This is a genomic window from Streptomyces tyrfis (genome assembly GCF_037034285.1).
In the GTDB taxonomy this organism is placed as follows: domain Bacteria; phylum Actinomycetota; class Actinomycetes; order Streptomycetales; family Streptomycetaceae; genus Streptomyces.
In genome coordinates, this window is the sequence record NZ_JBAGJZ010000001.1 from 172,727 (window position 1) to 230,397 (window position 57,671).

Here is a 57,671-nt window from a genome sequence, read left to right on the forward strand (position 1 = left end):
GCTGGGCGACGGGCGCCAGTACTGGAGCTTCATCGCCCTGCACGACGAGGTCGCAGCGCTGCGGCACATCCTGGACACGGAGTCGCTGTCCGGTCCGGTGAACCTGACCGGTCCCGACCCGGTCACCAACGCCGAGGTGACCGCCGCGATGGGCCGGGTGCTGCGCCGACCGACGCTGCTGACCGCCCCGGCGCCGGCCCTGCGGCTGGTCCTCGGCGACTTCGCGGAGGACGTGCTGGGCAGTCAGCGGGTGCTGCCGGGCCGGCTGCTGGAGTCCGGCTTCGCCTTCGCCTTCCCGGGCATCGACGCCGCGATCCGCGCGGCACTGCGCTGAACGGTCCGCCGGAGACCCCGCCCGCCGCGCCCCGCGCACCGCGACGGCGCCGGCGCACACCGGACGCCCCCCTCGGGCACACGGCCGCCCGCACCCGCCACCGAATCGGACGGACATGCGACCCCGTGCACCGGTGCCCCCGGCGCGCGCGTCTGCGCCGGACCCGGTACGGCCTCCTAATCTCCTTGCGAACTCGGCATTCCTGGGGCCTGTCGGAGGCAAGAGCCTCCCAGTGGCCGCGCCGACTCGGGGAGGGCACGTGCTCAGCTCGGCACATCACGCGGACGTCGTCATCATCGGGGCCGGGATCGCCGGTCTGTCGGCCGCCCACCGGCTGACCAGCGCGGGAGTGAGCGTCAGCGTGCTGGAGGCGGGCGACCGGGCCGGCGGGCGGATGACCACCACCGCGTCGGACGGCTTCCTGCTCGATCACGTGGGGCCGCTGCTCAGCACCGCTTACCCGGAACTCCGCCTCACGCCCGCCCTCGAAGGGCTCGCCCTGCGGACCTTCGCCCCGGGGCTGCTCGTCCACAGCGAGGGCCGTCAGTACCGGACCGGTGATGTCCGGGGCGCGCGGGGCGCGTTCAAGGCGGCGCGCGCCCTGGCGAGCTCCCCCCGACCGCCGATGGGCGGGCCGATCGACCAGGCCCGGCTGGGCGCCGCCCTGAGCCGGCTCGCGGCGACCCCGGCGTCCCGCATCCTGGCCCGGCCCGAGCAGGACGCGCTCGCCGCGCTGTCCCATCGGGGCCTGCCCTCCCGTACGGTCGACGGCTTCCTGCGCCCCCTGCTGTCCGCGCTGCTCAGCGACCCGGAGCTCACCACGTCCAGCCGGTGCGCCGACCTCGTCCTGCGCGACTACGCGCGGGGCAGGCTGTGCGTGCCCGCGGGCGGCTCGGGCAGGCTGCCGGAGCTGCTCGCGGCCGCCCTGCCGCCCGGCGCCATACGCACGGGCGTGCATGTCACGGCCGCCGACATCACCTCGGTCCGCACCAAGGAGCACGGTGAACTCGGCTGCCGTTCCCTGTTGTTGGCGACCGGCGCCGGCGCCGCCGCCGCATTGCTGCCCGGTCTGCGGGTGCCGACCTTCCACCCGGTGACGGTGCTTCATCACACCGCCCCGGTGTCCCCGCAGACCGGTGCCTCACTGTTGCTCAGCGCCGACCGGTCGGGCCCGGTCGCGCACACCGCGGTGATGAGCGCGGTCGACCCCTCGCGCGCTCCGCACGGCCGGACGCTGATCAGCTCGACGGTGCTCGGCGCCCCGCCGCCGGACCTGGACCGCGCGGTCCGCGCCCATCTCGCCGTCCTGTACGGCATGCCCACCGACGACTGGGAGCTGCTGGCCGCCCATCACGACCCCGAGGCCGTGCCCGCGATGCCCGCGCCGCACGACCTGCGCCGCCCGGTCCGGCTGCTCGCCGGGCTGTACGTGTGCGGCGACCACCGGGACACCAGCACGGTCCAGGGCGCCCTGTTCTCGGGGCGCCGCGCGGCCGAGGCGATCCTCACCGACCTCGGCGTGCGGCCGGGGCACGGAGGCGGCGACGGGCGCGGCGACCGGGGCGGCCGGGCGCTGCCCGAAGCGGCCTGACGAGCCGTCGGCCCGGCCCCGGTTCCGGCGCGCCGTCCCGGTCCCGCTCAGCCCAGCGCGGCGACCCGTTCGCGGTAGCCGCGCACCGCCGCCGCGTCCCGGTAGGGCTCCAGGCGGCGCTCGAAGTCCCGTACGTACTCCGTGGCCCGCGCCGACCGCATCTCCGTCGCCTGCTGGGCGGCCTCGGCTCCCAGCAGGCACGCCTGGTCCAGCTCGCCGAGCCCGAGCCGCGCGCAGGCCAGCACGACCCGGCAGAACAGCCGGCTGCGGGCGTACATCGGGGCACGCAGCTGGAGGGAGCGCTCCGCGTGCTGCGCCGCCGTCCGGTACTGCTGGAGGTCCCGGTGGCAGTGGCCGAACTCGTCGGCGAGCTGCGCCTCGTCGAAGTACCGCGCCCAGTGCGGCACCTCGTCCCCGGGACGGGCGATCTCCAGCGCGCGTTCCGCCCGCGCCAGCGAGGCGGTGCAGGACCTGGCGTCGCCGAGCACCCCATGGCCGCGCGCCTCGACGGCGTGCAGCAGGGCCTGCACGACGGGCGGCGCGGACGAGCCGATGCCCTGCTGGGCGACCCGGGCCAGCTGCACGGCTTCCCTGCCGTGCCCGAGGTAGACCGCCTGCCGGCTCATGGTGACCAGGACGTAGCTGCCGTACGCGCGGTCCCCGGCGGCCTGGGCCAGCCGCAGCGCCTGGACGAAGTACCGCTGGGCCAGGCCGTGGGCCGCGATGTCGTACGAGGTCCAGCCGGCCAGCCGGGTCAGGTCGGCGGCGGCGGAGAAGAGCCGGCGCCCGGTGCTCTCCCCGTACGTCCCCCGGAGCATCGGCTCCGCCTCGTGCTCCAGATAGCGGACCAGGGCCTGCCGGGCGTGGCCGCCGCCGTAGGTGTGGTCCAGGGTGCGGAAGAGCTCGCCGACCGAGCGGAGGGCGGCGACGTCCCCGCAGCCGACCCGCTGGCCGGGGCTCCGCTCGGTCTGCCGCTGCCGGGGCACGGCGGGGCCGCCGGGCAGCCCGAGGGGGGACCCGGTGGGCGCGGCCGGGCCGGTGGGGCGGGCCGGGGCCGGACCGCGCGTCCGGCCGTGACCGCCGGGCGCGCCGCCGGTCCCGTGCGTTCCGTGCGACCCGAGCGCCCCCTGTGCTCCGGTCCCGTACGGCCCACCGGCCCCGCGCGTCCCTCGGGCCCCCTCGGGCGCACGGCCGCCGGCCGCGTCGCCCGGCTCCGGCACGGCGGGCTCGCTCCCCCGCCCGACCCGCTCGTCGGCCCGGCCGATCAGCCAGTCCCGGCTGGGCACCACCAGCCCCGCCGGGGTGAAGGCGATCTTGCGCAGTTCGGCGTGGCTGCCCGAGTCCTTCCGCCACAGTCCGCTGACGATGTCGACCGCCTCGGCGGGCGTGGCCGCGAACTCCAGACCCGCGTAGACGGGAGCGCACGCGTCGAGGCCCAGGTCCTGCGCGGAGAGCCGACGGCCGAGTCTCCGGGTGAAGACCTCGGCGATCAGCGCGGGGGTGGTGCCGCGCGGCTGCTGACCGCGCAGCCAGCGGGTCACGGAGGTCTTGTCGTACCGCAGGTCGAGGCCGTGCTCCAGGCCCAGTTGGTCCACCCTGCGGGCCAGACCGGCGTGGGAGAAGCCCGCCTCCGAGATGAGCGAGGCGAGTCGGCGGTTGGGGGTGCGCTGCGGAGGTCGTTCCGACATCAGCTGTACGGTCTCCTGCCTTCGGGGCCGGGCGGGCAGCCCTAATGGAACGGCGCGAATTTAGCGGCCTCTGCCGAGGTCAAAGCCACCTTCGCTTCGCTTTCATCCGATCGTGTGAGGATTGAGGGCGGCGCTGACGGGAACGACCTGCCGGTCCGCCGACCGGCGGCCGGACGTACAGTGGCTCGGGGCTGATTCAGTGCGAGGTGACGGCCGCTCCGGGTTCTCCCGGCTCCCGGCACCACGAGTAGGGAGGCGTCTGTCGTGACCGAGCTCCGGTTCGTCCGGCTGGGATTCGGCGAGGAAGCCGTCGACTACCAGGCGGCGTGGCAGAAGCAGCGCGAGGTGCACGCGGCCAGGTTCGAGGACGCCGTCCCCGACACCTGTCTGCTGCTGGAGCACCCGCCCGTCTACACGGCGGGACGGCGCACGACCGACAGCGAGCGCCCGCTGGACGGCACCCCGGTCATCGACGTGGACCGCGGCGGCAAGATCACCTGGCACGGCCCGGGCCAGCTGGTCGGCTACCCGATCCAGAAGCTGCCCCGGCCCGTGGACGTGGTCGCGCACGTCCGCCGCCTGGAGGAGGCGCTGATCCGCACCGCCGCCGAATTCGGCCTGGAGACCTCCCGGGTCGAGGGCCGCAGCGGGGTCTGGGTGCTCGGCGACCCGGTCGAGGACCGCCCGGCGCTCGGCGGCCTCTCCCTCGACTTCGACCCGCGGCTGCGGGACGAGGAGTTCGACCCCCGGCTGAACGGCCCCGAGTACGCCCCGTCCAACGCCGGCCAGCGCCGCGAGGACCGCAAGCTGGCCGCGATCGGCATCCGGGTGGCCAAGGGCGTGACGATGCACGGCTTCGCGCTCAACGTGAACCCGGACAACACCTGGTTCGACCGCATCGTGCCGTGCGGCATCCGGGACGCGGGCGTCACGTCGCTCGCGTACGAACTGGGCCGCGACATCACCATCGCGGAGGTGCTGCCGGTGGCCGAGAAGCACCTGCGGGACGTCCTGGAGAACGCGGTGCTCGCCCCGCGACCCGTCGAGCGCCCGACGAACGCCGCGGCCACGGCATGACGTCCCGGCGGCCGGGGGCCCGGGAGCCCCGCCGCGGACGGGCCGCCCGGCCCGGCGGGGCCGCCGGAGCGGGACCGGCCGGGAATAGGCCCCGTCGGCCACAGGTTGGCCGGACGTAAGGCCGTGCGAATCACGGGCGTACCCTGGTGTCCGCCGAAGAATCCAAAGCCGAAGCAACCGAAGCAACCAGTGCAGTGAAAGCAAAGGGGAGTGCCGGAGTGTCCGCTGTCGCACCCGACGGGCGCAAGATGCTGCGCCTGGAGGTCCGGAACAGCCAGACCCCCATCGAGCGCAAGCCCGAGTGGATCAAGACCCGGGCGAAGATGGGCCCCGAGTACAACCAGTTGCAGAAGCTCGTGAAGAGCGAGGGCCTGCACACGGTGTGCCAGGAGGCCGGCTGCCCCAACATCTTCGAGTGCTGGGAGGACCGCGAGGCCACGTTCCTCATCGGCGGCGACCAGTGCACCCGGCGCTGCGACTTCTGCCAGATCGACACGGGCAAGCCGCAGGCGCTGGACCGGGACGAGCCGCGCAGGGTCGGCGAGTCCGTCGTCACGATGGACCTGAACTACGCCACCATCACCGGCGTCGCCCGCGACGACCTGGAGGACGGCGGCGCCTGGCTGTACGCGGAGACCGTGCGCCAGATCCACGCGCTGACCGCGGAGCGGGAGGCCGGCCGCACCAAGGTCGAGCTGCTGATCCCCGACTTCAACGCGGTGCCCGAGCAGCTCGCGGAGGTCTTCTCCGCGCGCCCCGAGGTGCTCGCGCACAACGTGGAGACGGTGCCGCGGATCTTCAAGCGGATTCGTCCCGGCTTCCGTTACGAGCGCTCCCTGGAGGTCATCACGCGGGCCCGGGAGGCCGGCCTGGTGACCAAGTCCAACCTGATCCTCGGCATGGGCGAGACCCGCGAGGAGGTCAGCGAGGCGCTCCAGGACCTGTACGACGCCGGGTGCGAACTGATCACGATCACGCAGTACCTGCGCCCGTCGGTGCGCCACCACCCGGTCGAGCGCTGGGTCAAGCCGCAGGAGTTCGTGGAGCTGAAGGACGAGGCGGACGCGATCGGCTACTCCGGCGTGATGTCCGGGCCGCTGGTCCGCTCCTCGTACCGCGCGGGCCGGCTCTTCCAGCAGGCGATGGAGCGGCGTGGCGCCGCCGCGGCGGCCCCCACCGTGTGAATCCGCTCACAAGAGCCTACCGCCCAGTAACGGGCGGCTCCGGCGGCCCATGCGCTCCTCGCAGGTCAGAGGCGCGGATGGGCCGCCTCGGCGTGCGCCGGGGGCGGTTCGGGGGTTCATTGGTGTTTGACCGACCGGTCACGCGCTGGTAACACCAGGCGGTGACGCTGGATGCCCAGGGCGCGCGCCGGCTCTGCCGTCGCCGCCGTCGCCGCCGCGTCCCGCGTCCGGCGCGCCCGCCGCCCCGCTCCGCGCGACGCGGCCGGGCGCGGCCGGCTCCGGTCGGCCGGTTCCACGCCCCAGTCCGCACACGCGCTCCGAGGAGATCTCCACGATGCAGGCCGTGCCGGTACGCGCCACCGCCGTCCCCTCCGTCACCCACGCCCTCCGCGCCGTCGAGTCGCTGCTGCTGGCCGGCGGCCAGCGCACGGCCCGCCGCAACGCCTGGACCGCCGTCCTGGAGGACCGGCGCCGCGCCAAGGACCGGGTGGAGGCCGAGCACGTACTGGAGGCCGCGGCCGACCGTCGTTCCTGAGCCACGTAAACTTCTGTACATGGCGAGGAAGGCAAAAACTGAAGGCGCGGACAGCGTCGAGAACGCGGGGCGGCTCAAGCAGATCGCCCTGACCTACAAGATGACCCGGCGGACGGATCCCAAGGTCGGTCTTGTCGTCGCGGGCGTGGGAATCGTCACCTTCGGTGTCCTCCTCGGAGTCGGTTTCCTGATCGGCCACCCGGTCTATCTGGGGATCCTGGGCTTCGTGCTGGCCCTCCTCGCGATGGCGATCGTCTTCGGGCGGCGTGCCGAGCGCGCGGCCTTCGGGCAGATGGAGGGGCAGCCGGGCGCCGCGGCGGCGGTGCTCGACCGGGTGGGCCGCGGCTGGACCACGACCCCCGCGGTCGCGATGAACCGCAGCCAGGACGTCGTCCACCGCGCGGTGAGCAAGGCGGGCATCGTGCTCGTCGCCGAGGGCAACCCGAACCGGGTGAAGCCGCTGCTCGCCGCCGAGAAGAAGAAGATGGCGCGCATCCTGGTGGACGTGCCGGTGCACGACATCATCGTCGGCGACGACGAGGGTCAGGTGCCGCTGAAGAAGCTGCGCACCACGATGCTGAAGCTGCCGCGCGTGCTGACCGGCCCGCAGGTGACGGTCGCCAACGACCGGCTGCGCGCGATGGGCGATCTGATGAGCAACATGCCGCTGCCCAAGGGGCCGATGCCGAAGAACATGCGGATGCCGCGCGGCGGGAAGATGCGCTGACGCCCGACGGGCGGAACGGGACGAGGGCGGGGCGTGAACCGGTTCGGTTCACGCCCCGCCCTCGTCGTTCTCCGGCCCTCGTCGTTCGCCCCGCCCTCGTCGTTCTTCCGCACGACCGGCGGTCCTCCCCGGGGCTCACCGGCGGCCCCGGGCCCCGGGGCCCGGTCACGCCCCTCGGCCTTCGCCGTGACCGCGGTGGATCAGATACGGACCTGGACCGCGCGGGCCAGCCGATCGTGCAGGCCCCGCCCGTCGCGGTCCCAGACCAGCGCGGGGACGGCCAGGCACAGCAGGGCGCAGCGGACGACGACGCGTCCGAGGGTGAGCCGGCCGCCGTTCTCGGCGACGACCCTGATGCCCAGGACGCGCTTGCCGGGCGTGCAGCCGATGGTCCCCACGGTGAGCACGCTCATCGCGAAGAAGACGCCGAGCGCCCAGTTCCCGGCCGCCTGCTGGTCGCCGCGCGCGAACAGTCCGTACGCGATCAGCATGCACAGGGCCCAGTCGATGAAGAGGGCGCCGAAACGCCTGCCCAGCGGCGCCACGGACCCCGGCCCGTTCTCCGGCAGGCCGAGGCGCTTGCCCCGGTGGCCGAAGTCGACCCCCATCTCCTCGGCGGTCGCGCGCGGTCCGGAGAGCCACGATCCGATTACTTGCCTCTTGTCCACCCGACCACGGTACTGCGCCCGCCCGCGCCCCCTGCCGGGCGGGGCCGCCGCGCGCCCGTGCCGCCCCGTCCCCCCGCCGGACGTGCCCGTGCGCCCGCCCGTCGGCCGGGCCCGCCCGGTGGGCGGGCCCGGCCGACGGCTCCGAACCGGCCACGCAGCACCGCCCGGGCACGTCCCGGTTAACTTCTGCGAAACAAATGGGTCATGATTGAGAAATCCGGTCTGCCTATGGTCGGGGCCAACGCGTGCCACCGCACACTGGCCGCACGATGGGCCACAACCCCGTCCCTCCCGGGCCGGGAGTAGGAGGAGTTGGATGTTCCAGAACGCCGACGAAGCGAAGAAGTACATCGCCGAGGAGGACGTCAAGTTCATCGACGTCCGATTCTGCGACCTTCCCGGGGTGATGCAGCACGTCACGGTCCCGGCGGCGACCTTCGACCCGGCCGAGGACCTCGCCTTCGACGGCTCGTCGATCCGCGGCTTCCAAGCCATCCACGAGTCCGACATGGCGCTGCGCGCGGACCTGTCGACCGCCCGCGTCGACCCGTTCCGCCGCGACAAGACGGTCAACATCAACTTCTTCATCCACGACCCGATCACCGGCGAGCAGTACAGCCGCGACCCGCGCAACGTGGCCAGGAAGGCGGAGGCGTACCTGGCCTCCACCGGCATCGCCGACACCGCCTACTTCGGCCCCGAGGCCGAGTTCTACGTCTTCGACAGCGTCCGCTTCCAGACCTCGGCGAACGAGAGCTTCTACCACATCGACTCCGAGGCCGGCGCCTGGAACACCGGCGCGCTGGAGAACAACCGCGGCTACAAGGTCCGCTACAAGGGCGGCTACTTCCCGGTCCCGCCGGTCGACCACTTCGCCGACCTGCGCGCCGAGATGTCGCTGGAGCTGGAGAAGAGCGGCCTGGAGATCGAGCGCCAGCACCACGAGGTCGGCACCGCCGGCCAGGCCGAGATCAACTACAAGTTCAACACGCTGCTGGCCGCCGCCGACGACCTGATGCTCTTCAAGTACATCGTGAAGAACGTCGCCTGGCGCAACGGCAAGACCGCGACCTTCATGCCGAAGCCGATCTTCGGCGACAACGGCTCGGGCATGCACGTCCACCAGTCCCTGTGGGCCGGCGGCACGCCGCTCTTCTACGACGAGCAGGGCTACGCGGGCCTCTCGGACACCGCCCGCTACTACATCGGCGGCATCCTGAAGCACGCCCCGTCGCTGCTGGCCTTCACCAACCCGACGGTGAACTCCTACCACCGCCTGGTCCCCGGCTTCGAGGCCCCGGTCAACCTGGTGTACTCGCAGCGCAACCGCTCCGCCGCGATGCGCATCCCGATCACCGGCGCCAACCCGAAGGCCAAGCGCGTCGAGTTCCGCGCCCCGGACCCGTCGTCCAACCCGTACCTGGCCTTCTCCGCGCTGCTGATGGCCGGTCTCGACGGCGTCAAGAACAAGATCGAGCCCGCCGAGCCGATCGACAAGGACCTCTACGAGCTGGCTCCCGAGGAGCACGCCAACGTCCAGCAGGTCCCGACCTCCCTCCCGGCCGTCCTGGACGCGCTGGAGGCGGACAACGAGTACCTCCAGGCCGGCGGCGTCTTCACGGCCGACCTGATCGAGACCTGGATCGACTACAAGCGCGAGAACGAGATCGCCCCGATCCAGCTGCGCCCGCACCCGCACGAGTTCGAGCTGTACTTCGACCTGTAGGAGGCGCGGCGCGTCCCGACGGCGCGAGCCGCTGCCCGGCGCGCGGTGTGCGCACCGCGCACGCACCGCCGAAGTGATCCGCCGGCACGCGCGACGACAGTGAGGGCCGCCACCCCGTGACCGGGGCGGCGGCCCTCACCCGCGTTCCCGGCCGGTGCGGGCCATGGCCGCGATGAGGTCGCGCGTGCGCCCGCCGGGCCGTACGTCCGTCACCCGGACTCCTTCAGCGCCGTCAGGGGCCGGTGTGGATGTACGGGGCCCAGAGGGCCGGGGCCTCCGGGCGGGCGGCGCGGAGGCGGAGGACCGCGGTGCGCAGGGCGGAGGCCGCGGGGAGCCCGCCGTTCGCGGTGGGCGGGCGGGACCGGAGCGCGCGGTAGAAGTCCCGGGCGACCTGGGGGGCGCGCAGGTCGCTGATGGACCACTGGGTGGCGATGACATGGCTGAAGCCGGCGATGTTGAGCCCGCCCGCCAGGTGGGCGAACTCGTCGGCCAGGCCCGTGATGCCGCGGGCCGTCTCGCACGCGGAGAGAAAGGCCAGTTCGGCGCCGGAGAGCCGGAGGGCGATCACGTCGCGCAGGCTGATCGCCGCGTCCGTGCAGTGCAGCGCGCCGCCGGCGAGCGAGTACTGCGAGCCGTGTCCGGCGAAGTGGAGCCGGCTGTGGTGCCGGAGCTGTTCCAGGACGGCGGCGCGGGTGGCCAGGGGGCCGATGAGCGCGGTCATGCCGGGGAACTCCTCGCGCAGCGAGCCGACTTCCGGCGCCGCATGGCGCAGCTGCGCCATGCCCGGGGCGCTGGGCACGGCGACCCCGAGCAGGCCCCCGGTGGCGGGCGCGGGTCGGTTCCGGGCGGCCACCAGGGCGCGCAGGGTCGGGGCGTACGAGCAGACGGCGCGGTCGAGGAGACCGGCGGGGACCGGCGCGGGGCCGCCCGGGGCGCTTCCGGCGGGCGGGTGGGGGCCCGCCGCGTGCAGGGGGAGCAGGGTGAGCGCGCCGGTCGGACACCACCACAGGCGCGGCTCCTCCCCCTCCGCCGGGCGCGCCGGCCAGTACAGCGCGTCCAGGACCGGTCCGGCGATGTCCTCCCAGAGCCGGCCCAGCAGCGGTCCCAGGACCTCGTTCTGCTCCCGCGCGGTGGTGTCGTCGTCGCCGCGGAAGGCGTCGATCAGCTGCCGGGCCCGGTCGTCGACCGCTTCCCGGGTGACCCGGTCCAGCCGGACGAGCCGGGGCGGCGCGTCCTGCCGGGCGTCCACGACGAGGGCGTCGCAGCGGTGCGCGCCGATGTTGACGATCACGACGGGTCCGTCGCACGCGGCCTCGCGCAGGCGGTGGTACGGGGGCGGCAGCAGGAACTCCGGGATCAGCTCCCTGGCCCGTACCAGCAGTCGGTCCCATTCGGCGGCGGCCTCGCGCCGCCCCCGCGTCTCCGAGGCGGGCGCGAGCGCCGTGGTCTCCCGTGCGTCGCCCCGGCCGGTGGCGGCGCCCGCGCGGTCGAGCAGGCGCCGGACCTCCGCCATGCGGTCGGCCAGCGCGGCGTCCAGGGCCCGGAGTTCGTCCAGTTCGGTGCGGGCGTCGAGGGCCTGTGCCAGGAGGACGCCCCGTCCCAGTTCCAGCAGTTCCACCGCCGCTTCCGGGTCGCCCAGCTCGATGGCGGCGGCCGCGGCGTCCGAGGCCAGGCCGTTGGCGTCGGCCAGGAACCATTCGCGGTCCTCCCGGTCCAGGCCGTGCCAGGCGGCCTGGGGCAGCAGCCGGACCGCGTGGCCGTAGCCCTCCGCGGCCTCGGTCCACCGCCCGTCCGCGGCGGCGGTCCGGCCCCACTCCATGGCCGCCGGCAGCCGTACCGTCATCGGTCCGGTGGGCAGGAGCGCGGCCTCGCGGAAGGCGTCCGCCGCCTCGGCCCGCAGACCGGCCGTGCGGAGCGTGCTTCCGAGGCCGAGCAGGCAACCGGCCCTGCTCGCGTGGTCGGCCGGGCAGCGCGCGACGGCGCGGCGGCCCGCCTCCAGCGCCTCGCGCAGATCGCGCTCCCGGCCGAGACCGCGGTACCGGCGGCGCAGCATGCCCTCCAGGTTCGACAGGAACTTCACCTGGTCGGGGTGGTCGTCCGGGGCGCTGTCGGACGCCTCCCGCATGGCCCGGATCGCGGTGTTGAGGTCCTCCTCGTCCGTCGAGACGTCGAAGCGGTTCATCGCGGCGATCCCGAGGTTGGACAGGTTCATCGACCGGCGGTGCGAGCCGGGCGGGGTCGCCTCGACCGCGAGCCGGGCGGTCTCGACCGCCCGGTCCAGGTCGCCGGGGCGGCCGTGACGCCGGTGGGCGCTCAGCAGCGCCAGGCTCAGGTTCGCCAGGTACCGGTCCAGGAGGGGGTGGCCGTCCGGCACGGTCCGCACGGACTCGTCGCAGGCGTCCACGGCGGCCGCCAGGTCGGCGCCGTCGCCGGTGTGCTCGAACCGGGCCAGCAGGGAGAGTCCCAGTGCGTTGAGGCCCATGGCCCGCAGCGTGGTGCCGTCCCCGCAGCCCCGGACCGCCTCGCGCTTGACGTCCACGGCGGCCCGCAGGTCCTCGAACCTTCCCCGGTGTTCGTACCTGGCCTGCAGGGCGCCGCCGTGACCGATCAGCGCGGTGGCCCGCTCCGGGCCCTCCTCCGGATGGCCCGTCACGCATTCGCCGGTCATGGCGACGGCACGGTCGAAGTCCGCCGGGTCACCGGTGTGCAGGGCCCGCACCCGCAGCACGCCGCCCGCCAGGTTCAGGACGAGCGGGCGGTGCGTGCTTCCGGCGGGTGCGCCGCGCTCGGCCCGGAGGCCCGCCGCCACCGCTTCGTCCAGGTCGTTCCGGTCCCCCCGGTCCTCGAAGCGCCGGCACAGCGACTCGCCGAGCATCGCCAGGGCCACGCTCCGGCGTGCGCCGCGGCTCAGTTCCACGCCCCGGCGCACGGCCTCGATCGCCTCGTCCAGGTCCGACGCGCTCCCGGTGTGGTCGTGGTAGAGCGTGTAGAGGCTCGCCCCGAGGTCCAGTACGGCCTCCGTCAGGTGGTCGGCGTCCCGCAGCATGCGGACGGCGGACCGGAAGAGGCCGACGGCGGACCGGAGGTCGCGGGCGTCACCGGTCAGCTGGTGCCGGAACAGGAAGCACAGGGCGCGGTGCGCGCGCACCGTTCCTTCCTGGGAGGTGCCGGCGTACTCCGCCATGAGCCGTTCGCACAGCGCCGCCGCCTCGTCCAGGTCCGCCGGGTCCGGCGGGCTCCCGCACCGGGACAGCAGGCTCCCGGCCAGCAGCAGGCGGCAGCTCCCGAGCTCCGGATCGTCCGGCACGTCCAGTTCGACGGCCCGCCGGGCCGCCCGGACCGCCTCGTCCAGGTCGTCCGCCGGGGCGCCGGCCCCGGCGTGCCGCGGGCGGCCGTTCCTCGCGAGCAGCATCCGGGCCAGCCCCGCCCACGCCAGCCGGTGGCGGGGCTCGTCCGGGGTGGTCGCGCCGATCACATGGCGGGCCGCCCCGATCGCCAGGTCGAGATCGGCGGGGTCCCGGGTCCTGTTGTACCTGGCCCTCGCGAGTTCGCTCAGATGGAAGTACGCGACCTTCTCCTGATCGTGTCCCGGGGGCATCGCCGCGGCGGCGGCGCGGGTGGCGGCGAACGCCTCCTCCTCGTGCGGCGCCGACGGCGTGTGGACCGAGCGGCGCAGCAGCAGCTGGGCGAGGTTGCCGAGACGGCCGGGGCGGCGCCGCGAGTCGCGGGCGGTGCGGGCGACGCTGCGCCGCGCCGCGGTGATCGCCTCGTCCAGGTCGGGCGCGCGGCCCGTGTGCTCGAAGCGTTCCCAGAGGGCGAGGGCCAGATTGGACAACTGCTCGTCCAGGTCGGGGTGTTCCTGTTCCTCACCGGTCCGCGCCGCCTCCGCGCTCGCCGCCACGGCGTGGTCGAGCCACCCGGGGTCGCCGGTGAGCCGGGCCCAGTCGCGCAGCGCCCGGCCGAACTCGGTGAGGACCGGCGGACGCACGGGCGATCCGGGCGGCACGGTCTCCGCGAGCGTCGACCACAGCCCCAGCGCGGTGCGCAGGGCCTCGGGGTCCCGGCGGCTCTGCCAGGTGCGGTAGTGCGCCAGCCCCGCCTCGACCATCTGACGCAACGTCATCGCGTCGCCCGACGAGCCTGTCATGAACGCTCCGTGTCAGTGGCGATGGAATGGGGTCTCGGACCGAACCTCCTTATGATGGCACGGAGTTGAGGCAGGATTCGAAGGACGGGGGCCATGTGACCGACTGGTCGGAGGCGTTGGGAGAGGCGGATCCGCTGCTGGCCGCCGTGGGCGCGGTCACGGAAGCCGGTCCCCGGGTGTGGGCCGGCGTGGAGCTGGCGCTCGGGGAATTGGACGACGCCCTGCGCGGCGGGGACGCGGGCGCCCTGCGGCGCGCCCTGTACGCGCTGGAGGACTCCCTGCCGTCGGAGCGCATGCGCATGCTCGGCGGGTCCGGCGATCCGGTCCCGCCGCCGCCGGAGCTGGCCGACCGGGTCGAGGACCTCGTGGACCGCATCCGGGTGGCCGGCGCGGACCCCGCGGACGCCCCGGCCCCGGGCGCCCGGGCCGGATCGACGGACCCCACCGACGGCCGTGCCACGTAGCCGCTTCGAGGGACACGCCCTGATCGTCCATGTCTTCGTGCCGCTGGCGGCGGCCGTGCGGGACGAGGAGAACGGGGACCGCTCGGTGCGCCGGTTCTGGGACGGGCTGCGCGGCGGGCTGGGCGCGGCCGGGCCGGTCCCCCGTTTCGGCCCGGCCGGGCTTCCGGCCCTGGCCCCGGCGGCCGCGGCCGGTCCCGCCACCGGGCACGCGCTGCTGGCGGCGTGCCAGTCCACGGGGCCCGCGCCCGCGCAGGTCTTCGCGTACCGCCGGGGCGACGCCCTCGGCGTCCTGGCCGTGCTGTTCCCGGCCCCGGGAGTCTCGTGGCGGGATCTGCGCGACCGGTGGGACGCGGTGGCGCGGCCGCTGCCCGAGGGGCTGGGGGCCGTGACCACATACGTCCATCGCGTGCTCGACGGCGGGCGGACCCGGCCCGGCGCGGGCCCGCTGAACCGTCTGCTGGCCTCCGCGCCCGCGGCCGGGGCGTCCGCGTCTCCGGGCGGGGGCTGGCGGCGGTCCCCCGACGGGTACCTGGTCGCGTTCCCGCACTCGGTGGGGCCGGGCCGGGTCCGGACGGCCGTCGTCGTGGGCCCGGCCGCGCGGGAGGACGCCTTCGACGCATGGGGGTGGCACATCGCCCCTACCGGGGCCGTCGCGCCCTTCGTCCGCTGTCTGGAGGGCGGCGCGCGGCTGCGGCACCACGCCTCGGTGCACCGCGCGCACCAGCCGGCCCTCCGGGCGATGTGCGCGCGGCTCTCGGCCGCGTCGGAGCGGCTGGCGGGGCTGTGCGGCGCCGTGCTGGCGGCCGGTTCAGGCCCGGACGAGCTGCTCGCCGCGGACGCGTCCATCGCCGCCCTGTACGTCGGCGACCAGGGGCTCAACCAGTCGTTGAGGGACCTCCGCGACATGCGCCGGTCGGTGCGGATCACCCTGGACTCCCTGGCGGAGCTGCTGCCGCCGCCGGCCGACGGCCCGGACCCGGATCCGGCGCTGGGGCGTTCGCTCCTCGCCCTGCTCGACGACGACATCGCGCACGCGGAGTCCGTCAAGCGGGAGGCCGACGAGATCTCCCGGACGACCGAGTCGATCGTGCGGCAACGCCTGGCGCTGCTCCAGCAGCGCACCACCGTCGTGCAGGGCGCGGTGCTCGGGTCGTTGCTGACGGCGCTGGCCGCGGTGCAGACCCTGTCCTACGAACTGCCGCTGCCGGGGCCGCTGCACGCGCCGCTGATCACCTTTCTGTCCGTGCTCGCCCTGCTGTTGCCCGTTCAGCTGATGCGCTGGCGGCGGGCGGACGGACGCGTGCGCCGACCGGCCTGGTTCGACCGGCTGTCCGTCGCGTGCGTGGGAGCGGCGACGGGGTGGCTGGGCGCGTCGGTGGCCGCCTCGGTCACGGCGCATGTCCCGGCGCGCCCGGCGGTGAGCGGGGGCTGCGCGGCGGCCTGCGCCGTCGCGGCCGTGCTGGCGGACCGGTGGTGGGCGTCCCGCGCCGCCTGAGGGTGGTCGTCGGGCCGTGCGGCCGCCGCGCCCCGTCGGTGCCGGACCGTCGGCGGCCGACGCGGGTCGGGCCGCCGGCGGTCCGGCGAACAGGCGTCCGGGGGTCAGCGGCCGTAGCGGATCAGCGCGCGGACCATGCGGCAGGTGGTGTCGGACGGCGGGTGGATGCCGATGCGCTCGGCGGTGGCGCGTATCCTGCGGTCGGTCGCGGTCGACGGGTGGTAGACGCCGGTGTCGAGCAGGGCGATCGCCAGGCGCATCGCCTTCAGGCGGCGGTTGTGGCTGATGTACCACTCGCGGGGGCGGCCCGCGGGGAGCGCCTTCTTGCGCAGGGGCTTGTGATACTGCTCGGTCGTGACTGCGGCAACGGCCATGAACATCCTCCTGGCACGGTCGTGGAACCCTCACGAACTCCCTCCATTTTACGGCCCACCACTGACAATCGTCCCTGGCCAGAGGGGATTTGGCCGGGTCGTTCGCGTACCGTTGCCGCCATGGAGATCTGGATCAATCCCGCCTGTTCGAAGTGCCGCGGCGCGGTGGAGCTGCTCGACGCCGAGGGCGTCGACTACACCGTCCGCCGTTATCTGGAGGACGTGCCGTCGCCGGAGGAGATCCGGGCGGTGCTGGGCCGGCTCGGGCTGGAGCCGTGGGACATCACGCGGACGCGGGAGCCGGAGGCCGGGGATCTCGGGCTCGCGGAGTGGCCGCGCGAGGCCGGCGCGCGGGAGCGGTGGATCGAGGCGCTCGCCGCGCACCCGAAGCTGATCCAGCGGCCGATCATCACGGCCGACGACGGGACCGCCGTCGTGGCCCGCACGGACGAGGCGGTACGGGACGCCATCGGGCGCTGAGGACGGACGGGAAGCGGGGAGCCCCCTACGGACGCCGGGGCGGGCGGACGGCGGGGGCGGGCGGACGCCGGGCCGGGCGGACGCCGCACCCGGCCGCGCCCCGCCCGGCCCCGGGACGGGCTCCCCCGCGCTCCCCGCCCGGCGTCCCGGGCCCGTGCGGCTGCTCCCGCCGGACGCCGCGCCCTACTCCCCCGCCTGTGCCTCCGCCTCGGCCAGCAGCTCCGTGAGGCGCAGCCCGAACCGTACGTCGCACGGGTGCGGCTCCCCCGTGCGGACCGACTCGACCAGCGCGTCGACGGCCGCCCCGAACGAGCCGACGGCGTCGCTCCAGCGCGGCAGCGTGACGACGCCCTGTTCGCCGCGGAGCTCGATCGACGTGCCGACCGCGCCCACCGGCGCGCCCAGCGCCAGCGTCACCGTGCTGGAGGCGCCGGAGGTGTGGCGGAGGATCAGATGGGTGGCGTCGGCCCGGCCGCGGGCCGCGGTCAGCCGGGTGACGTCGCCCAGCACCGGGATCAGCACGGACAGGACGTGCGGGCCGACGTCCCACAGCCCGCCCTTCTCCCGGCGCCACGGCGAGGCCGCGTACTCGTTGGCCGTGTCCGGGGCGTACAGCGCCCCGATCCATTCGGCGCGGGCGGTGAACCAGTCGTCCAGGGCAGCCTGTTCCTCGATCCAGGCGGCGGTGGCGGGGGCGAACCGCAGGGTGCAGAAGACGACGGAGGCGACCCCGGACTGCTCCGCGGCCCGGACGACCTCACGGGCTCCCGCCACGGTGGTCGCGACCGGTTTGTCCAGCAGCAGATGGCGTCCGGTCGCCGCGGCGCGGGCGGCGAGACGGGCCTGGACGTCCGGCGGCACGGCGAACGCGATGGCGTCGCTGGCCGCGAAGAGCTCGTCGAGGCCCGTGTCGTCGCTGTACGCCGTGGTCCCGTGGGCGGCGGCCAGCGTCTCCGCCGCCTCGGCACGGCGACCCCACACGCCGCTCAGCACGACGTCGGGGTGGGCGGCGAGGGCCGGCGCCTGCGTGTTCCTGGCCCAGGGGCCGGTGCCGACGAGGCCGATGCGCAGGGGGGTCGGGGAGTGTGTCGTCATGGGGGCAAGTCTGCCGGGTCCAGGCGTTCCGGGGCGGGGACGTGCCGTCGCGGGACGAAACCGGGTTGGTGCGGCAGCGGGTTCCCGGTTACGTTGGGCGGCGCCGGCCGCGGGACTCCGGCCGCGACTTCCGGGACTTGCCTCTGAAGCAGAGATTTCGCTGTTCGCGCCCCCATTCCCCGGCCGGCGCCCCCGCCGCCCCGCGCGCGGCGGCGTGCGACACCACGGGGGATCATGACGCGTACGGACACGGCGGCCGCGGGCGGCGGCGCCGCCGGACTCGTCGCCGCCGAGGACGTGCTCCTCTTCGTGAACGCGGCGATCACCGCGACCGGCCAGCGCGAGTTCCGTTCGACGGCCCGTCAGCAGCGGCTCTCGCTGGACTTCCTCCACGAGTACGTGCGGGTCAACTATCGCCGGGTCTACTCCGCCGCGCTGGCCCTCGACATCAACGACCACAACGCCGCGCGCATCGTCCAGGGCCTGCTGGAGTCCTCCGCCGAGGCGACGGCCGAGGAGAAGCGGACCGAGGGCCGGCTGATCGCCGCCCGGCTGGCGAAGCTGCCGCCGCAGCGCGTGTACCGGCTGTTCCGCGCCCTGCGCGCGGCCGGGGTGAACAACCGGCGCACCCGCGCGATCATGCGCGACTGGCTGGCCGCCCGGCCGGATCCGGCACACGACGCGGTGAAGTATCGCACCGGTCTGAAGACCGCCGCCCGCCATGCGCACCTCCGGCTCGACGGCGGCCCCGGCGCGCCGGACGGGCCCGCGGGGGCGGGAGCGGGAGAGGCGGGGAGCGCGGGCGAGATCGGGGACTTCCTGTTCCGGCCCGGCCGCCGGCCGCGCTACCGGCATCCGCTGCTCGACGCGTGGCGGCGCGCCCACTACGAGCGGGGCGCCGTCGCGGAGCTGCCGTTCTCCGTCGCCGAGGGCTTCGCCGCCCGGCACGGCATGCGGCGCGAGGCGTTCCTGGAGCTGATGACCCCTCGGATGACCCGGCTGGAGCGGCTGCGGACGGTGGAGGGGCTGCGGACCGCCGGGCGGCACGCCGGGGCGGACGCGCCGCTTCCGGCGGACGTCGACCTGGCGGGGATGCCGCTGACCCGGCTCGCCCTGTACGTGCTGTCGCTCGGCTTCGACGTGCGGTCGGCGCACCGCGAGGAACTGACGCGGGCGCTGCGCGCCGCCGCCCGGCGTGCGGCGGGCCCGCAGGCCGGGAGCTGGGGGAAGGTCGCGGGCGTGCTGGACGACAGCTACTCGTCGTCCGGGTCGGGCGAGAAGCGGCGCCGTCCGCTCGCCGTGGCGCTGGCCTGCCACTTCCTGCTGGAGGCGCTGGCCGCGCCGGGAGGGTACGCCGCGCTGTGGACGTCGGGCGGCGCCGATCCGCTGCTGGCCCGGCCCTGGGGGCCGACGCCGCTGGGGCTGCGGGTGCTGGACGCCCTGGAGCACGGTCCGGATCGGCTGGTCGTCGTCTCGGACGGCTGGGACAACGCGCCGCCTGGTCTCGCGGGCGAGGTGCTGCGGGTGTGGCGGACCCGGCTCGATCCGGACCGGCGCACGGCGGTGGTGCATCTGAACCCCGTGTACGACGCGGAGGGCTTCGACGTGCGCCGGCTCGCGCCGGGCGTGCCCACGGCGGGCGTCCGGGACGCGGAGGACCTCCCGGCGCTGGTGGAGATCGCCCGGTTCGCGGAGGGGCGGACCGGCCCGGAGGCCCTGTACGCCTATCTGGACCGCCGGGTCGCACGATTCGTCGCGGAACGAGCCCCGGCGGGACGCTCCGTCGCGGACCTCGCCGGCGGTGAGCCGGAACCGGGCGCACGAGGGACGGGGGCCGGGGCGTGAACCGACTCGAACTGACCGGGCTGGTCGCCCGCCCCGCCCAGGTGTGGGGCGGCATCCGCCTGGTGCCGCTGGTCCGGGAGCGGCCGGTCGAGGGACTGCGGCTGCACCGGGAGATCTACGCGGGGCACGGCGGCGGCGTCGTCGACGTCGGCCCGCGCACGCGTTACGTCTCGTACATCCCGCACGGCTTCGTCGCGGACTGGTCCGGCGAGGGCGCGCAGTCGGCCGCGTACGGCACGCAGCTGGGTCCGGGCGCGGCCGAGGGGGCGGGGAGCCCGCCGCCCCGGACCGTACGGCTGCGCCGCGAACGGCACCACCGGATGGCCAAGCGGCAGCCGGGGAGCCGGCTGCGGTTCCTGCCGCTGCACCTCGCCCTGGAGGGGTATCTCGCCCTGCACTTCGGCGGTCCCACGACCGCCTGGGAGGAGTGGTCGCGGCGGGCGCTGCGCGACGGGCTGTCGCCGCGCGCCGAGGACGCGTACCTGGGGTGGTCGGTGCGCGGGCTCGACGACGCGCTGCGGACCTTCGAGATCCATCCCGGGCAGTGCGGGGTGATGGTGTACGCGGCCGACGCGCTCGCCGCCGCGTTCGCCGTGCCGCACCCGGACGACTACCGGCTGCTGCACCCCTCGCTGGTCCAGGATCTGTACGGGGAGCTGGTCCACCAGCACGCCCTGTACGGCGGGCCCGTGCCGGAGTTCTCGGCGCGGATCGACGACGGTCCGTGGCTGCGGACGCTCGCCGGTCTGCGGGCGGCGGCGCGGGCACAGGAGCGGGCGTGGGCCGAGGCGCACGACACGGTGTTCGCCCGCGAGCTGCTGGACACCTCGTACGCCTTCGACCGGGTGCGCCGGATGGGCCCGTTCACGCTGTGGCGGTTCCTGCCGCCGTTCCGGCTGGACGGGGACGGCCGGCACATCGGTGAGACGATCACCGATCACAAGGGGCGGGTCGCGTATCTGAAGACGTTCCGGCTGTCGGACGCCCAGATCAGGCGCGGCCACCTGCTGCACCGCCTCGCCGACGCCGACTGGCGGCTCGCGGCGGCGGCCGAGGCGCTGGGCACCGACGAGCGGGAGCTGGTGCGCCGGATCCGGGCGGCCGGCTTCGAGACGCTGCTCAGGCATCACGCCGAGGCGGGACGGAGGGGGTGACACCGGGTTCGTCGGTAACACCGGGTTCGTCGGTAACACCGGGTTCACACGAGGGCAACGGACGGGAAATCGCGGCTTGCGACTCTGAGGGCGGCAGAAACCGCACAGCACCACCGCAGGACCCGCAAAGGATGGCTTCCGTGACGTTCAAGGCCGAGTACATCTGGATCGACGGCACCGAGCCGACCGCCAAGCTCCGTTCGAAGACGAAGATCCTGGCCCGGGGCGCCTCTCGGGACGCGGCGGGACTCCCGCTCTGGGGCTTCGACGGCTCCAGCACCCACCAGGCCGAGGGCCGCTCCTCCGACCTGGTGCTGAAGCCGGTGTTCGTGTGCCCGGACCCGGTCCGGGGCGGCGACGACATCCTCGTCCTGTGCGAGGTCCTCGACACCGACATGGAGCCGCACGCGTCCAACACCCGGGCCGCGCTGCGGGAGGCGGCCGAGCGGTTCGCCCTCCAGGAGCCGGTCTTCGGCATCGAGCAGGAGTACACCTTCTTCGACGGGCACCGGCCGCTGGGCTTCCCCGAGGGCGGGTTCCCGGCCGCGCAGGGCGGTTACTACTGCGGGGTCGGCCGCGACGAGATCTTCGGCCGGGACGTCGTCGAGAAGCACCTCGACAACTGCCTGCGGGCGGGGCTCGGCATCTCCGGCATCAACGCCGAGGTCATGCCCGGCCAGTGGGAGTTCCAGGTCGGCCCGCTGTCCCCGCTGGAGGTCTCCGACCAGCTGTGGGTCGCGCGTTGGCTGCTGTACCGCACCGCCGAGGACTTCGGCGTCTCCGCGACCCTGGCCCCGAAGCCGGTCAAGGGGGACTGGAACGGCGCGGGCGCGCACACGAACTTCTCCACGAAGGCGATGCGCGAGGGCCCCGACGGCTACGACGCGATCATCACCGCGTGCGAGGCGCTGGGCGAGGGCTCGAAGCCGATGGACCACGTGAAGAACTACGGCGCGGGCATCGACGACCGTCTGACCGGTCTGCACGAGACCGCCGCGTGGGACGAGTACAGCTACGGCGTCTCCGACCGCGGCGCCTCGGTGCGCATCCCGTGGCAGGTGGCGCGGGACCGCAGGGGCTACATCGAGGACCGCCGCCCGAACGCCAACGTCGACCCGTACGTCGTCACCCGGCTGATGGTCGACACCTGCTGCACGGCGCTGGAGAAGGCCGGCCGGGTCTGACCCGGGACCGGGACCCGGACGGCGTCCGGGGCCGGGCCGCGTGCCGTGCCCGAGGGGGCGTGTCCCCCTCGGGCGTGTCCCCCTCGGGCGTGTCCGCCTCGGGCGTGTCCGCCTCGGACGCCCGTTCCCGGCTCGTTGTCAGTGGCGTGTGCGAGGGTCGGCCCATGCTCGACATCAAGGTGGAGACCGAGAACTGGCAGACCCACGTCCGTGTTCCGGAGGGGACGCTGTTCGATCTGGTGCGCGGGATCGGCGGCGAGGACGACCGCTTCCTGGTGGTGCAGCGCGTCCCCGACATCCCGGGCCACTATGTGCAGGTGTGGCACGAGCACGGCGGCGACTACCAGCTGGAGTGCCGTTCCGGCGGCCCCGCCACGCACCGCCGGGTGATGCTCGGCTCGGCGGACCCGGTCGCCGGGCTGATGGCCCGCTGGGCGCGCCAGGAGCCGGAGTGGGACGCGGGCACGGCGTGGGAGGACGCCGGGATGCCGGCGGAGGAGCCGGTGCCCGAGCTCCCGCCGGAGACCCGGGCCCGGCTGGAGGAGCGGATACGGGAGCTGCTCCGCTGCGGGTACGACACGGTGGAGGAGCTCGCCGAGGCCGCCGAGGAGTACCTCGTGACGGACGAGGAGCGCCCGGTGACCGACGCTCAGGCGCGGCGTCTGGCGGAACGGCTGTGGCTGGAGCGGGTCGAGGAGCAGCGGCGGTGGCCTGACGTGACGGACGCCGACCGGCTGGAGCGGGCGTTCGCGTCGCTGGAGGAGCGCGGGATCACCGCGCGGGAGCATTTCACCTGCTGTCGTGCGTGCGGGCTCGGCGAGATATCCGCCGAGGGGCGCGAGGACGCGCGCGGGTTCGTCTTCTTCCACGCCCAGGGCACCGAGCGGGCCGCGGCCGGGCAGGGCCTCTCGCTGTACTACGGCGGGTTCGACGAGTCGGCGGAGACCACGGCCGCGGTGGGCCGCGAGGTGGCGGCGGCGCTGGGCGAGGCGGGCCTGACGGTGAGGTGGGACGGTTCGCCGGACCAGGCCGTCGAGTTGTTCCCGCTGGACTGGCGCAAGCGGCTGGTGGGGTGAGGCGGGGCGCGCGGGGACGGCGGGGCACGGGGCGTACCCGGCCGCGGGCCGGGCGGCGTGCGGTGACCCGGAGTGAGGAAGCTAACGCCCAGGGTTCGCACAGGCGGGCGGGAGATGACTGCTGCGCCGTCGTGTTCTCTGGTTCAATGGGGCCATGGCCGGTATTCCGTACGACTCGACGAGGCGCAGTGACCTCGAACCGTTCTGGCCTTCCCGTCAGCACCACGACTTCGACCGGGTGTGTTGCCGCGCGTTGAACGCGCAGGCCCTCTAAAACCGCTCACCGCGGCCTTCGGTCCGCGCGCAAGCAAGTCCGTCCGTCGACGACTCCTTCGCGCGAAAGAGCTGACCTCATGAAGAACAGCCGTACCCTCTCCACCGCCGCCGGCGCCGCGTCCCCGGCGGGCACGGCCACGGCGTCCTCCGTCCGTTCCCTGTCTCCCAACCGCCATCGGCTGCGCGCCGTCGATCCCGACGAGGTCGTGCAGTTGGCCGATGTGGCGGAGTTCCTGCCGCCGGACGCCACCTGGCTGCCCGCGCCCCAGCACACCGTTCCGGCGCTGCCGGGCCGGCCGCCGATGGTCGGCTATCTGGTGCTCGTGCCGGCCGATCAGCAGCCGGCGGTGGCCGCGGCGACGGCCGCCGCGCAGTACGTGGTCCGGCCGCCGGCGGCCGAGCCGGCCGCGGGGCCGGTGCGGATCGACGCCGCGCGGCGGACCGCGATGGTGGACGGGAGGCCGCTCGACCTCACCTACCTGGAGTTCGAGCTGCTCGCCCATCTCGTCGCGCACCCGCACCGGGTGCACACCCGCGACCAGCTGGTGACCACCGTCTGGGGCTACGGGCATGTGGGCGACGGCCGCACGGTGGACGTCCACGTCGCCCGGCTGCGCCGCAAGCTGGGGGCCGAGCACCGCCGTTCGATCCAGACGGTGCGGCGCGTCGGGTACAAGTACGCGCCCTGATCCCGGCCGCACGGACCGAACGCGGGACGTGGGGAACGTGCGGGGCGCCCCGGTCCGGCCGGTCCCGGACCGGGGCGCTCTCGCGCCCCCGCCGGCCCCGCTCCCCCTCCTCGGCAGGACGGCGGCATCCGGCACGCGGGCCGCCGGGTGACACTGTGTGCGGGCGGGCCCGGCGACGAGGGCCCGGTGAGGGGGGCAGGAACGGGATGAACGCGATACGGGCCCGCGCGCGGGCCGGGCTGAGGGCCGGTGGGCGCAACGCCTTCCTGTCGGTCGTCAGCCTCTTCGGGTCGATGACGCTCTTCACGTGGGCCCTGCTCGCGATCGCCTCCGTTCCGCTGGGCATCGGCCTGGTCACCACCCCGCACGCGCTGGAGCTGGTCCGCAGGCACGCGAACCGGCGCCGGCTGCTCGCGGCCACCTGGTGCGGCGTCCGCGTCCCGGTCCCGTACCGGCCCTTCCCAAAGGACGCGCGCACCGGTCTCACCGGACGGGTGGAGCGGACGACGCTGATGCTCAAGGACCCGGCGACCTGGCGGGACCTGCGGTGGCTGATGGCCGACATGACGGCCGGGTATCTGATGTCGGCGCTGGCGGCGGGGCTGCTGCTCTATCCGCTGGAGGGCTTCGTCCTGGCGGCGGGGCTGTGGCGGGTGTTCAGGGACGACCGCTACTGGTACGGGTTCGTGCCGGTCGACAGCCAGGCATCGGGGCTGGCCGCCGCGGCGCTGGGGGCGACGCTCCTGGTGCTCGGTCTGCTCGTCAACCGGCCTCTGCTGCGGGCGCACTTCGCGATCGTGCGGGCCCTGCTGGCCCCCTCGCAGGAGCAGGAGCTGACCCGGCGCGTCGACCGGCTGACCGAGACCCGGCACGAGGCCGTGGACACCGCGGCCGCCGAACTGCGGCGCATCGAACGGGATCTGCACGACGGGACGCAGGCCCGGCTGGTCGCCATGGGGATGAACCTGGGCGTCGTCGAGGCGCTGATCGAGAAGGACCCGGAGCAGGCGAGGAAGCTGCTGGCCATGACCCGCGCGTCCTCCGCCGAGGCCCTCACCGAACTCCGCGACCTGGTCCGGGGCATTCATCCCCCGGTCCTCGCCGAGCGCGGACTCGGCGACGCGGTAAGGGAGTTGGCGCTGCGGCTGCCCATCGAGTCCGACGTCCGGGCGGAGTTGGCCGGCCGGCCGGACGCGGCGGTCGAGTCGGCCGCGTACTTCGCGGTGAGCGAGGCGCTGACGAACGCCGCCAAGCACTCGGGGGCGGAACGCGTCCGGGTGGACATCCGTCACGCGGACGCCAGACTGCGGGTCTCGGTGACGGACGACGGGTGCGGCGGGGCGCGGATCGGCGCCGGTTCGGGGCTCAGCGGAATCGAACGCCGGCTCGGTACATTCGACGGCGTCATGGCCGTCAGCAGCCCCGCGGGCGGTCCCACCAGGGTGACCATGGAGATTCCTTGCGAGTTGTCCTAGCCGAAGATCTCTTCCTGCTGCGCGACGGACTCGTCCGCCTGCTGGAGGCGTACGGCTTCGAGATCGTGGCGGCCGTCGAGTCGGGGCCCGAACTGGCCCGCGCGCTGGCCGAGTCGGAGCCGGACGTCGCGGTCGTCGACGTCCGGCTCCCGCCGTCCCACACGGACGAGGGCCTGCAGTGCGCGCTGGCGGCCCGACGGGCCCGGCCGGGGCTGCCGGTGCTCGTGCTCTCGCAGCACGTGGAGCAGTTGTACGCGCGCGAGCTGCTGGCGGACGGCGACGGCGGCGTCGGCTATCTGCTCAAGGACCGGGTCTTCGACGCCGCCCAGTTCGTCGACGCGGTGCGCCGGGTCGCGGCGGGAGGCACCGCGATGGATCCGCAGGTGATCTCGCGGCTGCTGTCGCGGCGTGCGCGGGACCGGCCGCTGGGCGGGCTGACCCCGCGCGAGCTGGAGGTCATGGAGCTGGTGGCGCAAGGCCGTTCCAACGCGGCGATCGCGGCGCAACTGGTGATCACGGAGCGGGCGGTGGCCAAGCACACCTCGAACATCTTCGGGAAGCTCGGCCTGCCGCCCTCCGAGGACGACAACCGCCGCGTCCTCGCGGTGCTGGCCTATCTGGACCGGGGCTGAGCGGGCCGCGGACGCCGGCCCCGCCCCCGCGGCCCGCCCCGCCCGGCGCGTCGGCCCGCCCGCCCCCGCCCCCGCGCCCCGCCCGGCGCGTCCGCCGGCCGCCTCCGTGCGGCGCGCCCGCCCGGCGCGACGCCGCCCTTTCCGCCGTTCCGCCGGGCGACCGGTGGGGAAGACAGGCGCACGACCCCTGTCGCAATGGCGTACCCGTCAGTACATTGACGCCATGTCTAATACGCAGCCGGTGCCGGTCGTCGTGGAGCGGACGCCGCTCAAGGCCCGCAAGGTCTCCTTCGCCTGGGAGGAGACGCCCCTGCACTGGGTGCCGGGCGACCCGTTCACCACCCACACCATCAATGTGCTCCATCTGCTGCTGCCCGCCGGAGAGCGCTGGTTCATCCATGTCTACCGGCAGGTCCTGCCGTACATCCGCGACGAACGACTGCGCCAGGACGTCATCGGGTTCATCGGGCAGGAGGCCGTGCACTCCCAGGCCCACGACGACGTGCTGCCCCATCTGAGGCGGCTGGGCCTGGACCCGACGCCGTACACCGCGCAGGTCGACTGGTTCTTCGAGAAGCTCCTCGGCGACCGCACGCTGCCGCCGGGCCGGGCCCGCGAGTGGTGGCTGATGGAACGGGTGGCGCTGATCGCGGCGATCGAGCACTACACCGCGTTCCTCGGCGACTGGGTGCTCAACGCCGACGAGCTGGACCGCCGGGGAGCCGATCCGACGATGCTGGACCTGCTGCGCTGGCACGGCGCGGAGGAGGTCGAGCACCGCTCCGTCGCCTTCGACCTGTTCATGCACGTCGACGGCGGCTACCGGCGACGGGTGCGGACCTGGGCGGCGGCCTTCTCCGCGCTGCTCTTCCTCTGGCAGCGCGGCACCCGCTTCTTCATGGAGAACGACCCGACGCTGCTGAACGCCAAGGCGTCGTTCAAGGACTTCTACGTCAGCGGCAGGCGCGGCACCCTGCCCGCGACCGGCGACCTGCTGCGCTCCGTCCCCCGCTACCTCAGCCGCGCCTACCACCCCTCGCAGGAGGGCAGCACGGCCCAGGCGATGGACTACCTCGCCCACTCCCCCGCGGCGACCGCCGCCGAGTCCCGTACGACGGGAGCCTGACCGTGCCGCTTCCGCTGCCCCGTCCGCGCACCGTGCTGCTGGCCGCCGGCGCCGCGCTGCTGGCCAGGCGCGCCCTGCGCCGCCGCGTCCGCAGCTCCCCGCTGTGGCCGCTCCCGGCCCTGGAGCACCCGGTCTCGGGCCACTCCGGCCGCCGCTCCACCACCGCCCACCGCCTGCGGATCGCGGAACGCTCCTCGCCCGCCGAGGGGGTGGTGCGGCTCCGGCTGGAGGGGCCCGGTCTGCCGCCCTGGCAGCCCGGCGCGCACCTGGACCTGCTGCTGCCCTCCGGCCTGGTCCGGCAGTACTCGCTGTGCGGGGACCCGGCCGACGTCGGCGCGTACACCATCGCGACCCGGCTGGTCGAGGACGGCCGGGGCGGCTCCCGGGAGGTCCACGAACGGCTCCGGGAGGGCGACGAGGTGGAGGTCCGCGCCCCGCGCAACCGGTTCCCCCTGGTCGAGGCCCCCGCGTATCTCTTCGTGGCGGGCGGCATCGGCATCACCCCCGTCCTGCCGATGCTGCGGTCCGTCGCCGCCTCGGGCGCCGACTGGCGGCTGCTGTACGGCGGCCGGTCCCGCGCCTCGATGCCGTTCCTGGACGAGATCGAGAAGCTGGGCGCGGAGGGCGGCCAGGTGACGGTCGCCCCCGCCGACGAGGCGGGCCACCCGGACGTGGCCGCCGCCCTGGCGGACACGGCGGAGGGCACGGCCGTCTACTGCTGCGGCCCGGAACCGCTGATGGACGCGGTCGCCGCCGCCCTGCCGCCCGGCCGCGGTCTCCATCTGGAGCGCTTCGCCCCGGCGAGCGGCTCGTCCGCCGGCTCCGGCGGCCCGTTCGAGGTCGAGCTGCGCCGTTCCGGCCGCACGGTCCGGGTGGCGCCGGACCAGTCGGTGCTGGCCGCGGTGCGCGAGGAGCTGCCCCATGTCCCGTACTCCTGCGAGCAGGGCTTCTGCGGGACGTGCCGGCAGCGCGTCCTGGCGGGCGAGGCCGACCACCGCGACGAGCTGCTGACGGACGCGGAGCGGGACGACTCGATGCTGATCTGCGTGTCCCGCTGCCGGGGAGAACGGCTGGTCCTGGACCTGTGACGGGGCGGGCCGGCCGCCGTCCGGGGCCCCGGGCGTCACGGGCCCGGCCCGGCTCCCGCACCGCCCCACTCGGTACGCTGTCCGTCATGACGACCGGGGTGCGGCGCAGGATGGGCGTCGAGGAGCGCAGACAGCAGTTGATCGGTGTCGCGCTGGAGTTGTTCAGCCACCGAACCCCGGACGAGGTGTCGATCGACGAGATCGCGGCCGCCGCCGGGATCTCGCGGCCCCTGGTCTACCACTACTTCCCGGGGAAGCAGAGCCTGTACGAGGCGGCGCTGCGGCGGGCGGCGGACGAGTTGTCGGCGCGGTTCGTCGAGCCGCGCGAAGGCCCGCTCGGGGCACGGCTGTTGAGGGTGATGGGTCGGTTCTTCGACTTCGTCGACGAGCACGGCCCGGGGTTCTCGGCGCTGATGCGGGGCGGCCCCGCGGCGGGCTCGTCGACGGCGAACGCGATGATCGACGGGGTGCGGCAGGCGGCGTACGAGCAGATCCTCGCCCACCTCGGGGTCGAGGATCCCCCGGCGCGGCTGGAGTTGGTCGTGCGGTCGTGGGTGTCGTTGGCCGAGTCGACGGCGCTGATCTGGCTGGACGGGCGGCGCGTTCCGCGCGAGGAGCTGGAGAGGCAGCTGGTGCACGACTTCGCGGCGCTGGCCTCGGTGAGCGCCGCCTACGACGCGGAGATGGCGGGCATCGTGCTGCGGGTCTTCTCCCAGGAACCGGCGGACGGGCCCTTCGCGGAACTGCTGGACCGGCTCTCGGCCCTGGCCCCCGCCGTGCCGGCCGTTCCCCCGCAGCGGCAGCCCTGACGGGGCCCCGGCGTCGCGCCGCCGTCCGCCGTGCGGCGCCGGTGTGACGGTGCGGCACGGGCCCGGCGGCGCCCGTCAGAGCGGTTCGCCCTGGAGCGCGGCCGCCAGGCCGACCTCCGCGTTGTCGGTCCGGCCCCGTTCGAAGGCGCGCTGGTAGGCGGCGTCGCCGACGGCCGCGCGGGCCTTGCGTTCGCAGGCCTCGCGCAGCGGGCCGAGTTCGGGGGTGCCGCGCTGCGGGTGGCCGACCATGCGCCAGTAGACCTGCCCGGTGCCGTACACCCGGGCGGCGCGGGCGCCCGCGCCCTGGGCGGCGATCGCCGCAGCCAGGATGTCCAGCCCGAGCGCGATGCCGAAGCGGTCCCGGAGGCGGTGCTTGCCCTCCAGCATCGCCCGGGCATAGGCGGCGGACGTCTCGGCGTCGCCCCGCAGCAGGGCGATCAGGGCGAGCTGGTAGTCGACGTAGCTGCGGGTCCAGCGCTCGTCCTGGGCCTCGCAGACGGCGCGGAGGCGCCTGGCGGCCTCGGCCGCCTCGTCCAGCCGGCCGAGGCTGGTCAGGGCGAAGACGACGATGAGCCGGCAGCGCAGCCGGTAGGCCTTCTCCAGCCGGGACCCGGCGCCGGTGACGCGCAGGACCTGTTCGATCCGGCGCAGGCCCGCCTGGGGGCGGCCCGTCATCAGATGGGTGAGGCCGCACAGATAGGCGGCGGCGAGGACGCCCTCGTCCGTGCCGTCCCGGGCGGCGGATCTGGTGCACTCCCGGCCCAGGCGGCGGGCGGCCGGGTAGTCGCCCTGGAGCATGACGGTGATGCCCAGCACCCACAGGGCGCGGGTGCGGTGGGGGCCCTCGGCCGGGCCGGCGTCCAGGGCGCGCTGGGCGTAGTCGCGGGTCTGCGGCAGATGGCCGCAGCAGCACCAGAAGAAGCCGGTCCGGCCCGCCATCTCCTGGGCGGCGGCGGTGTCGTGGACCAGCAGGTGGTCCAGGGCCGCGCACAGATCGGCGTGCGCCTCCGCGATGCGGTGGTACCAGACGATCTGGTCGTCGCCCGTCCAGCCCGCGTGGGCGCGGCGGGCCAGGCCCAGGAAGCAGGCGGCGTGCCGGTCGGCGGCGGCCCGTTCCTCGTTCAGCTCCGCGAGCCACATCCGTCCGTACTCGCGGATGGTGTCGAGCATCCGGTGGCGCGCGCCGTCGCGCCGGACGACGGACTTGGCGACCAGGCCGTCCAGCGCCTCGGTCACGCCGTCCGGGGTGAGCGGTCCCTCGGCGCAGACCTCGCGCGCCGCGGCCTCGTCGAAGTCGCCGCGCAGCACCGTCAGCCGGGCCCACAGCAGCCGTTCCAGCGGGGTGCACAGCTCGTGGCTCCAGCCGATGGCGGTGCGCAGGGTGCGGTGGCGCGGGGGCCGGGCCGACTCGTCGGCCGGCACGTCGAAGCGGGTGCCGATCCGCGCGGCGACCTGCTCCACGCTCTCCCGGCCGAGGACCCCGGCCGCGAGCTCGATGGCGAGCGGGATGCCTTCGAGCCGACGGCAGATCTCGGCGGCGGCCGCGGCGGCGGCCGGCCCGTGGAGGGCGAGCCCGGGGGCCGCGACGGCGGCCCGGTCCCGGAACAGGGTCAGCGCGTCGCCCGCGCCCTCGACCGGCAGCGGCTCGACCTCGACGGCGCGTTCGCCCCTCAGGCCCAGGGGCTGCCTGCTGGTGGCGAGCACGGTGAGGCCGGGCGACGTGGTGAGGATCTCGCCGAGCAGGTGCGCGCAGGCGGGGAGCAGGTGTTCGCAGGAGTCGAGGACCAGCAGCAGCTCCTTGTCGGCGAGCCATTCGCACAGCGCGTCGATGGGCGTCCGCAGGGTGTGGTCGGAGAGCCCGACCGCGTCGGAGACGGTCGCGATGAGGAGGCTGTCGTCGTGGAGCGGGGACAGGTCCGCCCAGCAGGCCCCGTCGCGGTAGGCGGACGCCGCCTGCCGGGCGGCGCGGGCCGCGAGCCTCGTCTTGCCGACTCCCCCGCTGCCGGTGAGGGTGGTCAGCCGGTGACCGGCGATGGTGCGTTCGAGTCCGACCAGTTCCGCTTTCCGTCCGACAAAGCTCGTCGTCTCCTCGGGGATGTCGCTCGCCATGGTCACCGTCACTGAAACAGGTGGACCGGCCGGTCCGGGCCCCTGTCCGGTACGGCCCAGGCATGGGAGAGACCTGGCGCACCGGAGCGGGGGCCGGAACCGGCCGGGATGGGAAGGGCGCGCCGGAGGGGTGCGGTGGGGCGGCACTCCCCGGCGGCTGCCTGGCCCCAATTTAGTCCCGCGGCGGCCCGGTTCCGGGCGAACGCGGCCACCGGGCGTCCCGGAACGGTGAACCTTCCCGAACTTCGGCCCACCCTCGGCCATTTGGCGGTAAAATACGCCCCTTCGCATGGGTGCGTGCCAGGCGTATCGTTTCCTCGCCGCAGGCGCCCGGCCCCCGCCTCGGGTGCTCGGTCCCGACTCGCGGGCGTCTCAGTCCCCGGCGACCACGGCGGTCGATCCCCGTACCACCAGGTCCGGCCGGAACACGTACTCCGTGCGCTGCACCGGGCTGCCGCCGATCTCCTCCAGCAGCGCGCTCACCGCCGCGCCGGCCATCGCCTGCACGGGCTGGCGCACCGTCGTCAGCGGCGGGTCGGTGAACGCGATCAGCTGCGAGTCGTCGAAGCCCACCACCGACACCTGGCGCGGCACGTGGAGCCCCCGGTCCCGGGCCGCGCGCACCACGCCCAGCGCCATCAGGTCGCTGCCGCAGACGATGCCGGTGCATCCCCGGTCGAGCAGCGCGCCCGCCGCCACCTGCCCGCCCTCGACGCTGAACAGGGTGGAGCAGACCAGCCGCCGGGCCTCTGCGCGGTCCAGGCCGAGGAGGTCCGCGGCGGCCTCGACGAAGCCCTCGCGCTTGCGGCGGGCCGGCACATAGCGCTGCGGGCCGATGGCCAGGCCGACCCTGCGGTGGCCCAGATCGGCGAGATGGCCGACGGCCATCCGCACCGCCGCGGCGTCGTCCGAGGAGACGAACGGGGCGCTGATCCGCTCGTCGCAGCCGTTGATCAGGACGAAGGGGACGCCGCGTTCGGCGAGCGCGTGGTAGCGGGCCGGGTCGGCCGACAGGTCGGCGTGCAGCCCGGAGAGGAAGACGATCCCGTCGACGCCGCGTTCCACGAGCTGCTCGACGAGCTCGTCCTCGGTGGCGCCGCCGGGCAGCTGGGTGCAGAGCACGGGGGTGTAGCCGTGCCCGGCCAGCAGCTGCTCCACGGCCTGGGCGAACGCCGGGAAGATCGGGTTGGTGAGTTCGGGCGTCACCAGCCCGATCAGCCCGGCGCTGCGCCGCCGCGGCCGTACGGGGCGTTCGTAGCCGAGGACGTCCAGCGCCGTGAGCACCTTCCGGCGGGTGGTGTCCGCGACGCCGGGCTTCCCGTTGAGCACCCGGCTGACGGTCGCCTCGCTGACCGCCGCCCGTCCGGCGATGTCCGAGAGTCTCGGCGCACCGCCGGGCCTGGGCAGGGGGATCGTCACACCGTCCACCACACCGTGGTGTCGGCGGGCAGGTCGATCTCGGCGCCGTCGGTGACGACCGGGGCGCTGGACAGCAGGACGGTGCCGCGCACCGGGATGCGGACCGGCCGGTCCGTGGTGTTGACCGTGCAGACGAAGCCGGGGCGGGCGAAGACCAGCAGTCCCTCGGGGGCCCGGAGCCAGTCCACCGTGTCGCCGGCGCCGAGCCCGGGGTGGGCCCGGCGGGCGGCGAGCGCGGCCCGGTACAGCTCCAGGGTGGAGCCGGTGACGCCGGTCTGCGCCTCGACGCTCAGCTCGCCCCAGCCGTCGGGCTGGGGCAGCCAGCTGCCGCCGTCGCCGAAGCCGTACGAGCCGCCGTCGCGGGTCCACGGGATCGGCACCCGGCAGCCGTCGCGGAAGCCGTCCTGGCCCTCGGCGCGGAAGAACGACGGGTCCTGGCGGACCTCGTCGGGCAGGTCGGTGACGTCGGGCAGGCCGAGTTCCTCGCCCTGGTAGACGTAGGCGGAGCCGGGCAGCGCCAGCATCAGCAGGGTGGCGGCGCGGGCCCGGCGCAGGCCGAGTCCGCGGTCGCCGGGGGTGCGGATCTGGGTGCCCAGGCCGGGCGGGTTGGCGAACCGGGTGGCGTGCCGGGTCACGTCGTGGTTGGAGAGCACCCAGGTGGCGGGGGCGCCGACCGGGCGCATGGCGGCGAGCGAGGCGTCGACGACCTCGCGCAGGGCGGCGGCGTCCCAGGAGGTGGCCAGATACTGGAAGTTGAACGCCTGGTGCATCTCGTCGGGGCGCACGTAGTGGGCGGTGCGCTCGACGGTCGGGGTCCATGCCTCGGCGACGAGGATACGCCCGCCCGCCGCCCACCACCGGCCTTCCGGCGAAGGCCCTTCGGGCCCCTTCTTCTCGGGGTACTCGTCGAGGATGGCGCGCCAGGAGCGGTAGATCTCGTGGACGCCGTCCTGGTCGAAGAACGGCATGACGTCGTTGCCGAGCAGCTTGAGCTGGTCGCGGGCGCCGATGTCGGGCAGTCCGGCGGCCTTGACGAGGCCGTGGGCGACGTCGACCCGGAAGCCGTCGACGCCCATGTCGAGCCAGAAGCGCAGGATCGAGCGGAATTCGTCGGCGACGGCCGGGTGTTCCCAGTTGAAGTCGGGCTGCTCGGGCGCGAAGAGGTGGAGGTACCAGTCGCCCGGGGTCCCGTCCGGGTCCGTGGTCCGGGTCCAGGCGGGGCCGCCGAAGACGGACTCCCAGTCGTTGGGCGGGAGTTCGCCGTGCTCGCCCTTGCCGGGGCGGAAGTGGTAGCGGTCGCGCAGGGCGGAGCCGGGGCCCTCGGCGAGGGCGCGCCGGAACCAGTCGTGCCGGTCGGAGGAGTGGTTGGGCACCAGGTCGACGATGATCCGCAGGCCCAGTTCGTGGGCGTCCCGGATCAGCGCGTCGGCGTCCAGCAGGGTGCCGAACATGGGGTCGATGGCGCGGTAGTCGGAGACGTCGTAGCCGGCGTCGGCCTGCGGGGAGGCGTAGAACGGGCTGAGCCAGACCGCGTCGACGCCGAGGTCCTTGAGGTACGGGAGCCGGCTGCGGACGCCCGCGAGGTCGCCCATGCCGTCACCGTTGCCGTCGGCGAAGCTCCGTGGGTAGACCTGGTAGATCACCGCGTCCTGCCACCAGCCGTTCTGGTGGGCCGGAGCGTCGGCGGACGTGCCGGTGGAGGGGGCAGCGAGGTGCTGGGTCATGTCGTCCCTGGGGTGTCGGGGTGGGTGCGCCGCCGGGACCGGGTGGGGGGTTCCGGCGACGCGGTGACGTGGTGCGCGCGGGGTGCACGGTCCCGGGTGCGCGGGGCGTGCGGGCGCGCGGCTCTCGGACGGGCGGGGCGCGGTGCGGGTCAGCCCTTGACGGCTCCGGCGGACATGCCGGTGACCAGGTGGCGCTGGACGAGGAGGAAGACCAGGGCGGCGGGTATCGCGATGAGCACCGAGGCGGCGGTCATCGCGCCCCACTGGGCCCCGTACTGGTTGACGAAGAGCTGGAGCCCGCCCGCGAGGGTGAGGTTGTCCTCGCCGACCATGAAGGCGGAGGCGTACGCCACTTCGCCCCAGGCGGTGATGAAGGAGTAGAACGCGGTGACGGCGAGGCCGGGTTTGGCGAGCGGCAGGACGAGCCGCCAGAAGGTGCCGAACGGGGTGAGGCCGTCGACCTGTCCGGACTCGTCGATCTCGCGGGGGATGGTGTCGAAGAAGCCCTTCATCATCCAGGCGCAGAACGGCACCGAGATGGTGAGGTAGGTGATGACGAGGCCGGCGGGCTGGTTGAGCAGCCCCATGCCGGACATGATGTTGTAGATCGGCACGATGAGGACGGCGACCGGGAACATCTGGGTGACCAGCAGCGTCCACATCAGTCCGCGCTTGCCGGGGAAGCGGAAGCGGCTGACGGCGTAGCCGGTGGAGGCCGAGACGACGACGCCGAGGAGCGTGGTGAGTCCCGCGATGAGCAGGGAGTTGCCGAACCAGGTGAGGAACTTCGTGTCCCGGATCAGCCTGGTGTAGTTCTCGAGGGTCGTCTCCTTGAAGAAGTCCGTGGTGGTCGCGTACGCGGCGGGCTTCAGCGAGGTGAGCAGGACCCACAGCACGGGGAAGACGGCGACGACGGACGCGACGAGGAGCGTGAGGTGCAGCCCGACGGAGGCGATCGGCGCGCGCTCGCCGCGCGCCCGGACCCTGCCCGCGGTGCGTGCGGGGGCCGCCGGTGCGGGGGTCGCGGGGAGGGTGGTCACCAGTCGTCTCCCTGGGTGCGGAGGACCCGCCGGTACACGGCGGCGAAGAGCAGCAGGAGCACGAGGATCAGCACGCCCCAGGTGGAGGACTGCGCGTAGTCGCGCGGGCTGATCTCGAAGGAGAACTTGTACGCCTGGGTCACCAGGATCTGGGTGGCCTCGCCGGGTCCGCCGCGGGTCAGCAGGAAGATCACCGGGAACATGTTGAAGGTCCAGATGGTGGAGAGCAGGACCACCGTGGTGGAGACCGGCCGCAGGCCGGGCAGGGTGATGTGGCGGAACCGCTGCCAGGCGGTGGCGCCGTCCATCTCGGCGGCCTCGTACTGCTCGGCGGGGATCGACTGGAGGCCGCCGAGCAGGGCGACCATCATGAACGGGATGCCGAGCCAGACGTTGACGGCGATGACGGAGAACTTCGCCCAGTCGGGGTCGTTCAGCCAGGGTATGCCGTCGATCCCGGCGCCGGAGAGGACCTTGTTGAGCAGTCCGCGGTCCTCGTTGTAGAGGAACCGCCAGGCGAAGACGGAGACGAATCCGGGGACGGCCCAGGGCAGGATCAGCGCCGTCCGGTACACGGACCGGCCGGCGATCCTGCGGTTGAGGAGGTTGGCGAGGGCCAGGCCGAGGGCGAAGGAGACGGCCACGCAGGAGACCGTCCACACCAGGGTCCACCCGAGCGTGCCGAGGAACTGGTCGCCGGTGAGCGCGTCGGCGTAGTTGTCCAGGCCGACGAACTCGTATGTGGCGGGCAGGTGGTTGACGCCGATGGACCGGGCGACGTTGCGTTCGTCGGCGTCGGTCATCGACAGGTAGATCCCGCGGACCAGCGGGTACCCGATGATCACGCCGATCACGACGACGACCGGGGCGACCATGGCCCAGGCGTACCAGTGGGTCGACAGCGCCCGCCGGAACCGGCCCGGCGGCGGGGTGTTGCCAGTGCCGCGGCTCCGGCCGCGGACGACGTCGTCGTCCGCGGCCCTCGCCACCGACTGGCCGGTGTGGACAGCCATCAGCCGGCCCGCCTTCCTGTTACTTCCAGCCCTTGAGGAGCTTGCGGTAGGAGTCGCCGGTGGCCTCGACGGCCTTCTCCGGCGTGGTCTGGCCGGTGAGCGCCTTGGTGTACTCGGTGACGAGCGGGGCGAAGAGGCTGCCGGTCTCCGGGATCCAGGGGCGTTCGACGGCGGTCTCGACGACGGGCTTGAAGAAGCCGACGATCTCGTTGTCGACGACGTCCTTCTCGGCGTACGCGGAGGTGCGGGTCGGCAGCAGGCTCAGTTCCCTGGTGACCCTGGCCTGGGTGTCGGCGGAGGTCATGTACTCGGCGAACGCGTAGGAGGCGTCGAGGTTCTTGGAACCCGCGTAGACGGCCAGGTTGTGGCCGCCCTGCGGGGCGCCCTGGCCGGCGGAGCCGGCCGGGACGGGGGCGACGCCGAGATTGGCCTTGTCCTTGAACTCCTTGCCGGCATAGGTGTCGGCGACGGCCCACGGGCCGTTGATGATCATGGCGACCTCGCCGTCCTTGAAGGACGCCTGCATGTTCTCCCAGCCGTCGGTGGCGTCCGTCCTGGCCGCGCCGGAGTCGACGAGGTCCTTGACGACCTTCATCGCCTTGACGCCCGCGGCGTCGTCGATGGTGACGGACTTGGCGGAGGCGTCGACCATGTCGCCGCCCTCGCCGTAGAGGAAGGGCAGGAACCAGTACGCGTCGTCGCCGCGCAGGTACATCCCGGTCCTGCCGGTCTTGTCCTTGATCTTCTTGGCGACGCTCTTGAGTTCGTCGACGGTCCCGGGGACCTCGACCCCGGCCTCCTTGAAGATCTTCTTGTTGTAGAAGATGCCCATGGAGTCGATGACCTGCGGCACCGCGTAGGTCTTGCCCTGGTACTTCGTGGACGCGGCGGCCTGCTTCAGGAAGTCGTCCGGGTTCTTCAGCGCGGGGGTGCCGTCGAGCGGGGCGAGGTAGCCGAGGTCGGCGAACTCGGGGGTCCAGGCGACCTCGGAGCGGATGACGTCGGGGGCGCCGGAGCCTGACTGGGCCGCGTTCTTGAACTTGTTCTGCGCGTCGCCGAAGGGGACGTTGACGTAGTTGACGCGGACCTTCGGGTGCTCCTTGGTGAAGTCCTCGGCGATCTTCTTGAAGACCTTGTCCTCACTGCCCGCGGTGGAGGTGTCCCACCACGTCACCGTGCCGGACAGCTCGCCCGAGCCCTTGCTCGCACCACCGGACTCGTCGTCGCCGCCGCAGGCGGTCGCCGCGAGCGCCAGGGCCGCGACCAGGGCGGTGGCCGTTATGCCACGTCGCATCTGAACTCCTTCAACTGCCGTACCGCTCCGTCGCGGCGCCGGGTCGACGTGAACGTAACAAGGATGAAAGAACGCCGAAAGAGTTTGCGGAATATTTCTGCAAGCTTCGACGATCGTTACATTCGCGTGTCCGCACGGTTGCCGTCAAGACCCTTGACGGAGACCGCCGAACCCTGGCAGAGCCGGGCCGCCGAGGTGATCTTGGGGCCTCACGGGCGACCCGAGGGCGCCCGCGGGGGTCCCGCAAGTCCTTGCAAGAATTTGCCGCGCACGGCGCGGACCCGGCCGGGAGCGGGGGCCGGGAGCGGCAGAAGTCGGGACGGCCTGGTCCGGGGCGCGAGCCCGCCCCGGACCAGGCGCGGGCCACCGCGGACCGCCGCGAGGACCGAGGCCGCGGACCAGGGCGGGGGCGCGGCCACGGACGTGCGCGCGGCCGCGCGGGGCCGCGGCCGTCGGCCGGAGGCGGCCAACTCCGGCCGATGGTGGGCATTCCGGCACACGCCCGGTACAGTCCCCTTCCATGACCGCACGGCTTGCCGATATCGCAACTCAGGCGGGGGTCAGCGAAGCGACGGTCAGCCGTGTGCTGAACGGCAAGCCCGGTGTTGCTGCGGCCACCCGCGAATCCGTGCTGGCCGCGCTCGACGTCCTCGGCTACGAACGTCCGGTGCGTCTGCGCAGGCGCAGCGCGGGGCTGGTCGGGCTGATCACGCCCGAGCTGGAGAACCCCATCTTCCCGGCGCTGGCCCAGATCATCGGCCAGGCGCTGACCCGGCAGGGGTACACCCCGGTGCTGGCGACCCAGACGCCGGGCGGCTCCACCGAGGACGAGCTGACCGAGATGCTGGTCGAGCGCGGGGTCTCCGGCATCATCTTCGTCTCGGGGCTGCACGCGGACACCTCCGCGGACATGGGGCGCTATGAGCAACTGCGCGCCAAGGGCGTGCCGTTCGTCCTGGTCAACGGCTTCTCCCCCGAGGTGCGGGCCCCGTTCATCTCGCCGGACGACCGGGCCGCGATGCGGCTGGCGGTGACCCACCTGGTGTCGCTGGGGCATCAGCGGATCGGGCTGGCCGTCGGGCCGAAGCGTTTCGTGCCGGTGCTGCGGAAGATCGAGGGCTTCCGGGCCTGTGTACAGGAGCTGCTGGGGGTCGGCCCGGACGAGGTGGAGGAGCTGATCCAGCACTCGCTGTTCACCCTGGAGGGCGGGCAGGCCGCCGCGTCGGCGCTGATCGAGCGGGGCTGCACGGCGGTGGTGTGCGCCAGCGACATGATGGCGCTCGGCGCGATCCGGGCCGCCCGCCGGCTCTCGCTGGAGGTCCCGCGCGATCTGTCGGTCGTCGGTTTCGACGACTCGCCGCTCATAGCGTTCACCGATCCGCCGCTGACCACGATCCGTCAGCCGGTGACGGCGATGGGTCAGGCCGCGGTGCGCACGCTCCTGGAGGAGATCGGCGGCACCCCCGCCCCGCACAGCGAGTTCGTCTTCATGCCCGAACTGGTGGTGCGCGGTTCCACGGCGGCGGGTCCGGGCCCCGCCCCGGCCCCGCCCGCCGGTACCGGACCGGTGGCGTCCGGCCGCCCCTGATCCCGCTCGCCGCCCGGTCCGACCCCGCCAGGGGTACCGCATCGCACCGATGGGAGGATGATCGGGTGGGGGAAACATTTCTGGCAGACTCTGACCCTATGGGTGAATCGCGCGTGACGTCTGAGGAGGGTCGACCGGATGCCACCCCGTCACCCATCGTGGGCGAGACGGCCCGCACCGTGACCGCGGAGCGGAAAGCCGGGCCGCGCGGGACCGTTCCGGCTCCGGCCGCCCGACCCGACGAGGACGGCGGTGCGGAACCGCGCTCCTCGTCCCCCGTCCCGTCCGCCCCGCGCCGGGCCGGTTTCCTGCGGGCGTCGCGCTCCCCGCGCCGGCCGCGCGTCTGGTTCGAGATCCTGCTGATCGCGGTCAGTTACTGGGTGTACTCGCTGGTGCGGAACGCCGTGCCGGAGCAGAAGGCCCAGGCGCTGCGGAACGCCGACTGGATCTGGTCGGTCGAGAAGCACCTGGGGATCGCCGTCGAACAGACCGTCAACCACGCGGTGAACTCCGTGACATGGCTGATCGTCTCGATGAACTACTACTACGCGACGCTGCACTTCATCGTGACCCTGTGCGTGCTGGTGTGGCTGTTCCACCGTCACCCCGGCCGTTACGCGGCGGCCCGGCTGGCCCTGTTCGCGACCACGGCCGTGGCGCTGCTGGGCTACTACCTGTTCCCGCTGGCCCCGCCCCGCCTGATGACCGGCGGTCACTTCATCGACACCGTCCTGGTCCATCACACCTGGGGCTCGATGGCCTCGGGCAACTTCAAGAACATGTCGAACCAGTACGCGGCGATGCCGTCGATGCACATCGGCTGGTCGCTCTGGTGCGGCCTGACCGTCTTCGTGCTGGTCTCCACGCCCTGGGCCCGGGTGCTGGGGCTGCTGTACCCGACGGCCACCCTGATCGTCATCGTGTCGACCGCCAACCACTTCTGGCTGGACGCGGTGGGCGGGATGCTCTGTCTGGCCTTCGGCTGCGCGGTCTCGTACGTCTGGTACGGCGCGCTGCCGCACCGCCTCTCCCGTCAGGTGCGGGCGCCGGGCGCGACGCCCCGGGCGTCCGCCCCGGGTGCGGGAGGGAGGTCCCGGGCGGGCCTGCCCCCGGCGGACGTGGCCGGTGCGGCGGCGGGCGGTTCCGGACCGTCGGGCGTCTGACCCCGGCCTCCCGGCCCGGTCCTCGTCGGGGGGGCCGGGCCGGGCGACGGGCCGCTCACCCCCGGTGCGCCACGCGCCCGCCGCACACCGTGAGCCGTACCGGCGCCTCCCCCAACTCGTCCGCCGGGGCCTCCACCGGGTCCACCCCGAGCGCGGTGAGGTCGGCCCGGAAGCCGGGGGCGATCCGTCCCGCCAACCGCTGCTCCCCGGCGGCGACCGCCGCGTGCGAGGTGCAGCCCTCCAGCGCCATCAGCCCGGTCAGCGCCTGCTCGGCGGCGACCGGTTCGGTGTCGTGCGCGCCGGGCAGCCGACGCAGCCGGGCCGTGGCCAGCACCTGCCGCACATCGTAGGAGGCGATCGGCCAGTCCGATCCGAGCGCGAGGTACGCCCCGGCGTCGCGCAGGTCGCGGCAGCGCCAGGCCCGTCCGGCCCGTTCGTCCCCGAGCCGCTTCGACCACGCGTCGGTGTGGTCGGCGCGGGTGTACGCGGTGTGGGTGGGCTGCATCGAGGCGATCACCCCGAGCGAGGCGAACCGGGCGGCGAGTTCGCCCGGCATGGTCTCGATGTGCTCGACGCGGTGCCGGAGCCGGCCGCTCTCCCCCAGGGCCTCCACCGTGTCCAGCACGTGCCGCACGGCCGCGTCCCCGATGGCGTGGGTCGCGGTGCGCACCCCGGCGCGGTGCAGATGGCGGACGGCGGCGGTGTACGCCTCCGGGTCCGGCCAGAACGCCTCGGTGGGCGAGGCGCGGGGGCCGCAGGGCGGGTGAGGGAGGCGCTCGGCCGCTCGCGGCCACCCCCGGTCGCTTGCCGTGCCCCCCTCGACCGCTCCTCGCGACCGCCCCTTCGATCCCTCGGCGCTTCGATCCCTCGGCCTCTCGCCGCGGACGCGCTCCCCGGGCGCTCCCCCGTGGACGCGCTCTCCGTGGACGCCGGGCGTCACGCCCCGTAGAACCGCTCCTCCATCACGGCCCGGGCCCGCCGGGTGACCCGCCGGTAGTCGTCCAGCATGTCCCCGACGTGCCCCGGCTCGTACCCCAGGTACCGCCCCACGGCGGCGAGTTCGCGCGGCACCGACGGGAAGGTGTCGCCCGGCCGGCCGCGTACCAGCATCACCGCGTTGCGGACCCGGGTCGCCAGCACCCACGCCTCGTCCAGGGTCTGCGCCTCCTCGGCCGGGATCAGCCCCGCCGCGCACGCGGCGGCCAGCGCCTCGCGGGTGCGCGTGGTCCGCAGTCCCGGTTCCGACCAGCCGTGCTGCATCTGCATCAGCTGGACGGTCCACTCGACGTCGCTCAGCCCGCCGCGCCCGAGCTTGGTGTGGAGCGTCGGGTCCGCGCCGCGCGGCAGCCGCTCGGACTCCATCCGGGCCTTCAGTCGGCGGATCTCCCGGACCGCGTCCTCCCCCAGCCCCTCCATCGGGTAGCGCAGCGGGTCGATCAGCTCGATGAAGTCGCGGCCCAGCCGCTCGTCGCCCGCGACCGGCAACGCGCGCAGCAGCGCCTGGCTCTCCCAGACCAGCGACCAGCGCCGGTAGTACGCCCCGTACGAGGCCAGCGTGCGCACCAGCGGCCCGTTCCTGCCCTCCGGCCGCAGATCCGCGTCGATCAGCAACGGCGGGTCCGCGGTGGGGAGTTGGAGCAGTCTGCGCATCTCGGCGACGACCGCGTTCGCGGCCCGCGCCGCCTCCTGCTCGTCGACGCCCTCGCGCGGCGCGTGGACGAAGAGCACATCGGCGTCGGAGCCGTAGCCGAGTTCGTGCCCGCCGAACCGGCCCATGCCGATGACCGCGAACCGGGTGGGGAGGGTGTCCCCCCACTGCGCGCGGACGGCGGCGCGCAGGGCGCCCGCGACGGTGGCGGCGGTCAGGTCGGTGACCGCGTCCCCGACCCGGTCGACGAGGGCGCCCGGGTCCTCCTCCGCGGGGCGCTCCTCCGTGCCGTAGGAGCCGATGAGGTCCGCGGCTGCGGTACGGAACAGTTCGCGCCGCCGCACCCCGCGCACCGCGACGACGGCGGACTCGGCGCCGTCCGCGCGCCCGACGGCGGCCAGCACCTCCTGCTCCAGATGCGCCCGGCCGCGCGGCCGCAGGCCCTGCGGGTCGCCGAGGATCGCCACCGCCTCGGGCGCCCTCAGCAGCAGGTCGGGGGCGAGGCGGCCGGCCGAGAGCACCCGGGCGAGGTTCTCCGCCGCGGCGCCCTCGTCCCGCAGCAGCCGCAGGTACCAGGGGGTCTTGCCGAGGGCGTCGGACACCTTGCGGAAGCCGAGCAGACCGGCGTCGGGGTCGGCGGAGTCCGCGAACCAGCCCAGCAGCACCGGCAGCAGGGTGCGCTGGATCGCGGCCTTGCGGGACACGCCGGAGGACAGCGCCTCCAGGTGCCGCAGCGCGTCGGCCGGGTCGGTGTATCCGAGGGCTTCGAGCCGGTGCCGGGCGGCCTCGGGGCTGAGCCGGGACTCGCCGGGGGCGAGCTGGGCGACGGCGTCCAGCAGCGGCCGGTAGAACAGCTTCTCGTGCAGCCGGCGCACCACGGCGGCGTGCCGCCGCCACGCCTGGTTGAGCTCGGTGATCGGGTCCGTGCGCATCCCGAGGGAGCGCCCGAGCCGCCGCAGGTCCGCCTCGTGCTCCGGGACCAGGTGGGTGCGGCGCAGCCGGTGGAGCTGGATGCGGTGCTCCAGGGCGCGCAGGAAGCGGTAGGCGTCGTCGAGCTGCGCGGCGTCCACCCGGCCCACGTAGCCGCCCGCGGCGAGCGCCCGCAGCGCCTCCAGGGTGGTGCCGCTGCGCAGGGTGGCGTCGCTGCGGCCGTGCACCAGCTGGAGCAGCTGCACGGCGAACTCGACGTCCCGCAGTCCGCCGGGGCCGAGTTTGAGCTCCCGGTCGACGCGGTCGGCGGGGATGTTGTCGACGACCCGGCGGCGCATCCGCTGCACGTCGGGGACGAAGTTCTCCCGCTCCGACGCCTGCCAGACGAGCGGGGAGACGGCCTCGACGTACTCGGCGCCCAGCTCCGGGTCCCCGGCCACCGGCCGGGCCTTGAGGAGCGCCTGGAACTCCCAGGTCTTGGCCCAGCGCTGGTAGTACGCGAGGTGCGAGGACAGCGTCCGCACGAGCGGCCCGTTGCGGCCCTCGGGCCGGAGGTTGGCGTCGACGGGCCAGATGGTGCCCTCGGCCGTCGTGTCGGAGCAGATCCGCATCATGTGCGCGGCCAGACGGGTGGCGGCGGGCACGGCGGCGCCCTCGTCGGCGCCGCCCGCCGGTTCCGCGACGAAGACGACGTCGACGTCGGAGACGTAGTTCAGCTCGTGCCCGCCGCACTTGCCCATCGCGATGACGGCGAGCCGGCAGCGGGCGGCGTCGGCGGGCGCGGCCGTCCGGGCGATGGCGAGCGCGGCCCGCAGCGTCGCCGTGGCCAGGTCGGCCAGCTCGGCGGCGGTCTCGGCGACGTCCGTCGTCCCGCACACGTCGCGGGCCGCTATGGCCAGCAGGCACCGGCGGTAGGCGACGCGCAGCGAGTCGGGGTCGTCGGCCCCGGCGAGCTCCTGCTCGAACTCGGGCAGCCCGGGGTGCAGGTCGGCGGCCTCGTAGGTGACGAGGGCGTGCCAGTCGCGCGGGTGGCGGGCCAGGTGGTCGCCGAGCGCCTCGGACGCCCCGAGGACCCCGAGCAGCCGGTCCCGCAGCGGCTTGGCGGTGACCAGGGTGTCCAGCAGCGTCCGCCGCTCGTCCGGCTCCTGGGCCTCCACCAGCCGGGCGACGCCGTGCAGCGCCAGGTCCGGGTCGGCGGTGGCCCCGAGGGCGTCGAGGAGCACCGGATCGGAGCGCACGGAGGCCAGCTCGGGCAGGTCGAGGAGCCGCTCGGCGGCGGACGGGTCGGTGAATCCGTGCCGCAGCAGTCGGGTGAACGTACTGCTTCTGCGTCCCGGCGCCGTCGTCATCTCCGTGCTCTCCTGCTCGCCGTCCCCACATGATCCAGCGTTCCGAGCCTAAGGGCTGTCCCCCGTCGATGGAGTCGGCAGCTCGCCGCGGGGCCCGGCGGCCGTCCGCCGGACGGTGTGCGCCCGGCTCCCGGAAGCCGCCGGGGAGACGGGGGCGTCCGGCGCGGCGGGACGGGGCGGGGCGCCCGGCCGGGTCGCGATCACGACGGTGGCGTACAGCTCGTCGGAGGCGACCACGCGCGGGACCAGGCCCGCGCGGGCGACCGTCTCCTCGGCCCGGGACGCCTGGCGTTCGCTGGTCTCGACCAGCAGGTGTCCGCCCGGCGCGAGCCACCGCGGGGCCTCGGCGGCGACCCGTCGCAGCACGTCCAGGCCGTCCGCGCCGCCGTCGAGCGCGACGCGGGGCTCATGGACCCGGGCCTCGGGCGGAAGCAGTTCGACGTCGTCCGTCGGCACGTACGGCACATTGGCGAGCAGGATCTCCACCCGGCCGCGCAGGGCGCCGGGGAGCGGCTCGAAGAGATCGCCCTCGTGGACCCGTCCGGCGGCGCCCACGTTGCGGCGGGCGCACCGTACGGCGGCGGGGTCGACGTCGGACGCGTGCAGCTCGATCCCGTCCAGGGTCGCGGCGAGCGCCGCGCCGAGGGCGCCGGAGCCGCAGCAGAGGTCGACCACGACGGCTCCGGGCGCGGCGAGTCCGGCGGCCTGCCGGACCAGGAACTCGGTACGGCGGCGGGGCACGAACACCCCGGGGTCGACGGCGACCCTGAGTCCGCCGAACTCGGCCCAGCCGAGGACGTGTTCGAGGGGAAGTCCGGCGATCCGCCGTTCGGCCATGGCGGCGAGTCGGGCGGGGTCGGCGGCCTCGGAGACGAGCAGGGCCGCCTCGTCCTCCGCGAACACGCAGCCCGCGGCGCGGAGTCGGGCGACGAGGGAGGAGACGACGAGCGGTGAAGCGTGAACCGGCATGAAGCGGAGCCTTCCGGGAAGCCGATGGGCGCTCCGCGGCCGATCACATCGGCTGGACCACGCGATCCCGGGGAGGGAGCGCCCGACCTGACACAGCGTTGATGGGTCTCACCTCCTCGGTCCGTTCCTGACGGGTCCCCGCACGGGGACGCGTCACGATACCCCAGCCGCCCCACGACGGGAACGCTCCGCGCGCCGGGAACGCGGCGGGCACCGGCGACGTCCCGCGCGCCGGGAACGCCCCGCGGCCCGGGGCGCCCCGCTCGTCGAAGGCCCTGCGGCGGCCCCGCGGCCCCGCGATCAGAGCACCGGCAGCAGGTTCTTCAGCTCGAAGGCGGTGACCTCGCTGCGGTAGGCCTCCCATTCCTGCTTCTTGTTGCGCAGGAAGAAGTCGAAGACGTGCTCGCCGAGCGTCTCGGCGACCAGTTCGCTCTTCTCCATCAGCGAGATCGCCTCGCCCAGGTTCTGCGGCAGCGGCTCGATGCCCATCGCGCGGCGCTCCGCGTCCGACAGGGCCCAGACGTCGTCGTCGGCGCCGGCCGGGAGTTCGTAGCCCTCCTCGATGCCCTTGAGGCCCGCCGCGAGCAGCACCGCGTAGGTGAGGTAGGGGTTGGCGCCTGAGTCGATGGAGCGGACCTCGACGCGGGCCGAGCCGGTCTTGCCGGGCTTGTACATCGGGACGCGGATGAGCGCGGAGCGGTTGTTGTGGCCCCAGCAGATGTACGAAGGCGCCTCGCCGCCGGCGCCCGCGGCGCGGGAGGAGCCGCCCCAGATGCGCTTGTAGGAGTTGACCCACTGGTTGGTCACGGCGGAGATCTCCGCCGCGTGGTTGAGCAGACCGGCGATGAACGAGCGGCCGATCTTGGAGAGTTGGTACTCGGCGCCCGACTCGTAGAAGGCGTTGCGGTCGCCCTCGAAGAGGGAGAGGTGGGTGTGCATGCCCGAACCGGGGTGCTCGGAGAACGGCTTCGGCATGAACGTCGCCTGCACGCCCTGCTCCAGCGCGACCTGCTTCATCACCAGCCGGAACGTCATGATGTTGTCGGCGGTGGAGAGCGCGTCCGCGTACCGCAGGTCGATCTCCTGCTGGCCGGGGGCGCCCTCGTGGTGGCTGAACTCGACCGAGATGCCCATGGATTCGAGCATGGTGATCGCCTGGCGGCGGAAGTCCATGCCGACGTTCTGCGGGGTGTGGTCGAAGTAGCCGGAGCTGTCGGCGGGGGTGGGGCGGCTGCCGTCGACCGGCTTGTCCTTCAGGAGGAAGAACTCGATCTCCGGGTGGGTGTAGAAGGTGAACCCCAGGTCGGAGGTCTTGGCGAGGATCCGCTTGAGGACGTAGCGCGGGTCCGCGAAGGACGGGGAGCCGTCGGGCATCAGGATGTCGCAGAACATCCGGGCCGTGCCGGGGGCCTCCGCGCGCCACGGCAGGATCTGGAAGGTGCCCGGGTCCGGTTTGGCGATCATGTCGGACTCGTACACCCGGGCGAAGCCCTCGATGGCGGAGCCGTCGAAGCCGATTCCCTCGTCAAACGCCTGTTCCAATTCGGCGGGGGCCACGGCGACGGACTTGAGGTAGCCGAGGACGTCGGTGAACCACAGCCGTACGAAGCGGATGTCGCGCTCCTCAAGCGTCCTGAGGACGAATTCCTGCTGCTTGCCCATAGCCACATCCTTGCAGTTCAGACGGTCTGTGCACCACCGCCCGGGGTAGGGGAGGAGCTCCAGTATCACGACCCGGGATTTCACCCAGATTACGCACACGGAGTGAGATGGAGCACCCGGCCACCCACTACGATCTGCGCCCATGACGCCCACGGGGCGAAGCCGCCGATGCACGTCTCGGACGGCGGCCCGGTGCGCGCCGGTCACCACTGCCTTCCGTCCCTTCCCGCCTCTTCGCAGAAGGACCTGACGACATGAGCCTCGACCCCCGGACCCACTCGGAGCAGACCGGCGGCGCCGGCCGCCCGCACGACCGCCGCAACCGCGTCCTGGCCATAAGTCTCAGTGTGCTCGTCGTGGTGGGCCTGGCCGGGTTCGGCTCGTACGCGGTGCTGAACAGGTCCGAGGCGTCGGAGAACACCCGCGCCGCCCGCGCCGGGGCCGAGGACGCCAAGCCGCCCGCGCCGGAGCGGAGCGGACCGGCCGACGGGCCGATCGCCGGACTGCGGACCTGGGACACGGCGAAGCTGACCCGCAACCACGTCACCGGGCCGGTCGACTACCCGATGAGGCCCCCGGTCGGCGGCGACCACAACCCCGTGTGGATGAACTGCGACGGCGAGGTCTACGAGAAGTCCGTGCCGGACGTCAACGCCGTGCACTCGCTGGAACACGGAGCGGTGTGGGTGACGTACACCGGCGAGGCCCCGGACGCCGACGTGGCGAAGCTCGCCGAACGGGTCCGCCGGACGCCGTACTCGCTGATGAGCCCGTACCGGGGGCAGGCCGGCGCGATCATGCTGACCGCCTGGGGCAACCAGGTGACGGTGGACGGCGCCGACGACCCGCGGGTCGACCGGTTCTTCTCGGCGTTCGTACAGGGCCCGCAGACGCCCGAGCCCGGCGCGTCCTGCTCGGGCGGGCTGGCGGCGGCCCCGTGACCCCGGTGCGGCGCGGCCGGCGCGCCGGATGGACGGCGGGGGCCGCCGTGGGGCTCGCGCTGCTGTGCGCGGGGGCGGCGTCGGTCGCCTCCGCCGGGGACGGCGGGGCGCGGCGCCCCGTCGGCCCCTCCCCCGCCGCCGGGTCCGCCGCCGGGTCCGCCGCCGCGCGCACGCCCGCCGCGGACTCCGCGGACGCCGGGTTCGCCCGGGACATGGCAATCCACCATCAGCAGGCCGTCGAGATGTCCTTCCTCGTGCGCGACCGCACGCGGGACGAGGAGGTGCGCCGTCTCGCGTACGACATCGCCAACACCCAGGCCAACCAGCGGGGCATGCTGCTGGGCTGGCTGGACCTCTGGGAGCTGCCGAAGACGACGCCCGGAGGGCGGGGGCCGATGGCGTGGATGGCGGACGGCGGTCCGGGGTCCGGAGGGCACGCGGCGCACGAGGGCCACGGCGCGCACGAGGGGCACACGGCGGGCGGCTCGGCGGGGGCCGGCGCCCGGCCGCACGACGTCCCGCTCATGCCCGGCATGGCCACCCGCGCCGACCTGGACCGGCTCCGCGCGGCGAGCGGCCGGGACGCCGAGATCCGGTATCTCCGGCTGATGACCGACCACCACCGGGGAGGCGTCGACATGGCGCGCGGCTGCGCCCGGCTGTGTTCGGTGAAGGCGGAGAAGCGGCTGGCCGCGGGGATGGTGGAGGCCCAGCGGGCCGAGCTGGACATGATGGCCGGGATGCTGCGGGAGCGCGGCGCCGGGTCCGGTCCGTGAACGACGGGAGCCGGAGCCGGTCTGTGAACGGCGGGGCGCGGCCCGTCGCGTGAGCGGCTCCCCGGGGCCCCGGGGGCACCCGAACAGGCGCTTGCGGTCGCGCCCTCCGAACAGGCGTATGACGATGGAGACGCTCGGGGGTCGACCGCATGCCCGTCGGCACGCAGGAGGAATTCCCCATGACCACTGCGAAGGACATCATGCACACCGGGGCCACCTGGATCCCCGCGCACGAGACGCTCGACCGGGCCGCGCAGCTGATGCGCGACCACAAGGTGGGCGCGCTGCCCATCTCGGCCAGCGGTGAGCAGGACCGGATGATCGGCATCCTCACGGACCGCGACATCGTGATCGGCTGTGTGGCGATGGGGCACGATCCGGCGAGGATGACCGCGGGCGAGCTGGCCCAGGGCACCCCGCGCTGGATCGACGCCGGCGCGGACGTGAACCAGGTCCTCGAAGAGATGCAGACGCATCGGATCCGCCGGCTGCCGGTGGTGGAGAACAAGAAGCTGATCGGCATGATCAGCGAGGCCGACCTGGCACAGCACCTCTCCGACGAGCAGCTCGCCTGCTGGATGGAGAACGTCTACGCCCGCGGCTGACGGGTCGCGCGGCCCGCCCCCGGCCTCCTGCTCGTACCCGATGGCCCGGCACCCCTCCCCTGGGGACGCCGGGCCTCCGTCTGCCCGCCCCCGGGACCCTCGGGGTCTCCGCCCGCCCTCAGGTCCTCCGGGGGCGGGGCGGAACGAAGTGCGGGGCGGCGGGCGGACACCGCCGCGCCGACCCCGTCAGCACTGGGGCGATACGTTTCCTCACCTGCGCCGCGCGCCCCCGCACACGTCCGGACGCCTCCCCGCGCGGCGTATACCCAACCGGGGTAAGGTGCCGATCATGACCCAGAGTGGACGTGCGACACACGGACAGTTTTCCGTGCTGGTGGCGCTGCTCGTCGGGATCGCCCACCTCGTCACGGGTGCCTCGGCGCGGGTGCCGTCGGCACTGCGGCCGTTCCCCCGGCCGGGCCGGAGCCTCGCCGCCTGGCCGTCGGCGCTGCGCATATAGGAGGGGACTCCTCCCCCTCCCCAGCAGCCCGCCGTACCGACAACACCCCGAGGTGCACTCCGTCATGCGCACTCCACCCACCCGACGCGCCGTGCTCGGCGCGGCCGCCGCGACCGCCGGGGCGGCGGTCCTGGCCTCCTGCTCCGGCGAATCCGACCCGGCCCGCCAAGACCCGGAGCCCGGCGGCGCGCACGCCGGCGGCCCGGCGCCCGGCGGCGCGAACCACGGAGACCGCCGCGGCGGGAGAGACGAGGGCGAGTACGTCTCCCCCGACGGCAAGGAGGTCGCCGAGGCCGAGGCCCGACGGCCCGCCGGCCCCGCCCGGGAGTTCCACCTCACCGCCACCCCGTCCCGCCTCGACCTGGGCGGGGGACTCGTCGTCGGCTCCTGGGCCTACGAGGCGCGGCTGCCGGGGCGGGAGCTCCGGTTCACGGTGGGCGAGCGGGTGACGCTCACCCTCGCCAACCACCTCCCGGCGACGACCACGCTGCACTGGCACGGCCTCAACGTGCGCAACGACATGGACGGCGTGCCCGATCTGACGCAGCGGCCCATCAAGCCGGGCGCGGATTTCGTGTACCGCTTCAAGGTGCCGCACCCGGGGACGTACTGGTTCCATCCGCACACCGGGGTCCAGCAGGACCGGGGGCTGTACGCGCCGCTGATCGTGGAGGACCCGAAGGAGACCCTCGCGTACGACAAGGAGTGGGTCGTCGTCCTCGACGACTGGGTGGACGGGGTGGACGGCTCCACGCCGGACGGGGTCCTCGACGAGCTGAGCGGGGGCCGGGGCGGCATGGACCACAGCGGGAAGCGCCACGGGTCCGGCGGCGGCACCCGGCCCCCCGGCCACGCGGGCCACACGGACGGGGGCGACGGCGGCGGGGACGACGGGGCGGACGACAAGGGCGGCGCGCGCCGGCGCCTCCCCGGGGCCGCCACGCCCTCCGGGGCGCCGAAGGCCGCCGGGCCGGGCGGGCGCCGCTCCGGCCCCTCGCGGATCATGCGCGGCGGCTTCAGCGACCTGCTGGACAGCCACGGCGGCAATGTCGACTACCCCTACTACCTGATCAACGGCCGCGCCCCGAAGTCCCCCAGCACCTTCCTCGCCAAGCCCGGCGACCGCATCCGGCTGCGCATCATCAACGCCGGCGGCGACACCGCCTTCCGGGTCGCGCTCGGCGGTCACCGGATGACGGTCACCCACACCGACGGCTACCCGGTCCAGCACACCACCACGGACGCGCTGGTGCTGGGCATGGGCGAGCGGTACGACGTGATCGTCACCGCCAAGGACGGGGTGTTCCCGCTGACCGCGCTCGCCGAGGGCAAGGGGGCGGCGGCGCTGGCGCTGCTGCGCACCGGGATGGGCACGCCGCCCGCCGCCTCCGTGCGGCCCAAGGAGCTGGACGGGCTGCTGGTGGAGGCCGACCGCCTGTCGCCGCACCCGTCGGTGGCGCTGCCCGTCCGGGAGCCCGACCGGATCATCCGGCTCAAGCTGACCGGGAACATGAAGGCGTACGACTGGGGCTTCGACCACCGGCCGTACAACCCGGCCCGGCGGCATCCGGTCGCGGCGGGCGAGCGGGTCCGGCTGGAGTTCTACAACGTCACGTCGATGTGGCACCCGATGCATCTGCACGGGCACTCGTTCGGCCTGGTGGGGGCGGCGGGGCCCCGGCACCGGGCGTCCCGGCGGCCGACGGGCCAGTGGGCGCGCAAGGACACGGCGATCGTCCGGCCGGGCAGTTCGGTGGCGGTGGAGTTCGACGCGGACAATCCGGGTCTGTGGATGCTCCACTGCCACAACATCTATCACTCGGACGTGGGGATGATGACCGTCCTCGGTTACCTCCGCTGACCCCGCGCCCGCGCCGCCGCGGCCGCCCGCGCCGCCGGCCCGCCCCGTGCCGTCTCCGGCCCCGCCCGGCGGGGTGCGCGGCAGCGCCCGCGTCCCCCGCCGGGACATCGCGTCAATCCGACGATTACACTGATGCGCGTGCCTCAACTACGTCTCGCACTGAATCAGATCGACTCGACCGTCGGCGATCTCTCCGGCAACGCCGAGGCGGTCGTCCACTGGACCCGGCACTCCGCCGAACAGGGCGCCCATCTGGTGGCGTTCCCCGAGATGACGCTGACCGGCTACCCCGTCGAGGACCTGGCCCTGCGGCCGTCCTTCGTCGAGGCGTCCCGCCGGGCGTTGCACGAGCTCGCCGCCCGGCTGGAGGCGGAGGGCCTCGGGGAGCTGCCGGTCGTCGTCGGCTACCTCGACCGCTCCGAGACGGCCCAGCCGCGCTACGGCCAGCCGGCCGGCGCCCCGCGGAACGCCGCGGCCGTGCTGCACGGCGGTCGGGTCGCGTTGACCTTCGCCAAGCACCACCTGCCCAACTACGGCGTGTTCGACGAGTTCCGCTACTTCGTGCCGGGCGACTCGATGCCGGTCGTGCGGGTGCGGGGCGTGGACGTGGCACTGGCGATCTGCGAGGACCTCTGGCAGGACGGCGGCCGGGTGCCGGCCGCGCGGGCGGCGGACGCCGGGCTGCTGCTGTCGATCAACGCCTCGCCGTACGAGCGGGACAAGGACGACACCCGGCTGGAACTGGTCCGCAAGCGGGCCCAGGAGGCCGGCTGCACCACCGCGTACCTCGCGATGATCGGCGGCCAGGACGAGCTGGTCTTCGACGGCGACTCCATCGTCGTGGACCGGGACGGCGAAGTCATCGCCCGTGCGCCGCAGTTCGCCGAGGGGTGCGTGCTCCTCGACCTGGACCTGCCGGCCGCCGCGGCCGACGCGCCGACCGGCGCCGTGAGCGACGGGCTGCGGATCGACCGCGTGGTGCTCTCCGAGGACCCCGTCCCGGCGTACGAGCCGGAGCACGCCGGGGAGTGCGCGCCGCGGCTGGACGACGACGAGGAGCTGTACTCGGCGCTGGTCGTGGGACTCCGCGCGTACGTCGCGAAGAACGGTTTCCGCAGCGTTCTGATCGGGCTGTCCGGCGGGATCGACTCGGCGCTGGTCGCGGCCATCGCCTGCGACGCGGTGGGCGCGGAGAACGTGTACGGCGTCTCGATGCCGTCGAAGTACTCCTCGGACCACTCCAAGGACGACGCGGCCGAGCTGGCCCGCCGCACCGGGCTGCACTTCCGCACCGTGCCGATCGAGCCGATGTTCGACGCGTACATGGAGTCGCTGGGGCTCACCGGTCTCGCCGAGGAGAACCTGCAGTCCAGGCTGCGCGGCACGATGCTGATGGCCGTCTCCAACCAGGAGGGCCAGATCGTCCTCGCGCCGGGCAACAAGTCCGAGCTGGCGGTCGGCTACTCGACGCTGTACGGCGACTCGGTCGGGGCGTACGGGCCGATCAAGGACGTGTACAAGACGTCGGTCTTCCGGCTGGCGAAGTGGCGCAACCGGGCCGCCGAGGAGCGCGGGCAGACCCCGCCGATCCCGGAGGCGTCCATCACCAAGCCGCCCAGCGCCGAGCTGCGCCCGGACCAGGTCGACACCGACTCGCTGCCCGACTACGACGTGCTGGACCGGATCCTGGAGCTGTACGTCGACCGGGACCAGGGGCTGGCCGAGATCGTCGCGGCCGGGTTCGACGAGGCGCTGGTGGCGAAGACGCTGCGGATGGTGGACACGGCGGAGTACAAGCGGCGACAGTACCCGCCGGGCACGAAGATCTCCCCGAAGGGCTTCGGCAAGGACCGCCGGCTGCCGATCACCAACCGGTGGCGCGAGTCGGGCTGAGCGACGGGGCCCGGGCCCGGCGGGGACGGCCCGGTGTCCGCGCCGCGCCGGCCCCGTCCCGGCGCGACGCGGGTCCGTACGGCGGGGTCCGTACGGGCGTACCGGTCAGAGCTGGAGGCGTGCCGCGATCGGGAGGTGGTCGCTGTCCGTCGCCGGGAGCGTCCACGAGGAGACCGGCTCGACGCCCTTGACCAGGATCTGGTCGATCCTCGCCATCGGGAACGACGCCGGCCAGCTGAAGCCGAAGCCGTCGCCGGCCGCGCCCTGGGTGGACCGCATCTGCGAGGTGACCGCGTTGAGCGAGCGGTCGTTCATCGTGCCGTTGAGGTCGCCGAGCAGGATCACCCTGTCGAGCCGTTCGTCGGCGATGGCCTCGCCCAGGGTGTCCGCGCTGGAGTCGCGCTGATTGGCGGTGAATCCGGCGTGCAGCTTGACGCGCACGGACGGCAGGTGGGCCACGTAGACGGCGACGTCGCCCCGGGGCGTCGTCACCGTGGCCCGCATCGCCCGGGGCCAGCCCATCTTGATGTCGACCTCCCGGGCGTCGCGCATCGGCTGCTTGCTCCACAGGCCGACGGTCCCCTGGACCGAGTGGTACGGGTAGCTGCTGGCGAGCGCCGCCTCGTACTTCGCGACCTCGTCGGTCGGCAGCTCCTCCAGGGCGACGACGTCGGCGCCGGAGCTCGCGACCTTCCGGGCGGTGCCCGCCGGGTCGGGGTTGTCGGCGTTGACGTTGTGGGTGGCCACGGTGAGGTCGCCGCCCTCGGCCGACTTGCCGGTGAGCAGTCCGCCGAAGAGGTTGAGCCAGACCGCGACCGGCAGCACCAGGGCGATCAGGGCGGTCGCCGAGCGGCGCACCAGGGCGAGGACGAGCAGCAGCGGGAGGACGACGCCGATCCACGGCAGGAACGTCTCGGTGAGGCTGCCCAGATTGCCGACGGCGTTGGGGATCTGGGCGTGGAAGACCATGACGAGGGTCACCAGGACCGAGCAGACGGCCAGCACGACCCCGCGCCGCCAGACGCCCCCGGCGCGCTGCCACCGTCCGCGCAGATCCCGGAGGAGGGGCCCGGTGGTCCCCGGCTCCGTGCGGTCGTTCCCGGTGTCCGCTCCGTACGCCTGCACCATCGCGCTGTCCTCACTGCCTCGCCGTGCGTGTCGCCGCGTCCTCGACCCTAGGCGATGAGCGGCGCGTTCCCGACCGTCCACGACGGCGGTACTGCCACGAGGACGAAGGGCGGGGTCCGCTGGGTTCCGGCCGGGAGGGTTGTGGCGGGGCTTGTGACAGAACGATCACAATCGCCCCGGTCCCGGGCGCGTCAGCCGGCGGCCGGACGGCCGGCGACCGGACGGGCCGGGCGGTCCACGCCGGCTCCCGCGTCCCGCGGCTCCCGGCCGACACGGCCCGTACGGCCCGCCCGGGCCTCACCGCGCCACGGCCTCCCCCGCCCCGCCGGGCCGGCGGCCCGCGGGGGCGAGTCCCTCGGTCAGGGCCCGGACGATCCGGTCGGCGAGGTCCTCGGGCAGCGGCGCGTCCGGCCGGTGGATGGTGCGGACGAGCATGGGCCCGACGACCATGTCGTTCATGAGCTCCACGTCCAGGTCGTCGCGGAGCTCGCCCGCGTCGACCGCCCTGCGCACCGCGGCCAGCATGGCGCCGCGGCGCGGGACGATGACCGTGCGCTGGTACTCGGACCACAGCCTGGGGTGGCTCTTCATCTGGGCGAACACGTTGTGGAGCAGGACGGAGGACCGCTGGGCGAGGCTGCGCCGGCGCAGCGAGTCCAGCAGCAGGCGCAGGTCGTCGAGGCCCGCGGTGCCGGAGACGGCGGGTTCGGGGGGTTCGATGGCGCGCAGGACGTCGACGAACAGCTCCTCCTTGCCGCTCCAGCGCCGGTAGATGGTCGCCTTGCCGACCCCGGCGGTCCGGGCGATCCGCTCGATGGACAGGGCGGCGAGGGGCTCTCCGGCCTCCAGCAGCCCGACGACGGCGTCCAGGATCGCCCGCTCGGCCGCCGCGCTGCGCGGCCGGCCCCTGCGCGGTTCCGGTTCCTTCCCGGCCGGGCGGTCCCGGTCCGGCCCCTGTGCCTCTGCCCGCACGAACATCCACCTCTCGCCGCACCGTCCGCCGCCCCGATTCTCGCCGACGGAGGCGTCGCCTCCGCGAGCCGCCCCGGAACCCGGGGAACGTGTCCCGGCCCCGGGGCGGCGTCTCAGCCCTCCACGGCCGCCACCGGGCCGCCCCGGTCGGCGTCGGACGGCTCCTGCGCGCCGGGCTCCGCGGGCCGCTGCCCGGCGGGCGTGCGGCCCGGGAGGAACAGCGCCACCACGAGCGCGCCCACCAGGGCGACGCCGGCCGAGCAGACGGCGGTGACGTGCATGGCGTCCAGGAACGCGTCGTGCGCGGCCCTGACCAGCGGGGCGCCCGCCGGCCCCAGGCGCTCCGCGACGCCGAGGGTCGCCTCGATCGACTCGCCCGCCGCCTCCCGGGCGCCGGCCGGGAGCGCGTCGAGGTGCCCGTCGACGCCGCCGCGGTAGACGGTGGACAGCACCGAGCCGAGCACGGCGATCCCGAGCGCCCCGCCGACCTGCCGGAAGGTGTTGTTGACGGCCGATCCGGACCCCGCCTTCTCCCTGGGCAGCGACTGCATCACGGAGACCGTGACCGGTGTCATCACATGCGCCATGCCGGTGCCCTGGACGAAGAACAGCACGCACAGCACCCAGACCGGCGTGGTGGCGTCGAACAGGGCGAACGCCGCGAGGCCGAGGGCGACCAGCAGCAGGCCGACCGTGCACACCGCCCGGGCGCCGAACCGGTCGACGACCAGCCGCGCCCGCGGCGCGAAGATCATCTGGGCGACGGCCAGCGGCAGGATCAGCACACCGGCCCGCAGCGCGCTCCAGCCCCGCACGCTCTGCATGTAGAAGGCGGAGAAGAAGGTCACGCCCATCAGCGCGAAGAAGACCAGCGCGATGGCGGCGACGGCCGCGGAGAACGACGGGTTCCGGAAGTACGAGACGTCCAGGGCCGGGTGGCTGCTGCGCCGCTCGTGCCACACGAACAGGGCCAGCACGACCAGCCCGCCGGCGATCGTGAGCAGCACCGTGACGTCGGCGAAGTCGCCGAGCTGCCCGCCGCGGATGATGCCGTAGACCAGCAGGACCAGGCCGACGACGGAGAGCAGGACGCCCGCCGGGTCGATCCGGCCCGGGTTCGGGTCCTTGGAGTCGGGCACCAGCAGCACCATGGCGATCAGGGCGACGACCACCACGGGGACGTTGACCAGGAAGATCGATCCCCACCAGAAGTGTTCGAGCAGCAGCCCGCCGGTGATCGGGCCGATCGCGATGGCGAGGCCGACGCTGCCGGCCCAGATGCCGATGGCCTTGGGCTGTTCGTCGCGCTCGAAGACGTTCATCAGCACGGCGAGCGTGGCGGGCATGACGAACGCGGCGCCGCATCCCATGACAGCCCGCCAGGTGATCAGCTCGCCGGGCGAGCCGGACAGCGCGGCCAGGGCGGAGCCGACGCCGAACACGAGGATGCCGGAGAGCAGCACCTTCTTGCGGCCGACGCGGTCGCCGAGCAGTCCCGCGGTGAACAGGAGCCCGGCGAAGACCAGCGTGTAGGAGTTGATGGCCCACTCCAGCTCGCTCTGGGTGGCGCCGATGCCGGTGGGCGCGGGACTGGCGATGGTCTTGACCGCGACGTTCAGGATCGAGTTGTCCAGAACCACGATGAGCAGGCTGAACATCAGGACGACGAGGATCGCCCAGCGGCGGCGGTGGACCGCCTCGGGGACCTGGGGCGGGGCGGGGCGAGCGCCCGGGGGTATTGACATGCCAGGAGCGTACAGGCTTTCGATACGGAACCGTCTCGTATTGGTGAGTCCTTTACCGGCCGCCCCCGCGCCCCGGCCCCCGGCCACCGGGGGTTCGCCCGCCCGCCGCGCCGCGGAACACCCGCCCGGTCTCCGTCGCCCTCCCCCGCCGGGGTTCGCGCCGCCGGCATGTGCGGCCCCACTTCCCGCGGACGGGCACGGGATGCCACCATGGAACCGGTCCGGGGACGCCGTCAGGGCGCCTCGAGATGACGAAGGAGCCGTAGACACATGTCGCTTCAGGCTGCGCGGAACACGTCCGCCTCATCCCCCGCGGGGGCCTCCGCCGACGGCAGCAAGGCGCTGTACGGGGGCAAGAGCACCCGCCGGGTCACCGTCCACGACATCGCCGCCGCCACCGCGCGCGGCGAGAAGTGGCCCATGCTCACCGCGTACGACGCGAT

At 74.1% G+C, this 57,671-nt stretch carries 46 protein-coding genes and 1 pseudogene (2 of these 47 running past the window's edge); 29 read left to right on the top strand and 18 right to left on the bottom strand.

Annotated elements, in window-relative coordinates; all coding sequences use genetic code 11:
* Together WA762_RS00775 and WA762_RS00780 are read left to right on the top strand one after the other, a co-directional pair.
* A protein-coding gene (locus WA762_RS00775) for a TIGR01777 family oxidoreductase (RefSeq protein ID WP_335931822.1) crosses the window boundary here: on the top strand, positions 1-334 show its 3' end. 566 nt of this gene lie to the left of the window's left edge; 334 of the gene's 900 nt are visible here — the last part of the coding sequence; its start codon lies beyond the left edge, outside the window; the stop codon is at positions 332-334.
* A gap of 259 nt (positions 335-593) precedes the next feature.
* Positions 594-1,925: an NAD(P)/FAD-dependent oxidoreductase gene (locus WA762_RS00780; protein ID WP_335931824.1), complete on the top strand. Its 1,332-nt coding sequence runs from the start codon at positions 594-596 to the stop codon at positions 1,923-1,925.
* A gap of 47 nt (positions 1,926-1,972) precedes the next feature.
* On the opposite strand, the gene WA762_RS00785 is transcribed toward WA762_RS00780, so the two are convergent.
* Positions 1,973-3,613, bottom strand: a complete 1,641-nt coding sequence (locus WA762_RS00785) for a regulator (protein ID WP_335931826.1) — start codon at positions 3,611-3,613, stop codon at positions 1,973-1,975.
* A 264-nt stretch (positions 3,614-3,877) separates the two neighbouring features.
* Here WA762_RS00785 and lipB point away from each other — a divergent pair, with 264 nt between their 5' ends.
* From lipB to WA762_RS00805, 4 genes are all read left to right on the top strand, one after another.
* A complete protein-coding gene (lipB, locus tag WA762_RS00790; RefSeq protein ID WP_335931828.1) occupies positions 3,878-4,690 on the top strand; it encodes a lipoyl(octanoyl) transferase LipB in 813 nt (270 codons plus the stop codon).
* Positions 4,691-4,908: 218 nt separating this feature from the next.
* Positions 4,909-5,874, top strand: a complete 966-nt coding sequence (gene lipA / locus WA762_RS00795) for a lipoyl synthase (protein ID WP_335931831.1) — start codon at positions 4,909-4,911, stop codon at positions 5,872-5,874.
* Between the two features lie 334 nt (positions 5,875-6,208).
* Positions 6,209-6,409 (top strand): SCO2195 family GlnR-regulated protein, encoded by a 201-nt coding sequence (locus WA762_RS00800; RefSeq protein WP_335931833.1) that lies wholly within the window; start codon positions 6,209-6,211, stop codon positions 6,407-6,409.
* Positions 6,410-6,428: 19 nt separating this feature from the next.
* Entirely contained in the window at positions 6,429-7,136 is a 708-nt protein-coding gene (locus WA762_RS00805; RefSeq protein WP_335931835.1) for a DUF4191 domain-containing protein, read from the top strand.
* Positions 7,137-7,336: 200 nt separating this feature from the next.
* Here the strand turns inward: WA762_RS00805 and WA762_RS00810 are convergent, their stop codons facing one another.
* Entirely contained in the window at positions 7,337-7,804 is a 468-nt protein-coding gene (locus WA762_RS00810) for an RDD family protein (RefSeq protein ID WP_335931837.1), read from the bottom strand.
* 316 nt (positions 7,805-8,120) lie between these two features.
* On the opposite strand from WA762_RS00810, the gene glnA (WA762_RS00815) reads away from it, so the two are divergent.
* Positions 8,121-9,530: a type I glutamate--ammonia ligase gene (gene glnA, locus WA762_RS00815; RefSeq protein WP_335931839.1), complete on the top strand. Its 1,410-nt coding sequence runs from the start codon at positions 8,121-8,123 to the stop codon at positions 9,528-9,530.
* A 232-nt stretch (positions 9,531-9,762) separates the two neighbouring features.
* On the opposite strand, the gene WA762_RS00820 is transcribed toward glnA (WA762_RS00815), so the two are convergent.
* Complete coding sequence (locus tag WA762_RS00820; protein ID WP_335931841.1) at positions 9,763-13,677, bottom strand: CHAT domain-containing protein; 3,915 nt, start codon at positions 13,675-13,677, stop codon at positions 9,763-9,765.
* Positions 13,678-13,772: 95 nt separating this feature from the next.
* Here WA762_RS00820 and WA762_RS00825 point away from each other — a divergent pair, with 95 nt between their 5' ends.
* Both WA762_RS00825 and WA762_RS00830 read left to right on the top strand, forming a co-directional pair.
* Entirely contained in the window at positions 13,773-14,141 is a 369-nt protein-coding gene (locus WA762_RS00825) for a CATRA system-associated protein (protein WP_335931844.1), read from the top strand.
* Positions 14,131-15,636 carry a CATRA conflict system CASPASE/TPR repeat-associated protein gene (locus WA762_RS00830; protein ID WP_335931846.1) on the top strand — a complete coding sequence of 502 codons (1,506 nt, stop codon included), beginning with the start codon at positions 14,131-14,133 and terminating at the stop codon, positions 15,634-15,636. Before WA762_RS00825 ends, WA762_RS00830 begins: the two co-directional genes overlap by 11 nt.
* A 104-nt stretch (positions 15,637-15,740) precedes the next feature.
* Here WA762_RS00830 and WA762_RS00835 read toward each other — a convergent pair whose 3' ends face one another.
* Complete coding sequence (locus WA762_RS00835) at positions 15,741-16,010, bottom strand: hypothetical protein (RefSeq protein WP_335931848.1); 270 nt, start codon at positions 16,008-16,010, stop codon at positions 15,741-15,743.
* 120 nt (positions 16,011-16,130) lie between these two features.
* Here WA762_RS00835 and WA762_RS00840 point away from each other — a divergent pair, with 120 nt between their 5' ends.
* A complete protein-coding gene (locus WA762_RS00840; protein ID WP_335931850.1) occupies positions 16,131-16,490 on the top strand; it encodes an arsenate reductase family protein in 360 nt (119 codons plus the stop codon).
* A gap of 183 nt (positions 16,491-16,673) precedes the next feature.
* On the opposite strand, the gene WA762_RS00845 is transcribed toward WA762_RS00840, so the two are convergent.
* Complete coding sequence (locus WA762_RS00845) at positions 16,674-17,585, bottom strand: Gfo/Idh/MocA family protein (RefSeq protein WP_335931852.1); 912 nt, start codon at positions 17,583-17,585, stop codon at positions 16,674-16,676.
* Between the two features lie 234 nt (positions 17,586-17,819).
* Between WA762_RS00845 and WA762_RS00850 the strand changes: the two genes are divergently transcribed.
* From WA762_RS00850 to WA762_RS00895, 10 genes are all read left to right on the top strand, one after another.
* Positions 17,820-19,430: a hypothetical protein gene (locus tag WA762_RS00850; RefSeq protein ID WP_335931854.1), complete on the top strand. Its 1,611-nt coding sequence runs from the start codon at positions 17,820-17,822 to the stop codon at positions 19,428-19,430.
* Entirely contained in the window at positions 19,427-20,584 is a 1,158-nt protein-coding gene (locus WA762_RS00855) for an ARPP-2 domain-containing protein (protein ID WP_335931856.1), read from the top strand. Before WA762_RS00850 ends, WA762_RS00855 begins: the two co-directional genes overlap by 4 nt.
* 140 nt (positions 20,585-20,724) lie before the next feature.
* Entirely contained in the window at positions 20,725-21,768 is a 1,044-nt protein-coding gene (gene glnII / locus WA762_RS00860) for a glutamine synthetase (protein ID WP_335931858.1), read from the top strand.
* Between the two features lie 164 nt (positions 21,769-21,932).
* The gene (locus WA762_RS00865) at positions 21,933-22,844 is read left to right on the top strand and encodes a DUF6891 domain-containing protein (RefSeq protein WP_335931860.1); all 912 of its coding nucleotides are present in this window, start codon (positions 21,933-21,935) and stop codon (positions 22,842-22,844) included.
* 353 nt (positions 22,845-23,197) lie between these two features.
* Positions 23,198-23,809: a winged helix-turn-helix domain-containing protein gene (locus tag WA762_RS00870; protein WP_335931863.1), complete on the top strand. Its 612-nt coding sequence runs from the start codon at positions 23,198-23,200 to the stop codon at positions 23,807-23,809.
* 206 nt (positions 23,810-24,015) lie between these two features.
* Positions 24,016-25,284 (top strand): sensor histidine kinase, encoded by a 1,269-nt coding sequence (locus tag WA762_RS00875; RefSeq protein ID WP_335931865.1) that lies wholly within the window; start codon positions 24,016-24,018, stop codon positions 25,282-25,284.
* Positions 25,269-25,916 (top strand): response regulator transcription factor, encoded by a 648-nt coding sequence (locus WA762_RS00880; RefSeq protein ID WP_335931867.1) that lies wholly within the window; start codon positions 25,269-25,271, stop codon positions 25,914-25,916. Before WA762_RS00875 ends, WA762_RS00880 begins: the two co-directional genes overlap by 16 nt.
* A gap of 223 nt (positions 25,917-26,139) precedes the next feature.
* On the top strand, positions 26,140-27,042 hold the full coding sequence (locus WA762_RS00885) for a metal-dependent hydrolase (protein ID WP_335931869.1): 903 nt from the start codon (positions 26,140-26,142) through the stop codon (positions 27,040-27,042).
* On the top strand, positions 27,039-28,130 hold the full coding sequence (locus WA762_RS00890) for a PDR/VanB family oxidoreductase (protein ID WP_335932273.1): 1,092 nt from the start codon (positions 27,039-27,041) through the stop codon (positions 28,128-28,130). The genes WA762_RS00885 and WA762_RS00890 overlap by 4 nt, the downstream gene beginning before the upstream one ends.
* Positions 28,131-28,216: 86 nt before the next feature.
* On the top strand, positions 28,217-28,939 hold the full coding sequence (locus WA762_RS00895; protein ID WP_335931871.1) for a TetR/AcrR family transcriptional regulator: 723 nt from the start codon (positions 28,217-28,219) through the stop codon (positions 28,937-28,939).
* Between the two features lie 75 nt (positions 28,940-29,014).
* Here WA762_RS00895 and WA762_RS00900 read toward each other — a convergent pair whose 3' ends face one another.
* The 6 genes from WA762_RS00900 to WA762_RS00925 form a co-directional block, all read right to left on the bottom strand.
* Positions 29,015-31,048, bottom strand: coding sequence for an ATP-binding protein (locus WA762_RS00900; RefSeq protein WP_335931873.1), 2,034 nt, complete (start codon positions 31,046-31,048; stop codon positions 29,015-29,017).
* A gap of 372 nt (positions 31,049-31,420) precedes the next feature.
* Positions 31,421-32,479, bottom strand: a complete 1,059-nt coding sequence (locus WA762_RS00905) for a LacI family DNA-binding transcriptional regulator (protein ID WP_335931876.1) — start codon at positions 32,477-32,479, stop codon at positions 31,421-31,423.
* A complete protein-coding gene (locus WA762_RS00910) occupies positions 32,464-34,191 on the bottom strand; it encodes a glycoside hydrolase family 13 protein (RefSeq protein WP_335931878.1) in 1,728 nt (575 codons plus the stop codon). Before WA762_RS00910 ends, WA762_RS00905 begins: the two co-directional genes overlap by 16 nt.
* A 149-nt stretch (positions 34,192-34,340) precedes the next feature.
* Positions 34,341-35,231, bottom strand: a complete 891-nt coding sequence (locus tag WA762_RS00915; protein ID WP_335931880.1) for a sugar ABC transporter permease — start codon at positions 35,229-35,231, stop codon at positions 34,341-34,343.
* Positions 35,228-36,244, bottom strand: a complete 1,017-nt coding sequence (locus WA762_RS00920) for a carbohydrate ABC transporter permease (protein ID WP_335931882.1) — start codon at positions 36,242-36,244, stop codon at positions 35,228-35,230. Before WA762_RS00920 ends, WA762_RS00915 begins: the two co-directional genes overlap by 4 nt.
* 19 nt (positions 36,245-36,263) lie before the next feature.
* On the bottom strand, positions 36,264-37,538 hold the full coding sequence (locus tag WA762_RS00925) for an extracellular solute-binding protein (protein WP_335931884.1): 1,275 nt from the start codon (positions 37,536-37,538) through the stop codon (positions 36,264-36,266).
* 520 nt (positions 37,539-38,058) lie between these two features.
* On the opposite strand from WA762_RS00925, the gene WA762_RS00930 reads away from it, so the two are divergent.
* Both WA762_RS00930 and WA762_RS00935 read left to right on the top strand, forming a co-directional pair.
* The gene (locus WA762_RS00930) at positions 38,059-39,126 is read left to right on the top strand and encodes a LacI family DNA-binding transcriptional regulator (RefSeq protein WP_335931886.1); all 1,068 of its coding nucleotides are present in this window, start codon (positions 38,059-38,061) and stop codon (positions 39,124-39,126) included.
* A 98-nt stretch (positions 39,127-39,224) separates the two neighbouring features.
* Positions 39,225-40,289 carry a phosphatase PAP2 family protein gene (locus WA762_RS00935; protein WP_335931889.1) on the top strand — a complete coding sequence of 355 codons (1,065 nt, stop codon included), beginning with the start codon at positions 39,225-39,227 and terminating at the stop codon, positions 40,287-40,289.
* Positions 40,290-40,344: 55 nt separating this feature from the next.
* Here the strand turns inward: WA762_RS00935 and WA762_RS00940 are convergent.
* The 4 genes and pseudogenes from WA762_RS00940 to glnA (WA762_RS00955) form a co-directional block, all read right to left on the bottom strand.
* Positions 40,345-41,223: pseudogene (locus tag WA762_RS00940) on the bottom strand (amidohydrolase family protein); the annotation flags it as partial.
* Between the two features lie 2 nt (positions 41,224-41,225).
* Positions 41,226-44,216: a bifunctional [glutamine synthetase] adenylyltransferase/[glutamine synthetase]-adenylyl-L-tyrosine phosphorylase gene (locus tag WA762_RS00945; protein WP_335931891.1), complete on the bottom strand. Its 2,991-nt coding sequence runs from the start codon at positions 44,214-44,216 to the stop codon at positions 41,226-41,228.
* Between the two features lie 48 nt (positions 44,217-44,264).
* Complete coding sequence (locus tag WA762_RS00950) at positions 44,265-45,185, bottom strand: putative protein N(5)-glutamine methyltransferase (protein WP_335931893.1); 921 nt, start codon at positions 45,183-45,185, stop codon at positions 44,265-44,267.
* 300 nt (positions 45,186-45,485) lie between these two features.
* The gene (glnA, locus tag WA762_RS00955) at positions 45,486-46,847 is read right to left on the bottom strand and encodes a type I glutamate--ammonia ligase (protein WP_335931895.1); all 1,362 of its coding nucleotides are present in this window, start codon (positions 46,845-46,847) and stop codon (positions 45,486-45,488) included.
* A 254-nt stretch (positions 46,848-47,101) separates the two neighbouring features.
* Here glnA (WA762_RS00955) and WA762_RS00960 point away from each other — a divergent pair, with 254 nt between their 5' ends.
* The 6 genes from WA762_RS00960 (at position 47,102) to WA762_RS00985 (ending at position 53,383) form a co-directional block, all read left to right on the top strand.
* Complete coding sequence (locus tag WA762_RS00960; RefSeq protein ID WP_335931897.1) at positions 47,102-47,788, top strand: DUF3105 domain-containing protein; 687 nt, start codon at positions 47,102-47,104, stop codon at positions 47,786-47,788.
* On the top strand, positions 47,785-48,564 hold the full coding sequence (locus WA762_RS00965) for a DUF305 domain-containing protein (RefSeq protein WP_335931899.1): 780 nt from the start codon (positions 47,785-47,787) through the stop codon (positions 48,562-48,564). The genes WA762_RS00960 and WA762_RS00965 overlap by 4 nt, the downstream gene beginning before the upstream one ends.
* Before the next feature lie 179 nt (positions 48,565-48,743).
* On the top strand, positions 48,744-49,169 hold the full coding sequence (locus tag WA762_RS00970; protein WP_335931901.1) for a CBS domain-containing protein: 426 nt from the start codon (positions 48,744-48,746) through the stop codon (positions 49,167-49,169).
* A gap of 289 nt (positions 49,170-49,458) precedes the next feature.
* Complete coding sequence (locus tag WA762_RS00975; protein ID WP_335931903.1) at positions 49,459-49,629, top strand: hypothetical protein; 171 nt, start codon at positions 49,459-49,461, stop codon at positions 49,627-49,629.
* 64 nt (positions 49,630-49,693) lie between these two features.
* Positions 49,694-51,490 (top strand): multicopper oxidase family protein, encoded by a 1,797-nt coding sequence (locus WA762_RS00980; RefSeq protein WP_335931905.1) that lies wholly within the window; start codon positions 49,694-49,696, stop codon positions 51,488-51,490.
* 132 nt (positions 51,491-51,622) lie between these two features.
* Complete coding sequence (locus WA762_RS00985; RefSeq protein WP_335931907.1) at positions 51,623-53,383, top strand: NAD+ synthase; 1,761 nt, start codon at positions 51,623-51,625, stop codon at positions 53,381-53,383.
* Between the two features lie 105 nt (positions 53,384-53,488).
* On the opposite strand, the gene WA762_RS00990 is transcribed toward WA762_RS00985, so the two are convergent.
* The 3 genes from WA762_RS00990 to WA762_RS01000 all read right to left on the bottom strand — a co-directional run bounded on the left by WA762_RS00990 (position 53,489) and on the right by WA762_RS01000 (position 57,228).
* Positions 53,489-54,511 carry an endonuclease/exonuclease/phosphatase family protein gene (locus WA762_RS00990; RefSeq protein WP_335931909.1) on the bottom strand — a complete coding sequence of 341 codons (1,023 nt, stop codon included), beginning with the start codon at positions 54,509-54,511 and terminating at the stop codon, positions 53,489-53,491.
* A 297-nt stretch (positions 54,512-54,808) separates the two neighbouring features.
* Positions 54,809-55,489, bottom strand: coding sequence for a TetR/AcrR family transcriptional regulator (locus tag WA762_RS00995; protein WP_335931911.1), 681 nt, complete (start codon positions 55,487-55,489; stop codon positions 54,809-54,811).
* A gap of 107 nt (positions 55,490-55,596) precedes the next feature.
* On the bottom strand, positions 55,597-57,228 hold the full coding sequence (locus WA762_RS01000) for an MFS transporter (protein WP_335931913.1): 1,632 nt from the start codon (positions 57,226-57,228) through the stop codon (positions 55,597-55,599).
* 270 nt (positions 57,229-57,498) lie between these two features.
* Between WA762_RS01000 and panB the strand changes: the two genes are divergently transcribed.
* Positions 57,499-57,671: the start of a 3-methyl-2-oxobutanoate hydroxymethyltransferase gene (gene panB / locus WA762_RS01005; protein WP_335931916.1), read on the top strand. The gene runs 715 nt beyond the window's last position; 173 of the gene's 888 nt are visible here — the first part of the coding sequence; its start codon is at positions 57,499-57,501; its stop codon lies beyond the right edge, outside the window.

Coding starts and splice junctions, on each gene's coding strand:
- WA762_RS00870 (WP_335931863.1), top strand. CDS start 23,198: ATGAAGAACAGCCGTACCCTCTCCACCGCCGCCGGCGCCGCGTCCCCG.
- WA762_RS00960 (WP_335931897.1), top strand. CDS start 47,102: ATGAGCCTCGACCCCCGGACCCACTCGGAGCAGACCGGCGGCGCCGGC.
- WA762_RS00835 (WP_335931848.1), bottom strand. CDS start 16,010: ATGGCCGTTGCCGCAGTCACGACCGAGCAGTATCACAAGCCCCTGCGC.
- WA762_RS00935 (WP_335931889.1), top strand. CDS start 39,225: ATGGGTGAATCGCGCGTGACGTCTGAGGAGGGTCGACCGGATGCCACC.
- WA762_RS01000 (WP_335931913.1), bottom strand. CDS start 57,228: ATGTCAATACCCCCGGGCGCTCGCCCCGCCCCGCCCCAGGTCCCCGAG.
- WA762_RS00895 (WP_335931871.1), top strand. CDS start 28,217: ATGACGACCGGGGTGCGGCGCAGGATGGGCGTCGAGGAGCGCAGACAG.
- WA762_RS00900 (WP_335931873.1), bottom strand. CDS start 31,048: ATGGCGAGCGACATCCCCGAGGAGACGACGAGCTTTGTCGGACGGAAA.
- WA762_RS00920 (WP_335931882.1), bottom strand. CDS start 36,244: ATGGCTGTCCACACCGGCCAGTCGGTGGCGAGGGCCGCGGACGACGAC.
- WA762_RS00970 (WP_335931901.1), top strand. CDS start 48,744: ATGACCACTGCGAAGGACATCATGCACACCGGGGCCACCTGGATCCCC.
- WA762_RS00850 (WP_335931854.1), top strand. CDS start 17,820: ATGACGCGTACGGACACGGCGGCCGCGGGCGGCGGCGCCGCCGGACTC.
- WA762_RS00930 (WP_335931886.1), top strand. CDS start 38,059: ATGACCGCACGGCTTGCCGATATCGCAACTCAGGCGGGGGTCAGCGAA.
- WA762_RS00805 (WP_335931835.1), top strand. CDS start 6,429: ATGGCGAGGAAGGCAAAAACTGAAGGCGCGGACAGCGTCGAGAACGCG.
- WA762_RS00785 (WP_335931826.1), bottom strand. CDS start 3,613: ATGTCGGAACGACCTCCGCAGCGCACCCCCAACCGCCGACTCGCCTCG.
- WA762_RS00950 (WP_335931893.1), bottom strand. CDS start 45,185: ATGCCGGTTCACGCTTCACCGCTCGTCGTCTCCTCCCTCGTCGCCCGA.
- WA762_RS00800 (WP_335931833.1), top strand. CDS start 6,209: ATGCAGGCCGTGCCGGTACGCGCCACCGCCGTCCCCTCCGTCACCCAC.
- WA762_RS00980 (WP_335931905.1), top strand. CDS start 49,694: ATGCGCACTCCACCCACCCGACGCGCCGTGCTCGGCGCGGCCGCCGCG.
- WA762_RS00975 (WP_335931903.1), top strand. CDS start 49,459: ATGACCCAGAGTGGACGTGCGACACACGGACAGTTTTCCGTGCTGGTG.
- WA762_RS00925 (WP_335931884.1), bottom strand. CDS start 37,538: ATGCGACGTGGCATAACGGCCACCGCCCTGGTCGCGGCCCTGGCGCTC.
- WA762_RS00845 (WP_335931852.1), bottom strand. CDS start 17,585: ATGACGACACACTCCCCGACCCCCCTGCGCATCGGCCTCGTCGGCACC.
- WA762_RS00875 (WP_335931865.1), top strand. CDS start 24,016: ATGAACGCGATACGGGCCCGCGCGCGGGCCGGGCTGAGGGCCGGTGGG.
- glnA (WP_335931839.1), top strand. CDS start 8,121: ATGTTCCAGAACGCCGACGAAGCGAAGAAGTACATCGCCGAGGAGGAC.
- WA762_RS00985 (WP_335931907.1), top strand. CDS start 51,623: ATGCGCGTGCCTCAACTACGTCTCGCACTGAATCAGATCGACTCGACC.
- WA762_RS00840 (WP_335931850.1), top strand. CDS start 16,131: ATGGAGATCTGGATCAATCCCGCCTGTTCGAAGTGCCGCGGCGCGGTG.
- WA762_RS00885 (WP_335931869.1), top strand. CDS start 26,140: ATGTCTAATACGCAGCCGGTGCCGGTCGTCGTGGAGCGGACGCCGCTC.
- WA762_RS00945 (WP_335931891.1), bottom strand. CDS start 44,216: ATGACGACGGCGCCGGGACGCAGAAGCAGTACGTTCACCCGACTGCTG.
- WA762_RS00995 (WP_335931911.1), bottom strand. CDS start 55,489: ATGTTCGTGCGGGCAGAGGCACAGGGGCCGGACCGGGACCGCCCGGCC.
- WA762_RS00910 (WP_335931878.1), bottom strand. CDS start 34,191: ATGACCCAGCACCTCGCTGCCCCCTCCACCGGCACGTCCGCCGACGCT.
- WA762_RS00865 (WP_335931860.1), top strand. CDS start 21,933: ATGCTCGACATCAAGGTGGAGACCGAGAACTGGCAGACCCACGTCCGT.
- WA762_RS00990 (WP_335931909.1), bottom strand. CDS start 54,511: ATGGTGCAGGCGTACGGAGCGGACACCGGGAACGACCGCACGGAGCCG.
- glnA (WP_335931895.1), bottom strand. CDS start 46,847: ATGGGCAAGCAGCAGGAATTCGTCCTCAGGACGCTTGAGGAGCGCGAC.
- WA762_RS00820 (WP_335931841.1), bottom strand. CDS start 13,677: ATGACAGGCTCGTCGGGCGACGCGATGACGTTGCGTCAGATGGTCGAG.